Raw genomic sequence first — 57,671 nt, forward strand, 5'->3', positions numbered from 1 at the left:
ACTACCAAGAATCCGATGGTTGAAATTGAATTTGCGAAAAAATCTTGACACTATCTTAAGAGATAAAAACATGCAGGAACTGCAGGGCAAATAGGAAATTGACAAAAATATGATGAGAAGTATAATAAACATAAATAAATAACAATATTTCTGGCGGCACCAGCTCACCCCTGTGCCATGAGAGGTCCGGCAGGAAGAGTTCGGGAAAGAAAGGAGCCAGATCACCGGGAGACTGTTGCGGCACAGGAAAGGGGGATGTATGAGAGAGGGAAAAACGAAGAATTGGAGGAGATGGACAGCGGCATCTCTGGCCGGAACCATGCTGGCAGCAATGCTGGGGATGCCTGCCTGGGCGGACACCGCCGGACAGTCTGTCGAGGAAACCATTGAGGACGCGGTATTATATCAGTTTACCAGTGATGGAAAACTCGAATATAATGTTACCCACTCGGCGCCGGTGGCCAGCGATGTCACCGTGACCGGGGAAAATATTGATTCCGAGAATGAACTCAGGGAAACGATGGGGAAAATTGATTCCCCAAAAGCAGAAATCGGTCTTGACCACGCCTACAGAACCATCGGAAAGGCGGTTACTGCTGATTTGGGCCTGGATGGGAATGGCAATATCGTCCGGATTGAGATCAAGTCGGCCAGCAGTCGGCCGGTGATCGGCATCTCATGGAAAAAGAACAAAATCGGAAAAGATTACCAGGGATTTGCCGAAGCCTATGAGAGAAATGGCGGCCTGGCGGTATTCCTGCCGCAGGTAAAGAACGCGGAGGAAGCGCGCAATGTTCTTGCCAAGATCGACGGCCTTTTTGAAACCGGCGGGGAAGACTGGAATCCAGCCTTGTATGGGCAGGAACAGACTCCGCATGGCTCCTCCTGGTGGAATGATCAGCGCGACACCTCAGATATCAACATGATGCAGCAGGCGGTCGCGATGGATGTCCCTTTGTTCGCTGTCTGCCGCGGCGAGCAGGGCTTTAATGTCGCGATGGGCGGCGCGCTGATCCAGGATGTTCCGTACTATCTGGGACAGAAGGTGCTGGATGGGGAAATTGATGCCTCCCGCGTCAGCAGCATCCTGTCCGGCACACTTCCGGATAATGCCGTGGACCGGAACGGGAAACACAGCGCGGAGGATACCGGGTACTTTCATTTGCAGCCGGATGGCTCATTTGCCAGGGCCACCGAGCCGGACTGCCCGAGGGATAATCATCTGCGCGTGACCGTAGATGGCCTTGTGCATAGCGGCGGAACGGGCTATCACAAACTGGACAGCGGGACGGACGGAATCGGAATTGATCCGAATTCGAAGTGGCTGTACGACATTATCGGGTCGGATACTCTGGACACCGTGGCAACCGCACATCATCAGGCGATTGACCCGGATCAGCTCGGCGCCGGCCTGACTATCGTTGCGAGATCGTCCGACGGGATCGTCGAGGGCGTCGAGAAACAGGATAATCTTTTCTGCCTTGCCATTCAGTGGCATCCGGAGCGCGATGCCCTGCGCGATACCCGGGGCGTAGATGTTGACCAGGACAAGTGCAACGCGCCGCTGAGGGCTCTTGTGCATTACGCGGGCATTGCCATGAACCGGGACGTCAAACCTTCCGGGATTGCCTCTGACGCGGATCTGCCCGGCAAGGCAACAGATGCCGAAGTGAGCCGTCCTGACCAGCCGCTCATCAATGATATCGCGGTGAGACACAGCCGGGGCAACAGTTCCCGGGCAGAGTATTCCTCAGGAAAGGATTACCGCAGCCCTGCCTGGAGCCGCCGGCAGGACGGTACATGGTTCTACTATGCTGCCAGCGGAAAAGCTTGTACCGGATGGCATAAGGATGATTCTGACGGCAATTGGTATTATCTTGATCTCTCAGACGGACATATGCTGACCGGGTGGCAGTTCATTGATGGAAAATGGTATTACCTGAATCCCGCGCATCCTGCCAATTCCTCCGGCTGGACGATGAATGCCGGCGGGACATGGAGCTATCGTGCCGGAGTACAGGAGAGGCCTTACGGTGCCATGTATACACAGGAAAGGACGCCGGATGGGTATATGGTGGACGCAAGCGGCGCGTGGATGCCATGACGTGCAGGATGTCCTGGAAAAGAGCTGTGGGGCAGCCTTTTTAAAGGAACAATGAGATAGAATACCGGCTTCATCATGTCAGAGGATTCATCTGATGTTGGGAGGCCGGTATTTTCCGGCTGTCTGCCTGTGCCGCGTCGGGGGACTGCCGGTCGGTCTCCGATGATATCGCGCGGAGCCAGTTCTGCGCTGATGGAAAAAACCATGAGAAGTGAGGAATGTATGGGTAAAGCAGAGAAAATCATCTCCGGGAATCCGGAGAAGCTAACCGCTCTTGCCGGGTCGGCCATGGTGAAGGAACTTCCGGGGGAAAATGCCCCGGTGCGGCAGGGCGCTTTTCTCCCGATCCATCGGATCCGGCTGCTTCCGGGAACCATTTTCTATGACCGTGAGCAGGACATGCTGGGTTATCTGAGGACTGTCAGCAATGATTCGATGCTCTATAATTTCCGCAGGGCCAGCGGGCTGGATACCAGGGGCGCGGCACCGATGACCGGCTGGGATGCGGAAGACTGCAGGCTTAAGGGCCACACGACGGGACATTATCTATCTGCTTCAGCACTGGCCTATGCGGCAACCGGAGAGGAGATTTTCCGGGAAAATGCCGGGAAAGTGATTACCGGCCTTCGTGAGTGCCAGCTGGCTTTTGAGCGGGACGGCCGCTGCCATAAAGGGTTCTTAAGCGCCTATTCTGAGGAACAGTTTGACCTTTTGGAAAAGTACACGAAATATCCGGAAATCTGGGCGCCCTATTATACCCTGGATAAGATCATGGCCGGCCTGATTGACTGCTATCAGCTGGCGGGGTGCGGGGAGGCGTTGGAAATCCTTCGCCCCCTCGGCGAGTGGGTGTGGAACCGGCTTTCCCGCCTGCCGGAGAATCAGCGCCAGAAGATGTGGTCGATGTACATCGCCGGAGAGTTCGGCGGGATGATCGGGACGATGACCCGCCTCGGGGAAATCACGGGCGATGCCCGGAATCTGGAGGCGGCAAGATTTTTTGACAACGAGAAACTCTTTCGCCCGATGGAGCTGGGCATCGATACCTTGGAGGGTATGCATGCCAATCAGCATATCCCTCAGGCGATTGGCCAGCTGGAGCTTTACCGCCTGGAAGGAAAAATCCGGGATTACCGGATCGGGAGAAATTTCTGGAAGATAGTGACGGGCGCGCATGCCTATTGCATCGGCGGCGTCGGCGAGGCGGAACTGTTCCATCAGGCAAAGATGATGACGAGTTATCTTACCGATAAAACGGCGGAGAGCTGCGCAAGCTACAATATGTGCCGGCTGACGGGACAGCTGTTCGCTTATACCGAAGATTCCCGCATGATGGACTATTATGAGTGGACGCTGTGCAATCATCTCATGGCCTCCGCGAGCCATACGGCAGACGGCGGGACAACCTACTTCATGCCGCTGGGGCCGGGCATGAGGAAAGCCTGGTCAACATCGGAGAACTCCTGCTGTCATGGAACGGGGATGGAGAGCAGGTTCCGCTACCTGGAAAATATTTTCTTTCAGGACAGGGATTCTCTCCGCATCTGCCTTTTTGCGGATTGTGTGCTCAGCGGGGAAAATGCGCTGGAGATGAGGACTTCGGAAGACCACTTGGCGATTACCGCGAAGGCAGATATGGCACTTCCCCTCCGCATCCGGATCCCGGGCTGGGCGAAGGCGTGGACAGCGGAGCTTAATGGAGAAAACCTGGCTGCTGAAGCTGAGGACGGGTGGTTTTTCCTTCCGCGGTGCCTGAAAAAGGAAGAAACGGTCAGGATCCATCTCCCACATCGAGTTCAAGTTGCGGAAGACCGGTTCGATCCGGCATTTGCGAATGTCATCGACGGGCCATGGATTCTGGCGGCTCTTTCCGAAAAACAGGATTTTTTGGATGCCCCGGCAGCGTCATCGATCGTAAAAATCGGGGCGGAAACATTCCGAGCCGGAAAAGTCCGCATGATTCCCCTGGCGAGAGTGGATCAGGAAGCATACCATGTGTACTTAAAGAAGAATTAAAGATAGGAAATATCGGATTTTGGCGACAATACCGCTGGAAAGCCTGGAATCGTTCAGGACTTCCGGCGGTATTGTCATTGATTACACAGAGCACTTAACAATAACCAGCCACTTAATGAGGACAAGCGAAAGCGCAGTCCGAGTTTAGTGGAGTGGCTATCCGCGAAGCGGAGCGCAAGCCCAGCGGGCGAAGCGCGAGTTTAGTGCAAGCTATGCAAATTTGCTTGATCTCCCTGCAAAAAAAATAACATGGTTCGAATAGAATATATATCATATAAAGAATAGTAGAAAAATTCGGTTGTAAATTGTCGGAAAGTACCAAATCGGAAAAAGATCACGTGATTATATTGATTTTATAAGGACCATGCTATATTATTCAAACATAAGATGTTATATGACAATATATAAAAAGGAGGGCCGATATAAGCGGTAAGCGCTTATCACATGTATGAAAAAAGATCTGATTCGGATAGGAAAAATCCTCACTGTCTTTAATGACGGCCTGGAACTTGTCACCGGAATTGTTATGTTTCTATTTATGGCGCTGCTCTGCTTTCAGGTTGCGATGCGATATATCTTCAACAACCCGATTTACGGGGTTGATGAGACAGTGGTCGCTCTGATGATCTGGAGCTGCTCGCTGAGCTGGGCGACGGTCTACTGGCAGAATGGACACGCTATTCTGGAATTTATCGTCAAAAGGCTTGCCGAGCAGAAGAGGCGGATAATTTTCAATATTAACAATCTCCTGATCCTGGCTGTCAATGTTGTATTTATTCCCGCATCGTGGAAATTATTCAAGATGCAGCTGAAGCAGGCACCGGTCGGAGGGCTTCCATTTTCCAAGGCATATTATTATGCACTGCCGGTTCTGGTCATGGCCGTCATCCTGACGGTTTACAGCATTTATAAGACGATCGCTTATCCGGTTCTGAAGGATGATTTGATCGTGGCACCGATACCGAGTGAGGAGGGAAACGCAATTGATTAAGCTGGATCCGTGGCTATTCCTATATTTTGGAACATTCATTGTCTTCATTCTTCTGCAGCTGCCGATTTCCTACGCGATGTGCGTCTCGGCGCTGGAATTCCTGATTGTTAATCATGACAGTTTTGTTATGTTTGCCCAGAAGACGGCAGCCTCTTTTTCGGACACGAATATGCTCGCTCTCCCATCATTCCTGTTTGTCGGCTGCTTCATGAACGAGGTAGGCTTGACTGACCGATTGTTCGGCATGTGTGAGAAATGGCTCGGCCACCTGCCGGGCGGCCTGGCTCATGCCAATATCCTCGCTTCCATGATTTTTGCCGGCATGTCCGGATCAGCTCTTGCGGATGCCGGCGGCCTCGGAACGATTGAAGTCAAGGCGATGAGCGAAGCCGGTTATGACAAGGACTTTTCTATTGCCGTTACCGCGGCTTCGTCCGGAATCGGCCCGATTATCCCGCCTTCCATCAATTTCGTTGTGTGGGCATTCCTTTCCGGATGTTCTACGCTGGCCATGTTCGATGCCGGCTATATCCCCGGGTTTCTCATGGGATTTTCTATGATGATCTGGAGCGCAATCGCGATCAAGACACAGGGAATCAAGTGCCCGACGGTCGCCCGCTCGTCAATGGGTGAGAAATGGAAGGCAACCTGGCACGCCCTTCCGGCGCTCGGCGGCCCGGCCATCCTGATCTTCGGCGTATCCTCAGGAGCCTTCACGCCAGCAGAATGCGGCACGGTGGCTGCGATCTACTGCGTTCTCTGCGCCTTCTTCCTGAAACGGCTGAATCCTTCTATGTTTATGCGTGCGCTTCGCAATACGGTGCAGAGTGTCGGTATGTCCATGTGCCTCTGCGCAACCGGCTTGATTTTCGACTGGGTGATCGTCACTTCCGGTTTGGTCACGGTGATGTCCAATGCCATCCTGGCACTTGGAAGCCGGGTACTTGTCTTGATTGCACTCAACCTGATCCTGTTGTTCCTCGGCTGCTTCATCGGTTCCATGCAGATCCTGATTATGGTGGCACCGCTCCTTATGAACATCGCGGACGCGATCGGCATGAATTATATCACCATGGGGGTTATGGCGGTTCTTAACGTTACGATAGGTCTGATCACGCCGCCCATGGCACCGGCGCTGTTTGTCACCTGCAAGGCGACGGGAGGAAACTTTGAGACCGCATTGAAATATACGGTACAGTTTCTGATCCCGATGGTCGTCACACTGCTTCTTGTAACTTTTGTGCCGCAGGTTACGATGTTTCTTCCGAAACTGTTCGGCGCAGCCTGATCCAGTCGAATTCTGTCAGGCGCAAGCCTGGTGTTATATGAAGAAGTCATGAATAAGGAGGATGTAGATTATGAAAAAAGCAGTATGTTTGACACTTGCCACGGCAATGATGGCAGTGAGCCTTGCCGCCTGCGGCGGCAGCACTCAGACGCCATCGAGTACGGCAGCCGACGCGGGGACATCACAGGGAACCACCGCCGATTCCTCAGGGGCGTCCGCAGACAGCGCCGTCTCCTCAGATATCTCTTCCCTGGATCCGGAGGCGGCAAAGGAGGCGGCTTCAAAGATCGATTATTCCAAGGCGGAAGTTGTCAAGTTCGGCAACTCCGGTGCTGTCGGTGAGCCGGCTTATAATGCGTGCGAGTACTTCACGAATCTTGTTGATGTCGCCAGCAAGGGGAAATACCGTTTCGATTTCTATCCTTCTGAACAGCTGGGAAATGAGACGACTATGATGGAGAACCTGCAGTCCGGGCTCCAGGAGGGCATGATGAGTTCTCTGGACTCTCTGGCTTCTTATTCCAAGGATCTGAACATTCTTTCGATGGCATTTGCCTTCAAATCGTCCGAGGAAATGCTGAACTTCCTTGGCTCGGATATCGCAAATCAGCTCTGGTCGGATCTGGATGATAACGGATTTCATGTTATCGCTTATGGGTTTGAGAAGAATCCGAGAGGATTCTTTGGCAAAAAGCCGCTAAAATCCCCGGCGGATATGAAAGGCATGAAATACCGCATCCCGCAGCTCCCGATTTTCGAGAAAAACGCACAGGCGATGGGGGCGGTTCCGGTCGTGGTTTCCTGGTCAGAATACGCCTATGCACTTAAACAGGGAACCGTTGACGGCGGCGAGTGCTCCAAGGATTCCTACCGCTCCGCAGGCCTTTATGAATCGGCCCCCTATTTTTCTGAAGTTGACTATGCCTATCCGGTAGAGGCCATCTATTTTGCCAACGACTGGTGGAACAATCTGCCGGAAGAGGATCAAAAGATGATCACGGCCTGCGCAGAGCAGGCGCAGGATATTTATAATAAGCAGATTAAGCAGACCTGGGAGGAAGATAAGAAGTGGCTGGAGACCGATGGCGGCGTGACCTTTGTCGATTTTGACAAGGATGCCTTCATGGCAGCAGCTTCTAATCTCGGCGCGGAGCTCCAGTCGGAAGATTTCTTTGCCACGAAGGATCTCTATGATCAGGTGGTAAAGCTGAACGAGGCTTTTGAGGCTTCTCACTGAGGAAAAATCACCTGAAAATATTTCGGTCATAGCGTAAGACGTTGAACAGCAGACGGGATACGGGCCGGAGAGCAGATCGATATCCTGCATCCGATTCCGTATCCCGTTTGTTTTTCTGCAGGAATAAACGGGAGGAAAGATGATCAGGGTTCTCGGACTTGGCGATAATGTGTGTGATGTCTATCTCCACAAGGGGATCATGTATCCGGGCGGGCAGGCGCTGAATTTTGCTGTTTATGCCCGGAGGCTCGGGGCTTCCTCAGACTTTATGGGGGTTTTTGGAAGCGACGAAATTGGGGAATATAACAAAAAAATCCTGGGGGAGCTTGAGATAGGCTATTCTCATTGCCGCACCTATGTAGGGGAAAATGGCTTTGCCAGGGTGACCATTGTTGACGGCGACCGGGTGTTCAAGGGGAGCAACCGGGGTGGCGTGATTCAGGCGCATCCGATTTTCCTGGATGCTGCGGATAAGGAATATATTGGTGGATTCTCTGCCGTGCACACCACGAATAACGGGTTTCTTGACGGCCTGCTGCCGGAATTAAAGGAGCTGCCGCCGCTTGTCAGCTATGATTTCTCCTATCGCTGGAATGAAGAAGACCGGGTAGAACGCGTCTGCCCGAATGTAGATATCGCATTTTTGTCCTGCGCCGATCTCGATGACTGCCAGGCGCGCCAGCTGCTGGAGAAGCTTCACGGATATGGAACGGCGGTTGTTGTCGGAACCCGCGGGAGCCGCGGTGCCATTGTCTATGATGGCAGTCAGTTTTATACGCAGCTGCCGCACCTGGTTCAACCTGTGGATACGATGGGCGCGGGAGACAGCTTCGCAACGGCGATGATTGTGACAATCCTGCAGGAGATGGAAGATTCGGGGAAGAATTTCCGTGATTCTGAGCAACTGGCAGAAGCGATTCCGAAGGCACTGGAGAAGGCGGCAGAATTTTCCGCACAGACCTGCCTGGTTGATGGTGCTTTTGGCTTCGGGACAGAGGTTCCGGCAAGGTTGCGGCCGAGGATTTACGGGGATGTTTTCCAGTAATTTGAGCTCCGGCCTGAATGGGAAGGGTAAAGCAATGAAGAAAAAACTGACAAGGAATCGTTTTATTATGGGCAGTTACCAGTATGGACATTATCCCATCAGCGAGTTTTTGGATATGGCGGCAAAGCTGCATTTCCATCAGGTGGAGCTTTATGCCGCAGAACCGCAGATTTCGCTGTTTTCGGCGGACTCGAGAAGATTGGAGACAATCCGCCGGATGGCTGAGGAACGCGGGCTTGACATCTTTGCGATCACTCCGGAGCAGATAAATTATCCGGTGAATATTGCTGCCGAGGAGGACGACCTCCGCGGGCGGAGTGTCGCGTATTACTGCCGAGGTGTGGATGCTGCGGAGATCCTGGGCGCGGGAAGAATGCTTGTCACTGCCGGCTGTGGTTATTTTTCACATTCCAGGGAGGATGCTTTCCGGCGCTCGGCAGACAGCCTTCGCACGATCTGCGCATATGCAAAACGGAAGAAGGTGCAGATCATTCTGGAGGCTGTCACGCCGATGTCCTCCAATGTCGTCAATTCTCCGGCAGACCAGAAGCGCATGATTGCGGAAATGCCCGAAGGCAGCATGGTAGGAATGCTGGATATCGGCTCGATGGATTTTATGCATCAATCGCTTGCAGACTATCTGAAGAGTGGGGTCATGGGGCATGTCCATTTCCATGATTCCCATCCGGCAGTGCACATGGTTCCCGGAGACGGAGAACTGCCGCTGGAGGATTACCTCCAGGCTATTGAGGATTCCGGATATACGGGATTCTATAGCTTTGAATTTAACGACGGGAGATACCGCAGCAATCCGTTCACATCGGATGAGAGGGCGGTGCAATGGCTGAATCAACATGGCATTCAGTAAGCGGTTTCGGAGATCGTCGAAAAATTGCTATTTATCCGTTGACAAGAGCAGGAGCAGTGACTATATTGTACTTAATGACATATAAAGTTATATAACATCTTATTTAACCAAGCAGTTGGCGACCAAAGGCAGAAATTACGCTTAAATTGAGGTGAGTGTATGAGTTACATGATTGGTGTCGATGTCGGAGGAACGTTCACCGATTTTTCGGTGTTCAATGAGGAGACGGGGGAATTTTTCAATTACAAGGACAGTTCCACACCGGATGATCCTTCCCGTGCCATCGTCAAGGGAGTTCTTGATGTGCTGAAGATCAAGGGGGCAAAACCGGAAGAGATTTCCTATCTGGCGCATGGAACAACAGTCGGAACCAATGCCCTGATCGAGAAAAAGGGCGTGCGGCTGGGCCTTGTGACAACCAAGGGATTTAAGGATCTTATGGAAATTGGCAATCAGAGAAGGCCAAACCTGTATAACCTGCAGGCACAGAAACCTTATCCCCTGGTTCCATCAGGACTCAATATCGGGGTGACCGAGCGAATCCGTTTTGACGGCTCTGTGGAGACCCCGCTGGACGAGGAAGAGGCCAGGAGCGCAATCCGCTATCTCAAGGAACAGGGCGTGAAAGCAATCGCCGTCTGCACGCTGTTCTCCTTCATAAATCCCATTCATGAAAAACGAATCGGAGAGTTAATCCGTGAAGAATTTCCGGAAGCTTATGTTACCCTCTCCTGTGAGCTTGCACCGGAATTCCGGGAATACAGCCGCATGAGCACGACGGTCATGAACAGCTACCTTGGTCCGGTAATGAAGAAATACGTCAACAATTTCCGGGAATCTGTACGGAATATCGGAATCAAGGTTGAGCCGTATGTCACGCAGTCCAATGGATCGATCATTTCGATCAAGGAGACCGTGGACTGCCCGATTAAAACCGCGCTTTCCGGACCCTCTGCAGGGGTTATTGCCGCATCTTTCATCGGCAGGCAGTGCAGTGCAGACAAAATCATCACCTTTGATATGGGCGGAACCAGTGCGGATATCTCCCTGATTGAAAATTATACCCCACAGGTTTCCAACGAGCGTACGGTCGAAGGATATCCGTGCAGAATCCCCATGATCAATATCATTACGATCGGGGCTGGTGGCGGCTCTATTGCCCGCATTGATGCCGGCGGCGCCTTGAAAGTCGGGCCGGACAGCGCGGGAGCAGCACCGGGGCCGGCATGCTACATGCGTGGCGGAGAAAATCCCTGCGTCACGGATGCCAATATCGTACTTGGAAAATTGAATCAGAAGAAGATTCTCGGCGGCAGGATGGATGTCAGTGTTGATCTGGCAAGGAAGGCAATTCGGGAAAAGATCTGTGATCCGTCCGGGCTTTCTGAGGACAGGGCGGCGAACGGGATCATCACCGTCGTGAATTCCAATATGGCGAGAGCCATCCGCTCTGTATCGGTTGAAAAAGGATATGATGTCCGTGAATTCAGCCTGATGGCGTTCGGCGGGGCAGGCCCGCTCCATGCCTGTGAAGTAGCAAAAGAGCTGGGTATCCGCAGAGTTATTATTCCGCCGCACGCGGGAACTCTCTGCAGCCTCGGCCTCCTTCTTGCGGATACAAAGTTTGACATGAGCCGTACCCTTGTCCAGCCGGGTAAGCCGGAAGGTCTCGACAGCGCGAACCGGCTCTTTGCTGAGATGGTTCGTCAGGGAACGGAGGCTCTGGATAAGGAGGGGGTTCCGGATTCCCGCCGGGTATTCCAGTTCTCCGTGGATATGCGGTATATGCGGCAGAACTTTGAAATCAATATTCCAGTCAGCAGCGGCCGGATGACAAAAGAAATTCTCGAAAAGGCGATTGCCGACTTCCACGCAGAGCATAAGAGGAGCTACGGCTACTGCGATGAGAAGGCTGAAACCCAGCTGGTCAACTACCGCGTTTCCGCAATCGGAATCATTGATAAGCCTGAATTTCAGCCGGAGCCGCTGGCAGAGAATCCTGTGATGCCTAAGCCGCTCGAGGTGAGAAAGATACTCTTCCAGAATGCGGAATCTTATGTGTACGCCCCGGTGTATCAGCGATTTGATTTCGTTCCCGGACAGGTTGTCCCGGGACCCTGCATCTGCGAGCAGATGGATTCCACCCTGGTTGTGCCGCAGAACTGGACGATTCATGTTGACGGATATCAGAACATTCTGATTACAGATGATGAGGTGAAGTGAGATGGCAAAAACAATAGATACGGTAACCGTCGAGGTTGTGCGGAATCTCCTGATGTCTGTTGCCGAGGAAACTTACGGAATCATTGTCCGGAGCGCGTATTCCACCAATATGAAGGAAAGAAGGGATGTCTGCACAGCGGTCATCGATCCTGACGGGAATAGTGTCGCCCAGGTGGAAAGCCTTGCCGCCCTGCTCGGCTCCATGCTCAGTGTCGTCCCGAATATTTATGAGAAATTCGGAAAGGAAAATATCAAAGAAGGAGATATGTTTATCGCCAATGATCCTTATCACGGCGGCGGCAACCATCTTCCCGATATCGTCATCGCGGCACCGGCATTTGCCCAGGGCAAGCTGATCGGCTGGATCGCGAATATCGCGCATCATTCGGACATTGGCGGAAAGGTTCCGGGATCAACATCCGGGGATGCGGATTCCCTCTTCCAGGAAGGTCTCCGCATCCCGGTGATCCGGATTCGCGAGAACGGGAGAACGATTCCGAGCGTCCTCGACCTTCTCCTGGACAATACGCGGGTTCCCCAGGAGAGAAGAGGGGATCTCACCGCCCAGATGTCCGCTAACCTGATCGGTGTACAGAGACTTCAGGAAGCGTATGCCCGCTATGGAGATGTCCTGATCGGCTGCATGCGCGAGCTGGTCGCTTACTCTGAGCGGCGTGTGCGCGCGGTCGTTGCCCAACTTCCGGACGGGGAATACAGCTATACCGATTATGTTGACGGCTGCGGCGAGAAATATCCGGATCCGATCCCGATTAAAGTCAAGGTAATCATTAAGGGCGATGATATGACCTTTGATTTCACGGGAACAGCGCCGCAGATCAAGGCACCGATCAATGTGCCCTATCCCTGCACAAAGGCGGCGGTATTTTTCTCGGTCAAGGCGCTCATGGGGCACGATATTCCGGCAAATGAGGGGATCAACCGCGCAATCCATATTATTGCCCCGGAGGGCTGTATTGTCCATCCCACGGAACCGAGCCCGATCGGAGCCCAGATCGACTGCCAGCAGAGAATTCCCGATGCAATCTTTGGTGCTCTCGCGCCGGTATTCCCGGACACCGTCGTGACGGCGGGTAACGGAGCCTGCACGACCACCATTCTGTCCGGGGAAGGCAAGATTGGCACGGACAGCGTCTTCATTTTCCATGAAGTTATCGCCGGAGGCGGCGGTGCTTCCAGAAGCTGTGACGGGCTTTCCGGCGTCCAGGTCAATATGACGAACACCTCCAATATGCCGATTGAGGCGACGGAGATGGAGTTCACGAAAATTCTGGCAAGGAAGTATGAGCTCAAGAAGGATAGCGGCGGGGCAGGTACGATGCGGGGCGGCCTCGGTATCGAGCGCGAGCTGGAGATTCTTCAGGATGATGTGGCCTATACAGGACTTGGTGACCGCCATAAATTCCATCCCTGGGGCCTTGACGGGGGCAAAGAAGGCGGGACGGGGGCATTTTACCGCGTTCAGCCGGACGGCACGGTGACCAGGATGGGTCATAAGACGACAAGCAAGATGATGAAGAAGGGGGATATCATCCGCGTGATTACTCCGGGGGCAGGAGGGTACGGTGACCCGAAAAAGCGTCCGGTGAAAAAGGTACTTCAGGATGTTATCGAGGATAAGGTTTCCCCGGAGAAGGCAAAAGAGGACTACGGCGTTGTCATTCTCGGTACCCGGGGACACTATTCGGTCGATGCGGCTGCAACAAAATTGCTGAGGGGTGAGTGAAGATGGTTAAGGGATTAAAAGAAGTTGAAGAGACAATGGCAAAGGTGAAGGCGGAACTTCTTGCCAATGGCGGATTAAAGCAGGTGGTATTTGTGGCATGCGGAGGATCGCTGGCGTCTTCCTACCCGGCAAGATTCCTGCTGAATGAAGAGGGAAGCATCCGCGTCCAGGGATATAATGCCAGTGAGTTCGTCTATGCGACACCGAAAAATATTGACAAGAATACCCTGGTTATCGGGACTTCCACGAAGGCGACTGCTGAGACTGTTGAGGCAGTCCGCAAAGCCCGCTCGCTCGGCGCGGTTACTGTGGCTCTTACCGGGTACCCGGACAGTCTCACCGCTCAGGCGGCAGAATATGCGATTATTTATTACCATGCGGACGAGTGGTATCAAGACCCGACCCTGGTTCATTACAACAGCCAGGGGACGGCGCTCAAGATTGCTTTCTGGCTGTTAAAAGAATTCTGCGGCTATCAGCATTATGCCGAGGCAGTGGAAGGATTTGAAAAATTAACGGAGATCTATGGCCGGGCGTATGAAAATGTCAAGTCGGATGCGGTGAAATTCGGAATTACGTACAAGGACGACAAGGTTTGGAATGTGTTGGGAAGCGGTGTGGCATATGAAGCAGTTTATTCCGATGCCTTCTGCTTCTTCCAGGAGATGCAGACCGTCCACTGCGTCCCGATTCTCTCCGGAGAATATTTCCACGGGGCATTTGAGACATGCAGTGATCAGCTGGCGATCCTGCTCCTCAAGAGCGTCGGGCGTACCCGCAGGGAAGATGAGCGGGTAGAAAAATTCCTGGATACGTTCGGCGGCCATCATTATGTCCTTGATGCGGAGAAGCTGGGTCTTTCGGAACTTGATTCCTCGGTTGCGGAATATTTCAATTCCCTTCTCCTGCATCCGATTACTAAGCAGTTTATCTCCGCCATGGCAGACATCCGTATGCATCCGATGACGCACAGAAATTATATGTGGAAATTTGATTATTGATGGGGAGCGGTGAAAACCGCGTTCACCTGAAAGATAATCATGTTCATGCAAAAAGCCGGGCAGAATAATGACACTGCCCGGCTTTTGCGTGGAGTGGTTAAGTACAAAAAAGGCATAAATTTCACAAGAATCTTTTAAAAAACAGGAGGACCGCGCAGGAAACTGTGCTATAATGAATTTAAAAGGATGTCTCATAATATCACATGATGTATTATAGAAGAAAGGAAATTTATGCTGGATCCCAATAATATCGTTCCCCTATATGAACAGGCGGCAAATGCCCTTCGTGAAGATATGAGAAAAGGGGTATTCCTTTCCGGCAATCGCCTGCCCACCGAAAGTGAGCTTGCGCAGAAATACGGCATCAGCAGGATAACAATCCGCCACGCGATTGATCAGCTGGTCAAGGAAGGCCTTGTCGAGAGAAAGCAGGGAAAAGGAACTTTCGTCACCCGGCCGCTGATGCACAAGGACTTCAAACGGTCAGGCGTCAGTTTTACCGAGCTCTGCGCGGCGAATGGGAAGAAGGCATCAGCCAGGACGGTGCTCACATCAATCGAAGTGCCGGAAAACCAGCATGTGCTCCGCTGGCTGAATCTCGCCCCGGGGGAAGAGGTGGTGCGGATTAAACGGCTCCGCTATGCAGACGGGGTTCCGTGTGTGATCGAGGATAATTATTTTCCCAAGGAATTCAGCGATCTGATGTCTGTGAACCTGAATGATATTTCGCTGTATCAGTACCTGCGGGAGGAGAAACATATCGACATTGTCACGGGGGAAATGATCCTGAAAATTGTGAGAGCCGATACCGGGATAGCGAAGCTGCTCGAGGTTCCGCGCAGCACACCGCTTCTTGAGACTTGGGGAGTGGTGTACCAGGGAAATGGGAAGGTTCTTCACGTCTGCAATCAGGTCGGTTATGGAGAAAATTTTGAGTTTATTGTCCGGTAATCTCGGAGATATCATGCCATATCGGCGATCTTCCGCCTCACTGAAAGGAATATTTGGACAATTCGCCTTGTAAAATGATGCTTTAAAGAGTATACTAATTATGTTGTCATAAATGAACAAATTATTTACGAAATAACCGGAGATTACCGTGATAAATACAAGGTATTACCTTCAATATCTGCAATAAAAGAAAATATCACGGAATCCGGAACGAAGAGAGGCGTAATCCAGGATATTATTTCGGCGGCTGCCATGCGGGCGCCAAAAGGAGGAGATCGTATGAGAAAGATTACACGGAAACAATTGGAGAAGGGTGCCGCGCTGCTGATGGCGTCTTCCCTGCTTCTAACCGGCTGCTCGGGCTCCACGGGTTCGACCGGCGGCGGAGCAGCAAAATCGGGAGAGACGAGCGCCGCGGCAGCGGACAAGGACTCGGCAGCGGCTTCTGAGGCGGCAGACCCGGACAAATACGCGGTCAAGGACAAGATCGAGATTACCTGGTGGCATGCCCTGGAGGATCAGTACAGCGACCTGGTCAACCAGGTTGTCGATGATTTCAACAACAGCCAGGATAAAATCCATGTAACCGCGGAGTACAAGGGGGCGTACAAGGATATCAATGAGGCGCTGGTCGCCGCCAATGCGGCGGGCACCGGCCTTCCGGCACTTGCGGTCGCAAACACCGATTATGTCGCCCAGTATGGCGCGAACGGGTTATTTGAGAATCTGGATCCGTATATTTCCGCGACAGGGTATGATACCTCGGATTTCGCGGAAGGTCTTCTGCAGAGCGCACAGTATGACGGCAAGCAGGTCTCCCTCCCGTTCCTGCATTCTACGCAGGTGATCTACTACAACGCGGATATGGCCAAGGAGAAGGGAATTGAGATTCCGTCTTCCATGGATGACATGGATGCCTTCCTGGAGGCGGCGACGCAGAAGGGGGCAGACGGATCAACTTCCGTTTACGGCCTTGAGATCCCGGGATGGGATCAGTGGTACTTCGAGACGATGTATCTGAATGATGGGGTCAAGATCATCAGTGATGACAATACCTGCGACCTGAACAGTGACGCGGCGGTCGCGGTGACCTCCAAGATTCAGGACTGGGTCAAGAAGGGGTATGTGAATTACCGCCAGGGCACAGATGCCTCCGCCAATATGCGTCAGGACTTCTATGATCAGAAGGCTTTTGCGGTCATGCATACCTCGTCACTCTATAACAATTATGTGGACAAGTGCGGTTTCAATGTCGGCATGGCATGGTATCCGGCAGCTTCGAACGGCAGCAAGAATTCGGAAGTCGGTGGCTGCGTTCTGGGGATTCCTTCCAAGAATGACCAGGCGACGAAGAATGCGGCATGGGTATTCTTACAGTATCTCTGCGGCAAGGATGTCAACATGAAGTGGGCGGAGAGCACCGGATATATTCCGACCCGGAAATCTGTTCTGACGACAGATGAAGGAAAGGCTTTCCTTCAGGAAAAACCGGCTTTCCAGAGCATCTTTGATAACCTTGACCTGATCAAGCCGAGAATCCAGAGCTCTGCATGGTCTGAGTTGGCGACAACATGGAAGAATTATATGGTGACGATCATGACTCAGGATGTGGATCCCAAGGAACAGTCGGATGATATGGTGGATGAAATCAATGAAATTCTCGCAGACCATGCATCCTGATACTTCCCACAATGAGGCAGATTTCATTTGAGGTATTCAGGCAGAAGAAATAGAGGGATTTGAGTTCGAGGGACTGCATACCTGTTGGAATTTTCCGTTTCGCAGGTATGCAGTTTTCTTCTTGGAAAGCTCTTTCTGAAATCTCTTTTCCCTGGCTGCCGAGGAGAAAGCGGATATGACGGATACTCAGAAAAAAATCTTGGATGTCGCCGATGGCACGGATATCCATAGCGGGCAAAATATCCAGGATACAAAAAACACGAGTAATATAAAGAATACGCAAAACACGAAAAATACACAGATTACGCAAAATACTCAAAACGCGCAAGATGGAAAACCCACCAGGAATTCATCAAAATCCTTCTGGAATCCCAGAACCCGGGGTAAGCTTGGGGATTTCCTCTGCATTGTCCCGGCGTTGATCCTGCTGGCCATTTTTGTATACTACCCGATCGTAAAGCTTTTCCAGATCAGCCTGACGGACTGGAACCTGCTGAACGATACCTGGCATTTTGTCGGGCTCAAGAACTGGAAATGGCTCTTCCAGGGCAGCGGCTCCAAATATCTCTGGAATTCCCTGAAGGTAACCTTCCTGTACTCGATCGGTGAGCTGACGGTCACGATCGTGGGCGGCATGCTCTTCGCCCTGCTTTTTAACCGGATGACCAAGTCATTCAGTGCGATGCGGGCGATCGTCTTCATGCCGAAATATGTGGCGATGTCTTCCGCTGCCGTGATCTTCCTTTGGATCCTCAATACAGAATCCGGTGTCCTGAACTATTTTCTCGGATTTCTCGGCATTTCCCCGGTTGACTGGCTGAACCAGAAATCGACGGCGCTGCCCTCTGTCCTGATGCTCACCGGATGGCGCTGCATCGGCTACGGCATGATGATCTATCTGGCGGCGATGGCCGGTATTTCCAAGGATTATTATGAGGCATCTTCCCTGGATGGGGCAAATGGGCGCCAGCAGTTTTTTAAGATCACGCTTCCGCTCCTGGGACCGACGACGCTGTTTCTCTTTGTCACGACATTCCTCTCGTCCATGAAGGTTTTCCAGTCGGTAGATATCCTGACATCCGGAGGCCCGGACCGGGCAACCGAGGTGTTTGTCTACCTGATTTACCGCTACGCGATGGTTGATTTCCGCATGGATCGCGCTTCTACCGCCGCGGTTATGTTCTTCCTGATCCTTCTCGTGATCACTGTCGTGACGATGAAGGTCAGCAAAGGGCACATCACGTATGATTCTTGATCGATAACTGTTCAGCACATATTATGGAACAGAGGTTCTGAACAGTTGCCTTGAAGTTTTTATCTGGAAAGGACAGGTTTATGGCGAAAAAGGAAATTGCCGTGGACACAGACGGAAAGCAGTTTGTTGTCAAGAAGCATAAAAAGAAAAAGACGGCATTGTGGTGGCTCCAGGGCATTGTCGCGGTGCTCGTGACGCTGGTCATGGTTTTCCCGCTGTACTGGATGATCACCACCTCAATTAAGTCTGCCGAGGAAGTGCAGCTGCCGTTTCCGACGCTTTTCCCGCATTCCTTTCATCCGGAAAATTACCTGTATGTCCTTCAGAAGGCCAATTTTCTGAAGTATTACTGGAATACCATCGTCATGACGGCGGGGATTCTGATTTCCCAGGTCGTTACCGGTGTTCTGGCGGCCTATGGCTTCGCCAGGGGGAGTTTTAAGGGAAGGGACTTTTTCTTCTATATTGTTCTCGGGGCGCTGATGATCCCGCTTCAGGTGACCTTTATCCCGATTTACATTATGTGTTCTGCATGGCACCTGAACGATACTTATCTGGGACTGATCCTCCCGGAAGCGGTCTCTGCCTACTATATCTTCATGCTGAGAAACAGTTTCCTGTCCATCGACCAGAGTTATCTTGATGCCGGGAAAATTGACGGGCTGGGACGGCTCGGCTGCATCCTGCATGTCCTGGTGCCGATGTCCAAGGCGAGCATCTACACGATCACCCTGGTGACCTTTACCAATGGGTGGAACGCGTATTTCTGGCCGAAAATTATTGCCGGAAATGAAGTCCGCCGGGTGCTGACGGTCGGCCTCGCCTATCTCAAGAATACGTATGCCGGGCAGACGGTATCGAATTATCATCAGATCATGGCCGGCGCGGTTCTCGCCATCCTGCCGGTGGTGATCCTGTTCTTCATTTTCCAGAAATATATGATGACGGGATATTCCAAGGCCGCGATGAAATAACATGCGTGCAGGAAATAGGAAACAGGAAGAAGGAAAGAAGTTTCATGGAGTATATTACCGAAACAACCAGGCAGTATAAGGCAAATCTGCACAGCCACAGCAATATTTCCGACGGGACACTCACCCCGGAGGAGATGGCGGATATTTACCGGGAACACGGTTATTCCATCCTGGCGATCACTGATCACGAAGCGCCGGCAGCCCATCAGGATCTGAACCGGCCGGGATTCCAGATGATTACCGGGTATGAGGCGTATATCCGCAGCGATTCCCTCTGCCGGTTTGATCCCTTCCGCCCGGAAATTCACCTGAACCTGATCGCCAAGGATCCGGCGAATGTCACCTATATCGGCTATGATGCCAAGTTCTGCAAATATCTCCCGCATGAAGCGGCGGAGAAGCTTCCGCAGGCCGGAGCGGGAATCCGGCGGTACAACAGGGAGTACCTGCAGGAATTTATCCGGACAGCCAATGAGGCAGGTTATCTGGTCTCCATGAACCACCCGGTGTGGTCGCAGGAATCAGAAAGTATGCTGCTTGGCCTCAAGGGGTGCTACAGCCTGGAGATCTATAATACGGGATCCTGGTGCATCAACGGCGGGGAGCTCAATACAGGGCTCTATGATGCTTATCTTCGGAATGGTTCCATGATCTACTGTCATGGCGCTGATGACAATCATAACAAAAAGCCGCTGGACGACCTGCTCTCGGATTCCTTCGGCGCCTGGACGCAGGTTCTGGCAAAGGATTTATCCTATGCTTCGGTGATTCACGCGCTGGAAAATGGGGATTTTTACGCCTCGACAGGCCCGAGTATCCGGGTGCTGGCTATGAATGGCGGCCATGTCCATGTGGAATGTTCCCCGGCGCAGAGAATCCTGCTTGTGCGCAGCATGAAGCGGTGCCAGAATGCGTACCGGCCGGACGGATCAGATATCACCTCAGCGGATTTTGACCTGCCGGAGCAGGAAACTCCCTATGCGTATATTATCGTAATGGACCGGTATGGCCATCAGGCGCACACCAGGGCATTTACCAGGACAGAGCTCGGGCTGTGACGGAAAGCCCGAGGGAGGAAGTGCGATGCGGAAAATGATCTTGTCGCTCATTCTGGTCTCCGGGCTCATCGCCTGCGGGCGGGCACCGGCTTCGGCAGGGAGCTATGCAGGTACCCGCCTGGCTCCGGCAGAGAGCATGGGAGGCACTGGTTCGGGAGATGCAGCCCCGGCGGAGAGTTCTTCCGCACTGCGCCTGTCTCAGAGCCGGACAGTTTACCGGGAGATTGATCGGGAAAAGGTGGCATACCCGGAGTTTTTTGCCAAGGCAGAACCATTTGCTACGATTCCCGGATTGAAGGAGGGGATGACACCGCAGGGAATGGGCGTTGACCAGTCCAGTGGGAAGACTTTCATCTCGAGTTATGCCGGAGATAATCTTCCATCGGCAGTCACGGTACTCAGTGCGGATGGGCAGTTCTCCGGGGAGCGGTTTCTGTACCGCCAGAATGGAGAAGCCTTTTCCGGACATGTCGGTGGCCTGGCGGTGGCGGAGGACACGCTGTATCTTTCCGACCAGCTGGATCATGACGGCGGCTTCAGCATCGTCCCATTTTCCCTGGGGGATTTTACCGAAGCTGGAAGCCGGAACCTGGAACTCTCTGGAAGCATAACCCTTCCGGTATCGCCTTCTTTCCTGAACTATTCGGAGGGATATCTGTGGGCAGGGAATTTTTACTATCCGGACGCCGGGTATGATCTGGGCGGAATCATGAAGGAAACGACACCTTCTGACGGGGAAGAGATGGGGACATATATTTTGGGATATGACCTGTCCTCCCAGGGAAGCGCCCGTATGCGGGAAACGGGGCCGGACGGTTATCCGGTTCCGGATGTCGTGCTGGCAGCGACAGACCGGATTCAGGGGATGACTGTCCTGCCGGATCATTCCATCCTGCTCAGCCAGTCCTACGGGAGGAAAAATCCTTCCGCGCTGCTGCACTACGCGCCACCGGAAAAAGAAGGGCAGAAGACGGCATTTTCCGTTGGAAGCGCGAAGGTTGAGGGCTATGTCCTGGACAGCCGGCTGCTTCTGGAAAACATCACCGCGCCGCCGATGACAGAGGCCGTCGCTGCATTGCCGGGCGGGATCGTCCAGGTGAATTTTGAATCCGGCGCCATGCGGTACGATGACGGCAGGGACAGGACAGACCAGCTCTGGCGGATGAAGCTGGAGTAGGTATGACTTTTGAACATTTTATGGAGGGGAATATGGCAAGCATCAGCTGCAAACATATCTATAAGGTTTACTCGGGCAATGTGACCGCTGTCCGGGATTTCAATCTCGATATTGCCGACAGGGAGTTTGTTGTCTTCGTCGGCCCGTCCGGCTGCGGTAAATCCACAACGCTCCGGATGATCGCCGGCCTTGAGGAGATTACCCAGGGGGAAATGTACATCGGCGACCGCCTGATCAATGACGTTTCGCCGAAAGACCGGGATATCGCGATGGTTTTCCAGAATTACGCGCTGTATCCGCACATGACGGTTTACAAAAATATGGCCTTCGGCCTGGAGCTCCGGAAGGTTCCCCGGGATGAGATCGACCGGAGAGTCCGGGAGGCGGCAAAGGTGCTGCAGATCGAGCAGTATCTCGACCGGAAGCCGAAGGCACTATCCGGCGGTCAGAGACAGCGTGTTGCCCTGGGGCGTGCCATGGTCAGGAATCCGGCGGTCTTTCTTCTGGATGAGCCGCTCAGCAACCTGGACGCAAAACTCCGGACCAGCATGAGGACGGAGATTATCAAGCTGCACAAGCGCCTTAAGACCACCTTCGTCTATGTCACCCATGACCAGACCGAAGCGATGACGATGGGAGACCGGATTGTCGTGATGAAGGACGGGATGATCCAGCAGGTGGATACCCCGCAGAACCTGTATGACAAACCATGCAATCTCTTTGTCGCCGGGTTCATCGGAAGCCCGCAGATCAATTTCCTGGATGGCGTCCTCGAGAGAAGCGGAGAACAGTGGTCAGTCAATCTCGGCGGGACAGTGATCCCCCTGGATCCCGAGAAGACAAAGGCATGTGCCGGATTAAAGGATCATGAGGGGAAAACCGTGGTTCTGGGCATCCGCCCGGAGGACATCAAGAATGATGAGGAATTCCTGGAGCGGCACAGCAATGCCAGGTTCCAGGCACAGGTGGAATTGTCGGAGATGATGGGCGCGGAGACATATCTCTATATGCTTTACCAGGGCACCAATCTCATGGCAAGGGTTGCCCCATTTGCCTCGGCGCATCGGGGCGATACAATCACAGTCGCGATGAACAACAAGAAGATTCATCTTTTTGACAAGGAGACTGAACTGGCGATCATGAATTGACCGGGGAAAATGCCCATTCGATGAAGCGGGCGAGTTCCCCGGCGTGCGGGGCATATAGGGGTGCGAACAGATAGTATTCCTTGGGGACGCCTCCGGCATCCCGCAGAAAGCGGGAATTCCTCATGGAAAGCGCATAGTAGCAGCAAGAGCCGTCGTCCTGTGTCTCGGAGAGCATATCGGGCTTAAGCGCTTCAAAGGTATCCCCTGGAAGGATCCGATCGAGGGACATCATCGGAAGCTGGCCATGAAACTCATCAAGCACGGATTTTTCGGTGATGGTAAAGTCCAGGCTGTGGGTTGTGATCTCGGCGATGATTTTGCCGCGGCTAGCCGATGCGATCTCTGCAGCCTGACCGTTCTCGTCGATATACAGCCCGTCGTCGAGGAGGATGATTTCTCCTTTCCGCCTTCCGATGAAATCCCCGTATTCCCTGGCGATCTCCTGCGCGGGGAAGCGGTTAAAATCGTCATTGGTGATGAGGCCGTCCAGCAGAACAGTTTTCCGGCTGTTCTGCCATGCCTGCATCCCCAGAAGGAAGATGCCAAAGACCAGAAATAGAGCCAGAAAATGGAATTTATAATAGTAAAGAATATAGCTGATCTTCTGGCGCGCGCTCATTTTCGAGAGCTTTTGGCGTTCTGACCGATACCAGCGGGTGAATTTATCAGGAAATTGCATCATACAGGCTCCTTTTTCCGTCATCTATGGAGGTAATTATAGCATGCGCCAGTTTTTTAATCCAGAAAATGCCTTTTGGAATTTTGTTGGCAAGCTGGCTGACGCAACGATGCTTTCGATTTTATGGCTGGTCACGAGCCTTCCGATCGTTACGCTCGGCGCGTCCACGGCGGCATTCTATGATTTTACGATGAAGGCAGTCCGGGATCAGGAAGATATGCTTTTTCACGGATATTTTGCCGCGCTGAAAAGGCACTGGAAGAAGGGAACCATCCTTGGCTTTTTCGCCGCACTGGGCATCCTGTTCTTTACTGTGGATTTCGCGGCGGCGGTCCGCTTCGGGCAGAGCGCCCAGGGAAAATGCGGGGGGCTTGCTCTTCTGGTTTTTCTTCTTGTGATGGCGGTGCTGTTTCTCAGCATCGTGATGTATGCGATGGGGCTTCTGGTGACCTTCGGGCATCCGGTAAAAAAGATCCTTCATGACGCTCCGGCCTTTGCCTTCCAGAACCTGCCGGCTACGCTGATTCTGATGGGAATCATTGCCGGGTCTTTTGTCCTGTTTTACTTTCTGAGCGGATTTTTCTTTTTCTGGGTTGGTGCCGCAATCTTCCTTTCCTCGTATCTGCTGAATGCTGTTTTCCAGAGGAGGGCGGTATAAGGGGGGATGGGAGGCCGGATCAAAATGGGGCTGCCCCCGGTTCATGCTTTCATGAATCGGGGGCAGCCCAGTCTGGTATATTGCGTTTCTTTGACCGGTTGGCCATCCTCGGGTTCCGGGCAGACGCTCTTCCGGGATTTCGGCTGTCCTCAGTCTTCTCCCGGGATCAGTCCTCCCCGATCTTTTCTTCCCGGTAAACCTTACGGAAGAAGGTGATCGACAGGATAAAGGAGACAATCTCGGCAATGAGGAAGGCAAACCAGACCATCGTGACGTCGCCGAGGCGGGAGATCAGCCAGGCAACGGGCAGGAGGACCACCAGCTGGCGCCCGACGGAGACGATCAGTGAGTACCAGCTCTGGGAAAATGCCTGGAAAACGGAACCCATCACGATGCTCGCCGCCGCCAGCGGGAAGGAGAGGCTGATAATGCGGAGCGCGGGCCTGCCGATGCGGATCATGTCCGGGGAGGCGTTGAACATTCCGAGGAGTGCGTCCGGGAACAGGTGGAAGATCAGGGTGCCGATCAGCATGACCAGGACGGCCAGCATCAGGGAAAATTTCAGTGTCTCGCGGATTCTGGGCTTCTTCCGGGCACCGTAATTGTAGGCGATGACCGGGATAATCCCGTTGTTCAGGCCGAATACCGGCATGAAGAAAAAGCTCTGGAGCTTGAAATATACGCCGAAAACGGCGACCGCGGTGGTGGCGACTGCCGTGAAGGTGCCGAGAATCTGGTTCATGCCGTAGGTCATGACAGAGCCGATGGCCATCATCAGGATGGATGGCACGCCAACGTAGTAGATGCGGCCGATCACTTCGCGTTTCGGGTGGAAGACAGAACGGAGGGAGAGCATGATGTCCGCATTTTTCTTAAGATTCAGTGTGAGCCCGATGACTGACGCCACGCACTGGCCAAGTACCGTCGCATAGGCGGCTCCGGGGACGCCGAGCTTCGGGAAGCCGAAGAGGCCGAAGATCATGATCGGGTCAAAGATAATGTTGATGACGGCGCCGGTGATCTGGGAGGCCATGCTGTAGATGGTTCGCCCGGTTGCCTGGAGGAGCCGTTCGAAGGTGATCTGGAAAAATACGCCGATGGACAGCAGGGAGCAGATGCGGATATATTCCGTGCCGTAGTTGACGATGACGGCATCGCCGGTCTGGGAGGCGATGAAGGCCTGGGCGCCGAAGATGCCGATCAGGACGAAGACCAGCCAGTTCATGATGGCGAGGAAAATGCCGTTGTTCGCGGCATCATTTGCCCGGGCGAAGCGCCGCTCCCCGAGGGAGGTGGAGAGCAGGGCATTGATGCCGACACCGGTTCCGGAGGCCAGGGCGATCATGAGGTTCTGGAGCGGGAAGGCCAGAGTGACCGCGGTCAGAGCCTGTTCCCCGATCTGCGCGACGAAAATGCTGTCCACGATGTTGTAGAGTGCCTGTACCAGCATGGAGATCATCATCGGCAGGGACATGGAGATGACCAGTTCCTTGACCGGCATGGTTCCCATGCGGTTTTCTTTTCGCTCGTTTGAAACGTTGTTTTCCATGAATGTTCCTTTACTGAAGACAATTTCTGGAGCCGCAGCCCAATTGGTAACGCAAACTATTATTATAGGGAAGATTCCCGCGCTTCGCAAGAGCTTTTTGGCGCGGAAACACGGTTTCCACGCGGCTGTCGGCTGCAGGCTGGGCATATCCCGGCAGATCCATGGGGTTTCCGGATGGCTGTGCGGCAAGTCCGTGGCATTTCTCCGGGAAACATGGTATATTTCTTTTTGTATCCGCGGCGCCAAGCGGACGGGCACGGCTGCCGCGCTGCCGCGGGGGCTGCCGGGCGCAGCTGTCTGCCGCGGAGGCTGCGGCAGACGGGAGGCTGTGCCGGGCAGAGCCGGGAAGAAAGCTGGGAACATGGTGGGAAAGGACGGGCAGATGGCAAAAAGTACAACAAAAAACATCACGGAGGGGCCGATCGCCCTGCAGATTATTGAATTTGCCCTGCCGCTTATGTTCGGCAATGTTTTCCAGATGCTGTACAATACCGCGGATTCTATCGTGGTGGGCAATTTCGTGGGCACGGAGGCGCTTGCCGCGGTTGGCGCGACAACGATGATTACCTACATGGCGATTTTCTTTTTTAACGGCTTTGCCACCGGGGCAGGTGTCGTGATCGCCAACTATTTTGGCGGAAAGAATTTTGAGCGGCTTCACGATGCGATCGAGACGACCATGGCGGCGACGCTAGCTGCCTGCCTGATCTTTACCCTGGCGGGGACGCTGGGCGCGGGGGTGATGCTGCGGCTCATGGCGACGCCGGACGATGTCCTCGGCGATGCCGAAACCTATCTTCGCATCTATTTTCTCGGGGTCACCGGCCTTCTTATTTATAATATGGGCGCCGGCATCCTCAGGGCGGTCGGCGATACCACGAGGCCGCTGTACTTCCTGATCCTGACCAGCCTGCTCAATATTTTCCTCGATATCCTGTTTGTCATCTCCTTTCACATGGGAATCGCGGGGGTCGCCTGGGCGACGATCCTATCCCAGTTTATCTCGTCGGCGATGGTCCTGCTTGTGCTCTTGCGGACGAAGGATGTCTACCGGTTTTCGTTCCGGGATATGCGGATTGACTGGGGAATCCTCAGGAAAATCTTTGCCATCGGCCTTCCCGCGGGAATCCAGTCGATCATCACGTCATTTTCCAATGTGTTTGTCCAGTCGTATATCAATTATTTCGGGTCGGTGGTGATCGCCGGATGGACCTGCTACAACAAGCTGGATCAGTTTATCATGCTGCCGATGCAGAGTATGGCGATGGCGTCGACGACCTTTGTCAGCCAGAATGTCGGCGCGAGGAAGATGAGGCGGGCGGACGAGGGGACATGGACCTGTATCCGGATCACCCTTGCAATCACCCTTGTTGTTGCTGCCCTGCTCTGGGTTTTCAGCCCGCAGGCGACACGGCTGTTCTCCGCGGATCCGGAAGTCATCGCGGCGGGCGTGCGCTTCCTCAAGGCGATCGTATTTTTTACGGCGTTTAACTGCGTGAACCAGGTTCTCGCGGGCTCCCTGCGCGGGCGCGGCGATTCACGGGGGCCGATGATCCTCATGCTGCTCGGATTTGTGGCTGTGCGGCAGACCTACCTGTTCCTCGTCACGCGCTTTTTCATCAACACGCCGGTGTCTGTCGGCTTTGGCTATCCAGTCGGCTGGATGGCAACCTGTGTCATGGAAGTGCTGTATTTCCGCCATCAGAGAAAGAAAAGGCTGGCGGCAGAGAGAGGCGCTGGTGGAATCTGAATGGAGAAAATCATGACAGCAGTATCCGCGGAGAGCATGTTATTCGGATGGCAGGTTTTTGTGGGGAGCTGAATATGAGGACGGAGGGAAAAGGTTATGTCTGAGGAGAGAACTGTCGGGGAGAGGACGGCCGGGGGGATGACTGCCCGGGAGCTGACCCGGGCGCAGAAGGTACAGCACACCCTGATGCTCCTGGTCACGGCGATGGTCTGGGGAGCGGCCTTTGTCGCGCAGTCTGTCGGCGCGGAGTATGTCGGGCCGTTTACTTATCTGGCGGCTCGCAGCTGGCTTGCCGCGGCGGCACTCGTCCCGGTGATCGCATTTGCCGACAGGCGCGCGGTCCGGGTGTACGGGATGACCTTTGCCCCGAAGACTGCGGGACAGCGGCGGGATCTGCTTCTCGGATCGCTCATGTGCGGTACCCTGCTCTGCACGGCCAGCGCGGCGCAGCAGGCGGGCATTGCCTACACGACGACGGCGAAGTCGGGCTTTATCACGGCGCTCTACTGCGTGCTTGTCCCCATCGAGCTGTCCGCGCTCGGGAAGAAGCAGGACAGGAGGATCTGGCTCTGCGTGATCCTGGCGGTCGCCGGCCTCTATCTGCTCTGTATGCACGGCGGCGAGAAGCTCGCGCTCGGCGATTCGCTGACGCTGCTCTGCGCGCTGATCTTCTCCTTTCAGATTCTCACCGTGTCGCATTTCGTGCAGCGGGTGGACGGCGTCCGCCTCGCGCAGGGGCAGTTTATCGCGACGGCGCTGATTTCCACGGTCTGTGCGCTGCTTTTTGAGTCGTTCCGGGGATCTTCCCTGATGGCCGCCCTGCCGTCGATTCTCTATGCGGGGCTCATCAGCAGCGCGGTCGGCTATACGCTGCAGATTGTCGCCCAGAGGGGGCTCGACCCCACGGTAGCCAGCCTGGCCATGTGCCTTGAGAGCGTGTTCAGCGCGCTCGCCGGCTGGCTGCTGCTCGGGCAGACGATGACGGGGCAGGAGATGGCGGGCGCGGGGATGATGTTTGCGGCGATTGTGCTTGCCCAGCTTTTTGGATGACAGCAGAGAGGACATGATTTGATGACAGCAAGGAGGATACTTTGAGGAAAATATTGGTTGTCAACGATGACGGAATAGCGGCGGAGGGGATCGCGGTTCTCGCCAGCCTCGCGAAGCGGTTCGGCGAGGTCTATGTGGTTGCCCCGGCAGAGCAGAATTCGGCGATGTCACAGCGCATTATCATTCACAGCGATTTCCATGTGCGGGAGGTTTCTTTCCCGGTCGCGGACGTGAAGGCCTGGTCGCTGGACGGCACGCCGGCGGACTGTGTGAAGCACGGCATCAACGCGATCCTCGGCTTTCGGCCGGACCTGGTCTTCTCCGGCATCAATTTCGGGTACAACGCGGGCATCGACATTCTCTACTCGGGCACCGTGGGCGCCTGCATGGAGGCGCTCGTCCAGGGAATCCCTGCGATCGCGTACTCGCTGGACAAGGTTCACGATTACCGGGTGCCGGAAAAGTATTTTGATTCTATTACAGAGAGGCTTCTGGAGACCCGGGTCGCGAAGAATGAGATTTTCAGCGTGAATTTTCCGGGCTGCGCGCCGGAAAATGTGCGCGGTGTGATGGATGATGTTCCGCCGACGCCGAGAGAGGAGAGAAAACCGGTCCGTTACCGGCTGGCCGATGAGCCGGACGGCTCCCGTCGTCTTACGATCGAGGAGTTTTATAGCGCAAAGTGGGAGGAAGGAACGGATCTCTGGGCGCTCTCCCAGGGGTACATTACCGTGCAGAAGCTGAGAAATATGGTGATCCCGCCGGAAGGCGCGGCGAGATAAGCGGCCGGCGCGGCGGGAAAGCTGGCAGCGCGGCAGTTTACGGTGGGAGTTTTTCGCCGGCCGGACGGCGGGGCAAGCGGCCCGAACTGCCGGAAAGCGGATTTCGGACAAGGAGGATAGGATGGAGTACACAGAATTTGGCAAAACAGGGCTTAAGGTTTCGCGGCTCTGCCTCGGAACCTGGGGAATTGGCGGCTACGGCTGGGATGCGAATCCGGACGATGTGCGGAAGGACGCGATCCGCGAGGCGCTCCGGCAGGGCATTAATTTCTTCGACACAGCGCCGGCGTACAATGCGGGTGCGGCGGAGCGGCTTCTGGGGGATGTCCTCGCCGAGACCGGGGAGAGGAAGAACGTGATCATTTCCACCAAGTGCGGTAATGACCTGATCGATGGCCAGTATGTGCAGATCGCGAAGCGGGACTATCTTCTCAAGCAGATCGACCGTTCGCTCAAAAACCTCCGGACAGATTATATCGATGTGTATTTTCTCCACTGGCCGGCGAAGGACGGCGACGCCGCGGAGCAGGAAGCCCTGGAGACGATGGAGGAGATTCGGAGGTCGGGCAAGGTCCGCTTCCTCGGCCTCTCGAACCACAGCCGGGAGCAGTGCGAGAAGGCGATGACGTACGCGAAGATCGATGCCCTGCAGATGCAGTTCTCCGCCCTGGTGGAGGACAACGTCTCCATTCTCGACTGGGGTGTCCGTGACCAGGGTCTCGGCACGATGGGCTACGGGCCGCTTGCCGGCGGGATCCTGACCGGGCGCTACCGGGAGGCGCGGACATACGGAAAGATGGACAACCGGAGCCGTTTCTATGACTATTATCAGGAGCCGCTGTTCTCCAGGGCGATGAAGGTGGTGAAGGTTCTGGACGAAATCTCCGCGAATCACGGCGGGGCGGCGCTCTCGGACATTATCCTCTGCTGGACGGCGAGGAAGCGCTTCCTGTCCACGGTGATCTTCGGAACCCAGAAGGCGTCCCGCGTGATCGAGAACTGCAGGAGCCTTGATCTTGCCCTCAGCGAGGAGGAGATGCGGGCGATCGACCGGGCGGCGGAAGCGTGGGCAGGAGAGAAGAAAATGGCCTGAGCGGATACCGTTGCCGACCCATTGAAGGGGAAATGCAGGTGACAGACAGAAGGATGAAGGCCCGCTACCATTTGCCGGGATTGTTTGAATTTTACGAATTGTACAGGCGGTTTCTGCCGCTTTACCGGGAACATCGCGAGTATTTCTATACCTGGTGCGAGATCGGATCCATCTACGGGGCTCCGGCGGACTGTCTCTGGGGAGGCGGCCGTGCCGGTTATGGGGACGGCGATCCCGGTGAAGTGATGGCGCTTATGCGCGAATACGGCATTTCCGCAAGACTGACGTTCAGCAATTCTCTTCTCGGACGGGAACATCTCGCCGACCGGAGGTGCAACGCGCTCTGCGCCCTATTGGAGGAAAATGCCGGCGCCGGGACGGAGAATGGCGTCATCGTCCACTCGGATCTTCTGCTCGCCTATCTCCGGCAGAAGTACCCGCGCCTCTGCTTTATCTCTTCCACGACGAAGGTGCTGACCGATTTCAGGGATTTCCGCCGGGAGCTGGGGCGTCCGGAATTCCGCTATGTCGTGCCGGATTTCCGTCTGAACAAATCCTGGACGGAGCTGGCGGAGCTTTGCCCGGAGGAGAAGGATAAGGTGGAATTCCTCTGCAACGAGGGCTGTTTTTTCGGCTGCACGGACCGGAAGGCGTGCTATGAGGCGGTGAGCCGGAAAAACCTCGGGCTGGACGGCCCGGAATTCCGCTGCCGGGCGCCGCACGCCGCGGAAGGGTATGTTTTTTCGCGGGCGATGGAGAATCCCGGATTTATCGGAACCGGGGAGATCACAGGGAAATACCTGCCGATGCATTTTTCCAATTTTAAGATTGAAGGCAGAAGCCTCGGAAGCGCGCTGGTGCTGGAATTTCTGCTCTATTACCTGGTCAGGCCGGAATGCCGGCTGAAGGTGCGGGAAAAAATCTATCTCGACAATATGCTGGATCTCTTGTGAACTACTCGGTTACAAGTAACCGAGCTTCCTGCTTCAACCACTACTGCGCTGGCTACGATGATACGTAACGGCTCGTCTTACACAGTGTCCACAGGCGTATGAGTTTGGGCTATTCCATCCCTACTGTAATATTTAGTTTTAGGCTACTTTAGTCAGTAGTCGTAATCCCTCACGTAAGATATTGATAGCGGCATTCTGGTCACGATTCATCGTAAGACCACAATCACATTTCATTGTGCGAATTGTGAGATTTTTCATCTCGGGATGTATCTTTCCACAACAATGACATATTTGTGATGACGGAAACCACTTATCTACTTTTACAAGATATTTGTTTCTTTCTGATAGCTTGTATTCAAGCATAGACAGGAACATACCGTAACCGTTATCAAGAGTAGCTTTGCCATTACCGAAGCCATGATTTGCCATAGACCTCATGTTTAAGGATTCCACGCAAACAACATCATACGAATTGGCTATCTTCGTAGATATTTTATGCAGGTTATCTAATCTCTGGTTAGCGATATGTCTATGTATCTTATTCACTTTGCGAAGTTGTTTTATATAATTATTGGATTTGATTTCATGCTTTTTAGAGCCTTGCATACGTGACAACCTACGTTGTGCCTTGGCAAGTTTGTCATGGCTTTCACGATAGTATTTGTGATTTGTTCCTACGTTACCGTTACTGTCCACATACAAGCCATTAGAAGCATAATCTAATCCGACAGCATTATTTTTATCAGCCACGTAAGGACTTACGATATTCTCAAACTCAAAGAGTACGGAGATATAATATTTGCCATCTGATTCCTGTGATACCGTAGCTGATTTTACAATCCAATCGCTATCAGGAATGCGATGGATGACGGCTTTTACTTTGCCAATCTTAGGAAGCTTGATATATTTGTTGTCTATAATGGCAACTGTCCCATGTTGATTGTTCGTAGTATAGGACTTACGGCTATGCTTTGCGGATTTGAATTTAGGAAAACCATTTTTCTTTTTGCGGGATTTGCTAAATGTATTGCGGAACGCTTCCTGTAAATCCATTTGCTTATTGGCAAGAGCAAGACTATCCACTTCCCTAAGATAAGGATAATCGTTCTTATATTTGGCAGGCGTAACAGTAGGAAATTTGCCCGTAGCTTTGTAGCCGTCAATTTTATCGGAAAGCATAAGATTATAGACCTTACGACAACAGCCAAAGGTCTTAGCAAACATAACAGATTGTTCAGTTGTGGGATGCACTCTGTATTTGATTGCTTTATTCATAACTGACAGTTCTTTTGCCTTTCAATATACTTTAGAATGTTTTCTTCTGATGTAGAGCCTATAGTTTCGCAGAAGTATGAGCCGTTCCAAAGTTGTCCCTTCCATAAATATTTACGCAAATCGGGATATTCTTTGAACAATGTATTGCCCGAAATGCCTTTGAGATACTTTACTATCTGTGTCACAGATATCTTAGGTGGAGCAGATACAAAACAATGCACATGGTCACTCTCACCTACTTTACAGTCTACGACAGTAAACCCCTTTTCATTGCCGATAGCCTTTAGGAGTTCATATAACCTGTTGGCTATCTCAGGTTTAAGGACTTTCCTGCGGTACTTTACGCACCATACTATATGATAATTGATGTTGTATACGCATGTTCGTGCGTGAGTGTATTTGTTATCCATACATATAGTATATATCAAAAGTTGCAAATACTCAACAATATACTGCATTTTTCCGTAATACATATAGTGTGTTCGGTACTATAAAATCACGGGCTTTTATCTCGGCTATAAATAGCCGAGAATTCTCGCCCGGTTACTTAAAAATCGGATCCGCGCAGAAATCTACATGACGGGGATGTCCGCAAAACAGTCCGCAAGCGGATTGCTGCGAACATCCCCGCTTTGGGCTATGCCGTCCTTTCCCGTAAGATTTTTTCAGGCAACATAGCGGTACATCATCACGAAATGGCAGAGGCTTCCGCCCATCACAAAGACATGGAAGATCTCATGGCTGCCGAAGAACGGGTGCTTTTTATTAAAAAGCGGAAGCTTCAGCGCGTAGATTACACCGCCTGCGGTATAGATCAGCCCGCCGGCGAGAAGCCAGCCGAAGGCGCCGGGGGTGAGACGGGCGAGGATGGAGCGGATTGCAGTCAGGCAGAGCCAGCCCATCGCGATGTAGATGGCGGAGGAGAGCCATTTCGGGCAGTCGATCCAGAACAGGTTCAGCAGGATCCCAACGGCAGCGATGGTCCAGACGGCGGCGAGCAGGCGAAAACCGGAGGCATCCCCGAGGATAACCGCGCAGACTGGCGTGTAGCTCCCGGCAATCAGGACATAGATCATCATGTGGTCGATTTTTCTGAGCAGCCGGTTGGTTTTTTCCGAAAGGTCAAAGGTGTGGTATACGGTGCTGGCTGTGTAGAGGAGGAACATGCTGAGCGCGAAGATGCCGAGGGCGCGGATGGCTGCCCCGCCGGCTCCTGACGCGCGGACCAGCAGGGGCACGGAGGCTACGGCGGTTCCAATCATGGCAATGAAGTGGGTCAGGGCGCTGCCCGGATCTTTAATAAAAAGAAGGTGATTTTCCACAGGATATCTCCTCTCTGAACTCATAATATAGTATTTAAAACTATGTATAGCGATACTATATACCATATCGCAAAAAATCGCAAGAGGGGTCGGCCAGGTTCCCATTCCGGTTTGTGTCCCGCCGCAACCTGTGGTATTCTGGAGGAAAACAGGGCGGCGCGTGCCGCTGGACGGAGGACACTATGGCGAGATACAATTTTTCCTGTGATTATCTGGAGGGCGCCCATCCGAAGATCGTGCAGCGGATGGCGGAGGAAAATGCGCTTCAGGAGCCGGGGTACGGCACAGATTCCGTGTCGGAGAGCGCGCGGGAGAAAATCCGCGGGGCGGTGGGGATTCCCGACGCGGAGGTGTATTTTCTCGTCGGCGGCACACAGGCCAACGCGGTGGTCATCGACGGGTTTCTCCGCCGCTATGAGGGGGTCGTTGCCGCCGGCACCGGCCATATCGCGGTGCACGAGGCCGGAGCCATCGAATACTGCGGCCACAAGGTGCTCACGATCCCTGGATGCCGGGACAAGATGAGTGCGGAGCAGCTGGAAGAGTTTATGGCCGCGTTTCTCGCGGACGAGAGCCGCGACCACATGGTCCAGCCCGGAATGGTCTACATCTCCCTCCCGACGGAGTTCGGGTCACTCTACTCCGCTGGGGAGCTCGCAGCGCTTCACGAGGCCTGTCTCAGGCACCATCTGCCGCTCTATGTGGACGGCGCCCGGCTCGCCTATGCCCTTGCAGCACCGGAAAATGACATCACGCTGCCAGTTCTCGCTGCGAACTGCGAGGCGTTCTACATCGGCGGGACGAAGTGCGGCGCCTGGCTCGGGGAGGCGGTTGTCTTCCCGAAGCGCGGGACGATTCCGCATTTCTTCACCCTGGTCAAGGAGCACGGCGCGCTTCTCGCGAAAGGGCGGCTTGCCGGGATTCAGTTTGACACGCTGTTCACCGACAACCTCTATGAAGAAATCGGGAAAAATGCGATCCGCGCGGCGCAGGAGATCCGGAAGGTTCTCCGGGCTTGCGGTTACCGCTTCTTTTCGGAGAATCCGACCAACCAGATCTTCATTATCCTTCCGGATGAACAGTATCGGGCGATTTCCGGGGAGGCTGTGCTCGGTTTCTGGGAGAAGGCGGATGAGACCCACACGGTGGCCCGCATCGCGACAAGCTGGGCGACGACCGCGGAACAGACAGAATATCTCTGCCGTGTGCTGAAAGAGCACGCAGAGTAAGCAGGGATGCGGGAGGGCTTATGGAAAAAAAGAAAAAAGGTGGAGCTGCCGGTCGGGTGATTTCCCTCCTTATCCCGGCAGTCCTGCTCGTGATTTTTGCCTACAGCAGCTATATGCTGGCCACCTCGCTTCTGCGCTACCGGGAGGCGGACCGGGATTACGCGGAACTAGGGAAAATGATCACCGTGGAGACGTCCGTGGAGGCCACCGCAGGGGGCAATACGGATGCCGCGGAGGCCGGTACTGTGGCGCCGCAGGCAGAGCCGCTGCCGGATTTTCCGCCGCTTGCCATCGACTACGCCGGCCTTGCCAGGGCGAACGCGGATTTTGCCTGCGTTATCCATATCCCGGCGCTCGGGGTGACCTACCCGGTCACCTACACGGAGGATAATGACCGGTATCTGACGGAGACCTTCGACGGGAAACGGAATCCCGCCGGCAGCATCTTTGTCGACAGCTATGCCGCCCGCGGTTTTACGGACCGGAAGACCATCATATACGGGCATAACATGAAAAACGGCAGCATGTTCGGGAAGCTGAAAAATTTCAGCCGTGACCCGTCGCTTGCTGCCGCAGATCCGTATTTTTTCCTGTATTTTCCGGATCGGATCGAGAAATATCGAATTTTCGCGTATTTTGTGATTTCTAATGAAGATGAGACCATCTACAGCCCGGTTGGGAGTGATGAGGAATACGACCGGGTGGTCCGCGTGAGCCAAGGGAAGTCCGCCTATCAGCCGTCGGATCTGGAGTTTGATTTTGCTGGCCGGCCGCGCCTGGTCACGCTCTCCACCTGCTACGGGAGCGGCCACACGGACAATTTTGTTGTCCAGGGCGCGCTGGTGGACACCAAGGCCGCGGAGTGAGGAAGCAGCGCCCCGCGGACCGGGACGCCCCGCAGCCCCGCAGGGGGGCAAAAGCCGCGCGGCGGGCATTCAGGCGGCTTCCTGCGGGGCAGATTTCCGTTTTCCTGAGACCGCGATCGAGATCAGCGCGGCGATCATCAGGAGGTACGAGTACCAGCAGCATCCTACAACCTGGAACGGGCTCCCGAGATTTTCCAGCAGGGCGCAGGCGTAGAGCACCTGCGCGCCGTACGGGATGATGCCCTGGACGACGCAGGAGAAGATGTCGAGCAGCGACGCCGTCCGCTTCGGGTCTACGCCGTAGGTCTCGCTGATGTCCCTGGCGACCGGTGCGCTGATGATGATGGCAACCGTGTTGTTCGCGGTGGCGAAGTCTGTCAGGGCGACCATCGCGGAGATGCCGAGCTCCGCGGATTTCCTCCCGCGGATGATGCCGCGGACTTTTTCCAGGATCCAGTCCAGGCCGCCCTCGCCGGTCACCATCGCGCCGAGGCCGCCGGTGACCATGGAGAGGAGGAAGATCTCGAACATGCTGGTGAATCCCTGGTAAATGTTATTGGCAAAGCCGAGCAGGCTGAAGCTGCCGGAGAAGATGCCGATCGCCCCGGAGAGCAGGATTCCGCCCACGAGAACCATGAAGACGTTCATGCCCAGAAGGGCGCTCACGAGGACGAAGGCATAGGGCAGGATGCGGATCGGGTCGACGGGATAGCCCTGCACGGCAGGAACCGTATCCGGGCGGCCGAAGGCGAGGAGAAGGACGACGGTCAGGATGGCCGCCGGGAGGGCAATCCGGAAATTTTCCCGGAATTTGTCCTTCATCTCCACCCCCTGGGTTCTCGTCGCGGCGATCGTGGTGTCGGAGATCATCGACAGGTTGTCGCCGAACATCGCGCCGCCGATCGTGGCGCCGACGATGAGATGCACATTGAGGCCGCCGGCCTCGGCGAGGCCGATGGTGATGGGGGTCACGGAGACGATGGTCCCCACGCTGGTCCCGGTCGCCAGGGCGATGAAGGCGGAGATGACGAAGACGCCCGCAGCGAGAAACTGGGGCGGGATGACCGCCATGCCCATGTTGACCGCGGCGTCGATGCCGCCCATCTCCTTGGTCACGGTAGTAAATGCGCCCGCGAAAATATAGATCATGCACATCGTCATGATATTTTCATCCCCGCAGCCTTCCATGAAGGTGTGGAGCTTTTCCTCCATGGTTCCCTTCATCATGATGAAGGCGGCGATGATGCCCACAAACGCCGCGATCGGCGTCGGCAGCTGGTAGAAGGCGGATTCGACGCCCTGAAGATTCAGGATGACGCCGGTGGCCAGATAGACGCCCACAAAGATGAGAAAGGGAATCAGGGCTTTCCCGTTGGGCTTTCGCTGTTTTCTGCTGTTTTCCATACTTTCCCCCATAAAAAATTTGGTTTTTTCGTCGGATTTCCGGCATCAGAAGGCGACATATCCGGATGAAGGCTTGAACAGGTTCTCCTTGGAGATCTGCTTCAGTGAGGCGGTGCCGCACATCCGCATCGTGTCGCGGAGCTCGCTGCCGAGCTTCTCGATGTAGAGCTTCACGCCGCCTTTTCCGCCGCCGTACACCGCGGTGACGAAGGGACGGGCGATCAGGACACCGTCCGCGCCGAGCGCGAGTGCCTTGAAAATGTCTGTGCCGCTGCGGATTCCGCCATCGACCAGGACGAGGACATTTCCCCCGACCGCCTCGCGGATTTCTTCCAAAACCTCCGCGGTGGACGGGGTCTGGTCAAGAACGCGGCCGCCGTGGTTGGAGACGATGATGGCGGACGCGCCCGCCTTGGCAGCGTCGACGGCACCGCGGACGGTCATGACGCCCTTCACAATAAACGGCTTGCCGGCATCGCGGACGATCTCCGCGAGTTCAGCAACGGTCTTGCTTCCCGCTGGCGGGGTGAGGCCCTGGAGGAACGGCAGCCCGGCCGCGTCCACGTCCATGGCCACGGCGAAGGCGCCCGATTCCCGGACAAGCCGGAGCTTTTCCCGGATGGTATTGCTGTCCCAGGGCTTTACCGTCGGTATGCCGACGCCGCCCTGCGCCCGGATCGCCTTCGTGGCGGCCTTCATGACCTCCGGATTCGTGCCGTCGCCGGTGAATGCGGCGATGCCATTCTCCGCGCAGGCGGAAACGAGGATGTCATTGTAGGCGATGTCGTCCAGCTTGTCGCCGTAGTGCAGGTTTACGGCACCCACCGGGCCGGCAAAGACCGGGTAGCGCATGGTATGGCCGAAAAAGTCAAAGGTTGTGTCCGGCTCGCGGTTTTCGGCGATGGTGTTCATGTTGACGCGGATTTTCTGCCAGGCTTCATAATTTCGGATGGCGACATCCCCGGTTCCCTTGGCGCCGGGTCCCGGGATCTGATTTCCGCAAGCTTTTCCGTTGCAGACCGGGCAGGCCTTGCAGTGAGGACCCATGCTGCTGCGTGCCGCTTCCAGAAGTTCCTGATAAGTCATTGTGCATTCCTCGATTCTGCCCTGAGGCGATAAGATGGAGAGACGGTCAGTGGTCGTTTCTCGCGTACTGGTTCTGCATGTTGTTGGCGGCGATGAGGAGAATCTCGCGCAGTGCCGCGTCTGTCTCCGCACGGGCGGCGTCCGCGAAGGCGTCATTCGCCCGCTCGGCAAAGCGGAGCTCGGAAGCCTGGACTGCGTCGCCATTTTCCTCCGCCTGCTTCTTCGCATCTTTATATTCCCTGTCAAAGCGGGCGATGAGCTCGTGCGCCCTTGCCCCGGCGGCCTCCTGGTAGCGCTCTATCTGCTGGATGCATTTTCCATAGTGGGCGTCCGCAAGGGCGCCGATCAGGCGGCTTGCCCAGTAGAAGTTATCTGTGGAGACGCGGCCGGTGGTGTTCGCGAGATAGTCCGGCGTCCGCTCGATATTCGTGTACTGAGGGATCAGGACATTGAACGGGTTTGAGGCGAAGGCGATCCATTCCACCGCGCAGAGTTTTTTCGGCGCGTACGGGCGGAGCTGGAAAATGCCCAGGAAGTCGTTCCGGTTGACGCCGATGAAGCGGTAGGCGCCCCGCATGTCCGGATTTCCGTATTTTGCGTATGGGTTATAGGGCGTGCCCTGGTAATAGCTGGAGAGAATATATTTCACATCCTCGACGGTGATTTTGCGCTCGGGAACCCGGCACCATGGGATATCGTCGGATTCCGGTGTGAAATCGGCATCCGGGCCGTCCCAGCGGCAGGTCCGCGGATTCAGGAAGCGCTGCATGTACCATGCCCGCGGGGTGTTGTAGCAGTGGTCCGCGTCCGAGTGGCTGCCGAAGGTGTCGCGGGCGTTCAGCCTGCCGTCCAGGGAGAGGTCGAGGTGATTCTCCTCGAGGAAGGATTCCATGTCCGCGGAGCACATGAAGTTTTTCTGTTTGCCCAGGGCGTCTTTCAGGTCGAAATCGTCGATCCCCAGCTGGTTGGGCATGGTGACATAGCTGTCGTCCGGCACGCGGCGGGCGATCCAGTGATGGCCGCCGACGGTCTCAAACCACCAGATTTCATCGACGTCGGCAATCGCGATGCCGTTGCTCTCATAGGTGCCGTAGGTCTCATGCAGCAGGCCGAGGCGGGCGACGCCCTCCCGCGCGCTGTGGATGTAGGGGAGGGTCAGGACGACGAGGTCTTCCTCGCCAATGCCGCCGGGGACTTCCGGCCGAAAATCCGGTGTCCCCTCTGTTCCCTCCGCGGGCTGAAGCTTTACCAGCGGATCCGCGCCGAGAATGCGCTCGTTCGAGGTGATGGTCTCCGTCGCGGTCATGGCGACATTGGCTTCATTGACGCCGGCGGCAGCCCAGATCCCTTTTCCGGGGATGGCGTTCGGCGTCGCGGTATAGCGCATGGGGTGATCGGGAAGTTCCACCTCCACGTGGGAGAGCACAGAACGGTAGTGCCGAGGCTGCTTTTCCGGAAGGACAACCGTGAATTTTTTCGGGGTGAAATATCCGGCGCCGGAGTCATCGTTTCTGGCGATGATCGTGGAGCCGTCATAGCTTGCTTTTCTGCCGACAAGAATTGTTGTACAGGGCATGGGCATACCTCCTTGAATTGAAAACAATTAGTTCTATTCTAGCAGATTTTTTGAGAAATACATCAAAGAGCGGGGCATCCCCGGTGATTTTTCGTCTCCGGGGATGCCCCGCAGCTCTATCCGGAACCAGCCGGTCGAGAGAAAATAAGAATCATTTTGACATTGTAAACAATAATAAAAAGAAAGTTGACATTTTGCCCGCCGACCGTATAATGGAAAAAGAATGTAAACTAAAAATGCAGTTACGGTTAACAATTACAGCCTGAAGCGATGTGCCGGGCGCTTAGAAAACCGGATGGAGGAAAAATGACAGAGATTCGAAAATTGGCGGATGAGATTCTTGCCGGGAGGCGGCTTACGCGGCAGGAGGAGTGCCTCGGCATGGTCACCGCGGATCTTGCGGAGCTTTCCCGGGAGGCGGACCGGATTCGGGAGAAAGCATGCGGGAACCGGGTCTCCCTCTGCGCGATTATCAATGGAAGAAGCGGCCGCTGTTCGGAGGACTGCAAGTTCTGCGCGCAGGCCAAGTGCAATGCCACGGGCGTAGAGGAGTATGGTTTTCTTGACCCGGAGGAGATCGTCGAGGACTGCAAAAAACATGAGAGGCGGGGCATCAACCGGTATTCCATCGTGACGGCGGGGAGGACGCTGGCGGGGAAAGACCTGGATACGGCAGTCGAGGCCTACCGCCGGATGCATGAGGAGTGTCCGGGGATCGCACTCTGCGCTTCCCATGGCCTGGTTTCCGCGGAGGGGCTCCGGAGGCTTAAGGAGGCCGGAGCTACCCGGTACCACTGCAACCTGGAAACCTCAAGGCGGTATTTCGCGAAGATCTGTTCCACCCACACCTACGATGACAAGATCCGGGAGATCAGGATGGCGCAGGAGGCCGGCATGGAGGTCTGCTCCGGCGGCATCATCGGCATGGGCGAGGCCTGGGAGGACCGCATCGATATGGCACTGACCGCCGCTTCCCTGGGTGTCCGTTCGATCCCCATCAATGTGCTGAGACCCATTCCGGGAACGCCGCTCGAGCATGTCGCCCCGATCAGCAACGATGATGTGGTCCGCACGGTTGCCATGTTCCGGTTTATCGCGCCGGAGGCGGATATCCGGATTGCCGCCGGGCGGAACGCATTTTCCGACGGCGGGCGGGTGCTCTTCCAATCGGGAAGCAATGCCACGATCACCGGCGATATGCTGACGACCACGGGATGCAATATCAGCCAGGACAGGCAGATGTTCACGGAGATGGGCTGGTCCCTGCTTCCGGAGGGCGCCATGTCTTTCGCGGAATGAAACTGTACAGCACATGCGGGGGCTGGACAGTTACCACAGAATAAGGAATAAAGGAGAATAGGAAAATGAAGGAATCCAGAATCAGGCGCAATGTGTTGATTGCCGTCATGGCGGCGGTGATCTGTATCCTCGGGCCGCTGTCCATCCCCATCGGGCCGGTGCCGGTGACGCTCACCAATTTTGCGATCTATATCACGATGTACGTCCTGGGAACGCGGGACGGAGCTATCGCCTACCTGCTCTATATGCTGATCGGCCTTGCCGGCCTTCCGGTCTTCTCCGGTTTCACCGGCGGCCCGGCGAAACTGCTCGGCCCCACCGGCGGGTATCTGATCGGATTTCTTCCCATGGCACTGATCGCCGGCGCGGTGATCGTGAAGGCTGGCCGCAAGCCGGTGCTCTCTGTGATCGGCATGTTCGCCGCAACCTGGGTTCCGTATCTTCTCGGTACGGCGTGGCTTGCTTACAGCGCGCACATGACGTTCGGCGCCGCGTTCGGCGTCGGTGTCGCCCCGTTTCTTGTGGAAGATTTCTGCAAGATGGTTGCCGCGGCGGTTGTCGGTCCGCTGCTGTACTCGGCGCTCAGCAGCGCCGGCCTTCTCCAGGTATCCGCGCAGAGAAGATAATCACGAGCGGCCTGCCGCCTCTCGTTTTCCGCTGTGATTACAGGCTGTCCCGGTCTCACGGTTTCGTGTGATCGGGGCAGCCTTTTTCTGTGTGTGCCGGACGGCGGCGCGCCTTTGTGCCTCTCTCGCGGATAGCCGGAGCGGAATGAGGATCCGCCAGATGACCGAAAAAAATTGCCCGGCCCATGGTTTTGCGGTATAGTGAGTTCGGTTCTTTTTCAGTAGATGCTTAGGAAGGTGTGATGTATGCGCAGGATCAATTCAAGGCAGGTGGATATGCTGAACGGGCCTCTGGCTGGGAAGATCGTCCGTTTCGCGCTGCCGCTTGCAGCTTCCAGTGTCCTCCAGCAGCTTTTTAACGCGGCAGATCTCGCGGTGATCGGGCGGTTCGAGAATTCCACGGCGATGGCAGCGGTGGGGTCAAATGCCGCGATCGTCGGCCTTATGGTCAGCCTCTTTGGCGGCCTCTCGCTGGGCACAAATGTCCTTGTGGCAGCACTGATCGGCCAGAACCGCAGGGAGAAGATCGGTGACGCCGTGCACACCAGCATCGCGATGGCGTTTCTGAGTGGCATCCTGATCTGGCTGCTCGGCCTTGTTCTCGCGCCGGCGATCCTCCGGGCGATCAGCACGCCGGATGAGGTTCTGCCGCTCGCCTCTCTCTATCTTCGGATTTACTTCGGCGCGATGCCGTTTATGCTGGTCTACGATTTCGGCTCCTCGGTGCTCCGGGCAAAAGGAGATTCCGGCCGGCCGCTCCGGGTCCTCATGATCTCCGGCATGCTGAATGTGGTCCTGAACCTGTATTTTGTCGGGGTCTGCCACCTCAGCGTGGCCGGTGTGGCGATCGCCACGGTGCTCTCGAATATCCTCAGCGCTGTCCTGGTGCTGGACTTCCTCGGGCACGAGGAGGAAGCGTTCCGGTTCTCCTTCCGGAAGCTCAGGATTTCCGCGCGGGAGGCGAAGCGGATCATCGCGATCGGCGCTCCCGCCGGCCTTCAGGGCATGGTCTTCAATATTTCCAATGTTGTGGTCCAGTCCGGCGTCAACAGCTTCGGCGCCGACTGCATCGCCGGCAACACGGCGGCGCAGAATTTCGAGTATATGGCGTACTTCGTGATCTTCGCCTTCGCCCAGACCGCGACCACCTTCACCAGCCAGAATTTTGCGGCGGGAAAATATGACCGCTGCCGGAAGGTTTACCTTATCACGACGATGATCGGCTTTTCCGCCACCTTCGCGGTCAGTATGCTTTTCTACGGGTTCCGGAATACCCTGATCCAGATCTTCACGACAGATCCCGGGGTTATTGTGTACGCCTTTGCCCGGTTCCGCTATATCGGGAACATGGAGCTTTTGACCGGCACCTACGAGATTTCCGGCGGCTGCCTGCGCGGCCGCGGTCACTCGGTGATCCCGATGGTGATCACGATGATCGGATCCTGCGCGTTCCGCCTGATCTGGATCGCCACTTTTTTCCAGAGCCATCACACGATCGAAAATCTGCTCATCATTTATCCGATTTCCTGGGTTTTGTCGGGTATCGCGATGAATATTGCCCTTGCGATGGACGTCCGCAGGGTGTATGCTGGATGATATCTGAATAGCGGTGCCTGAGGTGCCGGCCCGGAAGACGAAGAACCGCGCCATGCGCGGCGGGCTTCCCCGGACCGGAGAATAGGGAAGCCGGTGGGAATCCGGCACGAACTCGTCACTGTATCCGCGGCATCGGCCATTTTCCCCGGCGGATTCCGGGAAGGCGGCCGTGCGGACCGCGCAAGCCAGGAGACCTGCCCCAGACGGTGCGATAACCACGAGCGACTGGCTGCACGAACATGAGGGGATTGTATCCCGGAGAGAATGGGGAAAGTATGGCCTGCCGCATATGCGGCAGGCCTTTTGCTGCCCATAAGAATCGTGGCTGCCGCGGGAACAATCCTGCTCGCGGCAGGAAAAAAGACCACTGGCCTTCCCACGGGACAGGCCGCACAGGAAAGGAGAGAGGATGGGAGATATTACTGTGATCGGCATTGGGCCGGGAAGGCAGGGCGCCATGACGATCGAGGCCATGGAAGCACTGCGGAAGGCGGACATCATTGTCGGCTACCGGACGTACACCGCGCTTCTCCGGGAGATTTTTCTGGAAAAACGTTTCGAGGAGAGCGGGATGCGCTCCGAGGAGGAACGCTGCCGCCGGGCGGTGGCGCTTGCGCAGTCCGGGCTCGGGACGGCTGTCGTTTCCTCCGGGGACGCGGGGATCTATGGGATGGCAGGCCTCTGCCTTGCCATGGCGGAGGGAACCGGCGTTTCCGTGCGGGTGATTCCCGGGGTTACCGCGGCAAGCTCCGGAGCCGCCCTGCTCGGTGCCCCGCTGGAAAATGATTTTGCCGTGATCAGTCTGAGCGATCTCCTGATCCCCCGGGAGGAGATTCTCGGCCGCGTCCGCGCGGCGGCGGAGAGCGGATTTGTCCTCTGCCTCTACAATCCGGGGAGCCACACCCGCAGGGAGATTCTCCGGGAAGCGTGCGGGGAGATCCTCCGGTACCGCCCGGCGGATACGCCCTGCGGGATCGCCCGCAGCATCGGGCGCGGCGGGGAAGGCGTGGAGATCCTGACGCTCGGCGAGCTCCGGGACAGGGAAGCTGACATGCTGATGACCGTATTTATCGGGAACTGCCGGACCCGGGTGCTTTCGGGAAAACTGGTGACGGCGAGAGGATATAAGGAGGAAAAGTGATGAAAAAAGGAAATCTTCGAATTTTCTGCGCAGCTGTTGCCTGTGCGGGGCTTGTGATGGCGGGCTGCGGGGGCAGCACACCGGCAGCGAAGACAGGTGCAGCCGGCGGGGAGAGCACGGAAGCGGCTGCTGAGCAGGCAGCCGCTGACCAGGCGGCCGCGGATCACGTGGCGGAGCTTATCGACGCCATCTACGTCCAGGAGAGGACAGACAAGACGGATGAACAGTGCGCCGAGGCGAAGAAGGCCTGGGACGCGCTCACCGATGCGCAGAAAGCACTGGTGCATGGGGAGAATGCGGATCCGGAGTATTTCGGGCGGGATACCGGCGATGCCTCGAAGGATGATCCGGGGAACGGGGACAACATCGGGGAGAAGGAGATTCTCGCGGTCAGCTTCGGAACCTCGTTCAATGACAGCCGCACCGAGGATATCGGCGGCATCGAGAAAGCGCTCGCCGTCGCATATCCAGACTGGTCCGTTCGGCGGGCATTTACCGCACAGATCATCCTGAACCACATCGAAGCCCGGGACGGGGAGAAGATCGACAACATGGATCAGGCGCTCCAGCGGGCTGTCGACAATGGCGTGAAGGAGCTGGTGGTGCAGCCAACGCATCTGATGCACGGGGCAGAGTACGACGAGCTGTGCGCCTCGGTGGACAAGGTGAGGGACAAGTTTGCCTCTGTCACGGTGGCGGAGCCGCTTCTCGGCGAGGTCGGAGAGGATAAGATGGTGGTCAATGGCGATAAGGAGGCCGTTGCAAAAGCGGTCACCGCGCAGGCGGTGAAGACAGCCGGCTCTGCTTCCCTGGATGCCGCGGCATCGGATGGAACTGCCTTCGTATTCATGGGTCATGGGACATCCCACGAGGCGCAGATCACCTACGACCAGATGCAGGCGCAGATGGATGCCCTCGGGTATAAGAACGTCTTCATCGGGACGGTTGAGGGAAAGCCTGCGGATACCGCCTGTGAGGCGGTGATCGGCAAGGTGCATGACGCCGGTTACCGGAAGGTTGTCCTCAGGCCGCTCATGGTAGTCGCCGGCGACCATGCGAACAACGACATGGCGGATGCGGACGACCCGGATTCGTGGCTCAGCCAATTCCAGGCCTCCGGGAATTTTGACCGGGTAGACTGCCAGATCGAGGGGATGGGCCGGATCCCGGAGATTGAGGAAATTTATGTGAGCCACACGAAGGCAGCGATGGACGGGATTTCGGCGAGTGAGGCGGGAAGCGGGAACACTGCTGCGCCGGCTGCCCTGGAGGATGGAACCTACACGGCAGCATTTACCACCGACAGCGCCATGTTTCATGTGAACGACGCGATGGACGGGAAGGGGACGCTGACCGTCTCCGGAGGGAAAATGACGATCCATATCTCCCTGCCTTCGGAGAATATCGTGAATCTTTACCCGGGCAAAGCGGAGGAGGCGCAGAAGAATGGCGCGCAGCTTCTCGCACCCACAAAGGATGAGGTGAAGTACAGCGACGGTACGGTGGAGACGGTGAACGGCTTCGATGTGCCGGTGCCGGCGGTCGGCCAGGAGTTTGATCTGGCGCTTCTGGGCACCAAGGGAAAATGGTATGACCACAGGGTGATGGTGTCTGACCCTGTAAAGCAGTGACGCGGAACGATCGGCTGTCCGCCGTCCGTGGAAGGCTCCGCAGGGGACTTCGGGATTTCCGGGGATTCTTGCGCGGTTCATCCGCCCTGCTTGCGGCGATGCTTCTTTTGTTCGCCCTCACCGCCGGATGCGGCAGGGGAAACACGGATGTGGCGGACAGTTCCGCGGCGGGAGCTGGGAATGGGGCGGCGGAGGATGCAGCTTCGGAGAAAGCGGTCTCCGGGGATGCGCTCTGGTTCTCCTGGCAGGGCGGCTCCGGCAGGGTGCGCATGGCGTGCCGGGAGGTGACGTCAGGGGAATATGGGCAGGAGACAGCAGTCATCCTTTTCTCCAGCCCGAATTACACGCAGGTGAAGGCGGGGGAGGAGAGCATTTCCCCGGAGGAGGGAGAGAACGGGGGAGATTCCGCGTTCCGGATCCCGGTCACGGAGAATACGCCGCTCTCCATCACCGCGACGACTGTCGCGATGTCCGCGCCGCACGAAATCGAGTATACCATTTTTGTAGGGACAAAGGAGAATGCGTCGGCGTTCGGCGGGACGCTGTCCCGGGTCGGCGACCTCTCGGCCCTTCAAAAAACGGAAGCCGGGACTTCCGGCGGGAGCGGCGCGCCTGGCGGAAAAAACCAAAATGCCCTCGGAGATCCTCCGGAGATCCCCGGCCTCTCTCTTGAACAGGCTGAGCTTCCGGAAGATGCGGAAAACTTCCGGATCGACCGGTATGACGGCGGGATCAGCCTTATCAGGAGCCGTGACAGCAGCATCCTGGTCGTACCGGGGGGCGGGGACGCCCTCCCGGAGGAGGCGAGGGATCATCTGCCGGACGGGGTTGCGGTGATCCGGCAGAACCCTCCGGAAATCTACGCGGCGGCGAGTTCTGTCCCCTCCTTTTTTGACGCGCTGGGCGCCATGGATTCGGTGGCGATGAGCAGCCTCCCGAGGGACTCCTGGGAGATCGATGCCCCGAAGGAAGCTTATGACAGGGGAACGCTCACCTACGCCGGCAAATACAGTGCCCCGGACTACGAGCTGCTCACGAGCCGCGGCTGCGGCCTGGCCATCGAATCTACGATGATCAACCACTCGCCGGAAGTCCGGGAGATGCTGGAAAAGCTGGGAATCCCCGTCTTCGTGGATTCCTCAAGCTATGAGGCCACCGCGCTCGGGCGGATGGAGTGGATCCGGGTTTACGGCGCGATCCTGGGGAAGGATGATGAGGCGGAGAAGTTTTACCACGGCGAGAAAGAGAAAGCGGAAAGCGCGGAGAATGACGCCGTGAGTGGCCAGGCCGGAAAACCGTCGGCGGTATTTTTCACGGTGCTGCAGAACGGGCAGGTCTCCGTGCGGCACGGCGACGACCTGGTGGCGGACATGATCCGGAAGGCAGGGGGAACTTCCCTCTTTGATGACCTTACGCCTTCCGGGCAGGAGAATGCCACAAAACTGACCATGGAGGAATTCTACAGCCGGGCGAAGGACGCGGATTTTCTCTTCTATGACAGCGTGCTTGGCGGGGAGATTGCCTCCCGGGACGATCTGCTGGGAAAAAGCCCGCTGTTCGCGGATTTTTCCGCTGTGAAGGCAGGGCGGGTGTACCAGGCGGACAGCAGCTGGTATCAGTCCAGCGCAATCATGGCGGAGATGACCGGAGATTTTCAGAAGGTCTTCTCCGGAAATGACGGAGACCAGATGGTTTTTCTCCGCCATGTTGAAACAAATTAAGTGCTCTGCGGAAAAACCGCGGGCGGAGGAACCGGTCCGATTGGACCGGTTCCTCCGCCCGCGGTTCTTCCGGTGGGGTGAGAGATCGAGGGCTGATTTCCCCTTCCTGCCCGATGGCGGGGGGAGAAGATGAGAGCCCTCTCCAGGCTGATGTGCTGTGAGGAGACAGGAATCCCCTGCTATTCGAGGTTACAGGATGGAGCAGAGGGCATTGAAGGTCTCCTCGCTGATATCATGCTCAACCTTGCAGGCATCGGCTCTGGCCTGCTCTTCCCCGACGCCGAGCTTGACCAGGAGCTGGGTCAGCTTCTTATGGCGGTTGTAGGTATTTTCCGCAATCTTCGTGCCTGCCTCGGTGAGGATCAGCATTCCCGCGTGGTCGGAGGTGATATATCCCCTTTCGCGGAGGCGCTTCGTTGTGTAGGTTACGCTTGGCTTGGTCACGCCGAGCTGCTCCGCCACATCGATGGAGCGGACATAGCCCTGGCGCTCATGGATCATCAGGATGGCTTCCAGATAATCCTCCGTGGTCTTCTTGACCCCGTTATCTTCATCAACTCTCATGGCTTATCCTTTCAAGTTAAAAAATATACCCAACAGTTTAAATTCATAATAACAGTTATACACAACTAATAGCAGAAATGCAATAGCCGGATTTCAGAATCTCCCGAAGGCTTATCCCGTGGTTCAGGATCTTCCGGCGGTTCATGACACTGCTCAGAATTTTTCGGAAGCGTCTTGACAAAAGCCCTTCCAGCAGTTAGAGTAATTTAATGAAAAGAGGACAAATGAAAGTTAAGCAGAGCTTACTACTAGGGTAGGCCAAAGCTTCGCTCCGCGGGCGGCGGAAGAACGCTGGGCTGGCGGGCAGGAAGGAGCAGGGGATGAATTTCGCAAGTTATGTCATTCTGGCGGTTATCGCCGGTTTATTTATTCTGGCGGTCCGCTATCATCGGAAACACGGTTCGAGCTGTGCAGAGTGCGGCGGTGGCTGCTCCGGGTGTGACAAATGCCATGTGGACCGCAGCAAGATTCCGGAGCGGTTTAAACTAAAGGACACCAAGCAGGGAATTTGACGTCCGCGGTGGGATCCGCGGCATTCAGGAGGCAGAGGATGATCAGGACAACAGTAAAAGTCGGCGGCATGGCGTGCGGCATGTGCGAATCCCATATGAACGACGTGATCCGGAAGGTTTTCCCGGAGGCAAAGAGGGTTTCTTCCTCTCACAAGAAAGGGGAGGCGGTCTTTCTGACTGAGAACCCGGTTGACCCGGAAAAACTGAAAGGCGCGATCGAGGAGACCGGGTATCATTACCTTGGCGCTTCCTCGGAGACGGTGAAAAAGAAAGGGCTTTTCGGCGGCATCTTCGGATAAAGGCGGAAAATGCCGCTTGCCAAAACCGGCGGTTTTGTGTATGATGAGAAATTGCGGAGATCAATCCGCCCTGGTTCGAAGACCATCCCAGGATAAAAAAACAGGCAAATCGGGAATAGAGATCATCGGTTGCTTATGTTTCGGATGGGACATAAGCAACTTTTTGTTATCTATTCAGCACATGCGTCTCCCGGTGGGCGCAAGGCGGCTGCTTGCAGACGAAATTGCGCCCACCGGGAGACGCATGTGTCCAAGCGCCGGAGGCGCTTGGAATCCGGACATCGAGCGAAGCTCTGCTTCGCGAGATGTGCGGATTCTGAATAGAAATGTGAAGTGGGCGCAAGGCGGCTGCTTGCAGACGGTTTTGCGCAGCATCCCCGGCATATGGCCGGGCACCGGAGGTGCTCGGCCCGCTGTCATGCGAAGCGCAGTTTCGCGTGACAGCGGCTGAACAGCTGACATCCGCGGACGGATTGGCGCGCCGGGGAGATCCATGTGGCTGAGTGTCCCCGCACATCGAGCGAAGCTCTGCTTCGCGAGATGTGCTGAATAGATCGGTTTTATCCGCTTGCGGAAAGGAAGACCATGGAAAAGAAAGTCATTATCGACTGCGATCCCGGAATCGACGATTCCCTGGCGCTTATGCTGGCGCTCAGGAGCCCGGAGATCCGTGTCGCCGGCATCACGGTTGTGGCCGGCAATTCCCCGGTGGAGATGGGGGTGGGAAATGCCCGGAAGGTGCTGTCCTTCATGCACCGGCTGGACGTCCCGGTGATTGCGGGCGAGAGCCGGCCGCTTGCCCGGGAGTACGTGAACGCCCTGGACACCCACGGCGCCGACGGCCTCGGGGAGAGTTTTCTCCCGGAGATCCCGGGAGACCCGGCGCCCGGCCTTCATGGGGTGACCGCGGTGGATTTTCTGGAGGAAAATCTGCTTCACGGCGGCTGTTCCCTGATCGCGCTCGGCCCGATGACAAACCTCGCCCGCCTGGCGGAGAAAAATCCGGCTGCCCTTGCCGCGGCGGAGGAGATTGTCTCCATGGGCGGCAATTTCCGGAGCTATGGCAACTGTTCCCCGGTGGCGGAGTACAACTATTGGGAGGATCCCGACGCGGCGAGGCTGGTTTATCACACCATGGGCAGTCTCGGCAGGAAAATCCGGATGGTCGGCCTGGATGTCACGAGAAAGATCGTGCTGACGCCGACCCTGCTTGAGTATATGAACCGCCTGAACCCGGAGGTCGGCGGCTTTGTCCGGAAAATCACCCGGTTTTACTTTGATTTTCACTGGATCCAGGAGCGCCTGATTGGCTGTGTTATTAACGATCCGCTGGCGGTGGCGGCATTTCTCGATCCGGCGCTGCTCTCCGGGTTTGACGCATTCACGGATGTGGAGGTCCAGGGCATTTCGATGGGGCAGACCGTCGTGGATGCCATGAAGTTCTGGCGGAAGCCGGCCAATTCCACGGTGTATACAGAAGCGGATGTCCCCGCCTTCTGGAAAATGTTCCTGTCCCGGCTGACGGGGGTTCCGGAGGAGGAGATTGACTTTCCAGAAAGAAGGTTCTAACATGGAAAAAGTTCACGCAGCGAGGACGAAAAATCCGGCGTTCCGGATCTGTATGCTGGCGGCGGCCGTCTGCATCAATTATGCCGGAGGGCAGCTTGCCCTGCTTCTCCGCCTTCCGGTCTATCTGGACAGCATCGGGACAATCCTGACCGGCCTCATGTTCGGCCCGGTGACGGGCATGCTGCCACCGCTCATTTCCGGCATACTCATGATGATGGCCGGGGATATCTACTCCCTGTATTTCGCGCCCGCCGGGATGATCCTGGGCCTGGCTTCCGGGCTCGTGCTCAGGCGGATTCACGCGGCAGGTCCCGGACTGTTTCTTGCGGCTCTCCTGATCACGGTTCCGGGAACGCTCGTCGTTGCCGTAATCAATGCGGCTGTGTTTGGCGGGGTTACCTCCTCCGGCTCCTCGGCGATCGTCGCGCTGCTCTCCCACACGCCCCTGGGACTGACCGGGTCGATTTTTGCGGTGCAGATCGTCACAGATTATCTGGACCGGCTCATTTCCCTGGCGCTGGTGATGACCATTGACCGGATCCCCGCCTTCCGGGAGCTCCGCCGGGGTGCATAAAAGCGTGGGGCAGGTTCCGGAATTCGCCGGAGCGCATAAGAGCATGGGGAAGGCTCCGGACTTCGCCGGAGCAAGAAAGGATGCAAAGTATGTTCCGAAAGATGAGAAGGTTTAAACAGCAGCTCGCCGATGAGGAGGCTCTGGATGTCCTTAAGAAAGGACATCTCGGGGTTCTCTCCGTGCTCGGGGATGACGATTATCCCTATGGCCTCCCGATCGATTATTTCTGCGATGAGGATGGGCACCTCTATTTTCACGGGGCGAAGGAAGGCCACAAGATTGATGCCATCGCGAGGCATGACAAGGTCTCCTTCTGCGTGATGGACGAGGGAAAGCCGGACGGCGGCTTCGCCCGCTATGTCCGGAGCGTCATTGTCTTCGGACGTATTGCCCCGGTTGAGGATCATCAGAGAGTGCTCGACGCGGCGTGGAAGCTCTCCATGCACATTTACCCGGAGCAGAAGGAATTTTACCGGGAGGATCTTCGAAAAAATGGAGACCGCGTGCAGATTCTCGAGCTGGTTCCCGAACAGATTACCGGGAAGCTGGTGCACGAGCGCTGAGACAAATCCTGCGTCCGCCGGAATCAGCCGCCGAGAGCAATCATTTTCCGAATCGGCAGGACAGAATGCTCCATCACTTCCGCGGGAAGCTCGATCTCCTCGCCGCCGGCCCCGGTGACCGCGTTGTAGACATCCGCAAGTGTCGTGGCGCGCATATTCGGGCAGACGGTTTCGACGGAGAGCGGATAGAACTTCTTGTCCGGGCAGGCAAACTGCAGGTGCTGCACGATGCTGTTCTCCGTGCCGATGATAAATTCGCGGTCCGGGGATTCCTTCGCGTACTTCAGGATCCCCGTGGTGCTCCCGGCGTAGTCGGCGAGCGCGGTCACTTCTTCCCTGCATTCGGGGTGGACGAGCAATTTCGCGTCCGGATGCAGGGATTTTGCGTATTCTACATCCTCACGGGTATTCTTGAGATGGGTCGGGCAGCCGCCCTTATAGAAAATGAACTCCTTGTCCGGGCACTGTTTTTCCACCCAGCGGCCAAGGTTGCAGTCCGGGATAAAGAGAATCTTTTTTGCCGGCAGGGCTTTCACGATCTTCACCGCGGAGGAGGAGGTCACGACGACGTCCACGGCACATTTGAGATCCGCCGTGGTATTGATGTAGGCGACCACGGCACAGTCCGGGTGCTCCTCGCGGAGCTTTTCCACCATGTTCCTGGTCATCTGCATCGCCATCGGGCAGGTTGCCAGAGGATTGGCGAGAAGGACCCGCTTCTCCGGGCACAGCGTTTTCATGGTTTCCGCCATGAAGCGGACGCCGCACATGAGCACGGTCTTCTGCGGCGCCTTCGCCGCCTGGACTGCGAGCCCGTAGGAATCCCCGATGTAGTCGGCCACCTCCCAGATGTCCTCACTCTGGTAGGCATGGGCGAGAATGCAGACATCCCTCTCTTTTTTGGCCTGCATGATCATTTCCTGCAATTCATTTGTCTTCATCACGTTATTCCCCTGATTTTTATATTTGGTAACCGTCTGCACTCCCACACCCCGCGAAGCGCTGCTTCGCGGGGTGTGGGAGTTCCGAGCACCTGCGGCGCTTGGCCGCAGGCGGGGGGAAGAGCCCGCAAAACTGCCTGCAAGCAGTCATTTTGCGGGCTCTTCTCCCCGCCTGCGATGAACTGTTTCCAGTATAGTGGCGGGAGGTGTTACTGTCAAGACATGTGACACAATAGACTTAACAACTGTCTTGTCAGTTATGCCCGCCTGTGCTATACTGGGCGAAAGCAGCAGTTCGGGGTACCGGCAGGACGAAGGAAGATACCCCGTAGATTAGGGAGGATCATCAATTATGATTAAGACAGATGTTTTGATTGTGGGAGCCGGTGTGGCGGGCTGCTACTGCGCGCTAAACCTGCCGCCGGAGCAGAAGGTTCTCATGATTACCAAGACGGACCTTGCGAGCAGCGATTCCATGCTCGCCCAGGGAGGAATCTGCGTCCTGAAGGACCCGGCGGATTACGGCAGCTATTTTGACGATACCATGAAGGCCGGCCATTATGAGAATGACCGGAAGTCCGTGGAGATCATGATCAAGTCGTCGCCGGAGGTCATCCGCGACCTGGTCAGCTACGGCGTCCGCTTCGCGCGGAATCTCGACGGTTCGCTCCGCTACACCCGCGAGGGCGCCCACTCCCACCACCGGATCCTGTTCCACGAGGACATCACCGGCAAGGAGATCACGACCCACCTGGTAGACCGTGTTCTCCAGCTGGACAATGTCACCGTCATGGAGCACACGGAGATGGTTGACCTGATCACGGACGGGAACTGCTGCCACGGCGCGGTTCTCCTCTTGGAGAACGGCTCCCTGGAGAAGGTGATGGCCGCGAATGTGGTCCTGGCGACCGGTGGGATCGGCGGGCTCTACCGCCACTCCACGAATTTCCGCAGCCTGACCGGGGATTCCCTCGCCATGGCGCTCCGCCACCATGTGGCGACCGAGCACCTCAACTACATTCAGATTCACCCGACGACGCTCTACACCGAGAAGCCGGAGGACCGGAGCTTCCTGATCTCCGAGTCGGTGCGCGGCGAGGGGGCGAAGCTCTACGGAAAGGATATGCAGAGATTTACCGATGAGCTGCTTCCGCGTGACCTTCTGACCATCGAGATCCGGAAACAGATGGAGAAGGACGGCACTTCCTTCGTCTGGGAGGATCTGCGCCCGGTGGGGGAGAAAACCCTGCTCGAGCATTTTCCCAATATTGTGGAACACTGCCGGGAAATGGGGTATGATGCCTTAAAGGAGCCGATTCCGGTCGTGCCTGCCCAGCATTACTTCATGGGCGGTGTGAAGGTCGACCATGAGGGCAGGACCAGCCTCAGGCAGCTGTACGCGGCCGGAGAGACCGCCTGCAACGGTGTTCACGGGAAAAACCGCCTGGCTTCCAATTCCCTGCTGGAGAGCCTGGTCTGGGCGAAGCGGGCGGCGATGTGCATTGCCCTCGACGCCGAGGCGGCTTCCCGCCATGACGTGGTCGAGAACTATGATGTCAGCGGCCTTCTGGACAGCGGCAGGAGAAACCGGGAAAATGTCCGTCTTGTCCGTGACGCGATCCGCCGTGACAATGGGGGCGAGGAGATGCCGATCGAGTACCGGGAGGCGGCACCGGAGCTCTCCCGCGCAGTCTGATCTTCCAGAGGTGCCGGATGTTGCCTTGCCGTTCCGCGGAATGGCGGATCCGCGGGCAGCTTCCGGGCAAACGGCATAAGCTGAAGATGAAGAAAGAGAGGATATTTCGATGATCGATCCGGTCACGATGAAAATCAATATGGATCCGCTGATCCTGAGCGCCCTCCGCGAGGATCTGACCTCGGAGGATGTCTCGGCGAACAGCGTCATGCCGGCGGGAAAAGACGGCGAGGCAGACCTCATCTGCAAGGAGGACGGCGTCATCTGCGGCCTGCAGATATTTGCCCGCGTGTTCACCCTGCTGGATGGGCATACGAAGGCGGAGTTTTTCTGCGCGGACGGGGATGAAGTGAAGAAGGGCCAGAAAATCGGCATCGTCCGCGGCGATATCCGGGTGATCCTGAGCGGAGAGAGAACCGCCCTCAACTACCTGCAGAGGATGAGCGGCATCGCGACGTACACGAGGCAGATGGTGAGCCTCCTTGCGGGGACGAAGATCAAGCTGCTGGATACCAGGAAAACGACGCCCAATATGCGGATTTTTGAAAAGTATGCCGTCCGGATGGGGCGGGGGACAAACCACCGCTACAACCTGTCTGACGGCGTCCTGCTCAAGGATAATCATATCGGCGCCGCGGGAGGCGTCCGCGAGGCCATTCTCGCGGCGAAGGCCTACGCGCCTTTTGTCCGCAAGATCGAGATCGAGGTGGAGACGCTGGACCAGGTGCGCGAGGCGGTATCCGCCGGGACGGACATCATCATGCTGGACAATATGGATCATGATACGATGGCGGAGGCTCTCCGGATCATTGACGGCAGGGCAGAGGTGGAGATCTCGGGTAATGTTACCCGGGAAAATATCGCGAAGATCCGCGATCTCGCGGTGGATTACATCTCCAGCGGCGCGCTGACACACTCGGCGCCGATCCTTGACCTCAGCCTGAAGCATCTTCACCCGGTGGAGCAGTAATCTTTTCCCAAGGGGCGGGAAATTGCCCCGGCGGGCAGAAAATCCTCCCGGCGGGACAGGAACACTTCCCGGCGGAGAAGATCAATCAACGGTGGGAGCCATCGACAGAAAACGGGACAGGAAAGAGGGGTTCGTGTGAGCGGAGAGAAAAGACGGGAAAAAATATTGCACATGCTGGAGACGAGCGCCAAACCGATTTCCGGTGGCCTCTTTGCCCGGACGTTTTCGGTCAGCCGCCAGGTGATTGTGCAGGACATTGCCCTGATCCGGGCTTCCGGGCGGGAGATCGTGTCCACGAACCGCGGTTACATCCTGCAGAGCGGGCATCGGGCAACCCGGGTGTTCAAGGTTTACCACACCGAGCAGCAGGTCCGGGATGAGCTGGAGTTGATCGTGGATACCGGCGGCGAGGTGGAGGACGTGTTCGTCTGCCACAGGGTGTACGGCGTCATCCGCGGCGTACTGAATATCCGCAGCCGGCGGGACATCGAGAAATACATCGAGGACATCGGGAGCGGGAAATCCCGCCTGCTGATGGAGACGACATCAGGGTATCATTATCATACGGTCCGCGCGGACGATGAGGCGACCCTGGACCTGATCCAGGAGAAACTGGCCGCGCGCGGCTACCTGGCGAAGCTCCAGGATTATGAGCCGGTCGATTTCTGGAGCCGCGCGTCAGGAGAGTGAGGAAAATATGGATATTCATCAGGTGGCGCTGATCGGCGCCGGAGCAGTCGGAAGCTATTTTATCTGGGGGCTTTCGGAAAGCATGGGCAGTGCCTTTGCCCTCGTTGCGGAGGGAGAGCGGGCCGAGCGCCTGAGAAAGCGAGGCGTGAACATTAACGGGAAAGTGTACTTCCCCGAGGTCCGGACGCCGGAGGAAGCCGCCGGGGCGGATCTTCTCCTCATCGCGACGAAATACAGCGGCCTTCGGGAGATTCTTCCGGCGGTGAAAACCATCGTCCGGGAAAATACGATCGTCATGTCCCTGCTGAACGGCGTGGATTCGGAGGAGATCGTGTCGGAGGCGGTGGGCAGGAAGCCCATCGTCAACAGCTTCATGATTATTTCCTCCCAGCGGGAGAACGGGGAGACCTGGTTCGACCCGGATACCACGTGGGGGCTCCAGTACGGCGAGGCGGACTCGCCGGAGATGACGGAGCGCTGCAGCGCGATCGACGCCTTTTTCCGGAATACCCCGCTGCACGCGCAATTTCACGGGGATATCCTGAAACAGGAGTGGGAAAAATATCTGCGGAACCTCTGCTATAACATCCCGCAGGCGATCACCGGCACCGGGGTCGGGTCGATTTCCGACAGCCCGTACCTGCTCGATTATTCCCGGAAGATTGAGGCGGAGGTCCGCGCGGTTGCTTCCGCCTGCGGGGTTCCACTGGAGCCGTTGGATCGAACCGTGGTCAGGAGCCGGAAGGCAGCAAGGTATTCGACGCTCCAGGATCTGGATGCGAAGCGGCACACCGAGGTGGACATGTTCTGCGGCGTCCTCATGAAGAAGGCGGCGGAGCATGGGATTCCCGTTCCCTACACGGCGGGCGCTTACGACCTGATCCGGACGCTCGAGGAGAAAAACGACGGCAAGTTCGATTATGATCCGGAGGAGATGGCTACCTGACCTCCTGGCGCATTACCCATGAGAAGGCTTTCGCCGTCCGCACGCCGGCATCCTGAAAGTGATTGCCCTGATTCCATTCCAGAATACAGTTCTTCCCCTGCTCCCGGAGCAGGAGATCAGCCTCCCGGATTCTGTCTCCCACCGTGGCCATGACAGGATTCCGGGCTTTTTCTTCCTTATCGCCAAGGCTCAGGTAGATGTTCCCGTAGCGGAGCTCGTGGGCTCTCATGTATTCGGTAAATCCCGGAAACCACATCGAGGGGGACGCCGCGGCGACACCCTGGAACCGGTCAGCCTGGTA

52 protein-coding genes and 2 riboswitches (1 of these 54 only partly in view) are annotated in these 57,671 nt (G+C 56.1%); of the genes, 40 read left to right on the forward strand and 12 right to left on the reverse strand.

Features of this window, described 5'->3' with window-relative positions; all coding sequences use genetic code 11:
* The first annotated feature begins 259 nt into the window (after window positions 1-259).
* The 12 genes from ISF27_RS05845 (at window position 260) to ISF27_RS05900 (ending at window position 17,148) form a co-directional block, all read left to right on the forward strand.
* Window positions 260-2,104 (forward strand): gamma-glutamyl-gamma-aminobutyrate hydrolase family protein, encoded by a 1,845-nt coding sequence (locus ISF27_RS05845; protein WP_194610098.1) that lies wholly within the window; start codon window positions 260-262, stop codon window positions 2,102-2,104.
* Window positions 2,105-2,326: 222 nt separating this feature from the next.
* A complete protein-coding gene (locus tag ISF27_RS05850) occupies window positions 2,327-4,120 on the forward strand; it encodes a beta-L-arabinofuranosidase domain-containing protein (protein ID WP_194610100.1) in 1,794 nt (597 codons plus the stop codon).
* Window positions 4,121-4,568: 448 nt separating this feature from the next.
* Window positions 4,569-5,111: a TRAP transporter small permease gene (locus tag ISF27_RS05855; protein ID WP_194610102.1), complete on the forward strand. Its 543-nt coding sequence runs from the start codon at window positions 4,569-4,571 to the stop codon at window positions 5,109-5,111.
* Window positions 5,104-6,399 (forward strand): TRAP transporter large permease, encoded by a 1,296-nt coding sequence (locus tag ISF27_RS05860; protein WP_194610105.1) that lies wholly within the window; start codon window positions 5,104-5,106, stop codon window positions 6,397-6,399. Before ISF27_RS05855 ends, ISF27_RS05860 begins: the two co-directional genes overlap by 8 nt.
* A 70-nt stretch (window positions 6,400-6,469) precedes the next feature.
* The gene (gene dctP / locus ISF27_RS05865; protein WP_194610107.1) at window positions 6,470-7,636 is read left to right on the forward strand and encodes a TRAP transporter substrate-binding protein; all 1,167 of its coding nucleotides are present in this window, start codon (window positions 6,470-6,472) and stop codon (window positions 7,634-7,636) included.
* 139 nt (window positions 7,637-7,775) lie between these two features.
* Window positions 7,776-8,681 carry a PfkB family carbohydrate kinase gene (locus ISF27_RS05870; RefSeq protein ID WP_194610108.1) on the forward strand — a complete coding sequence of 302 codons (906 nt, stop codon included), beginning with the start codon at window positions 7,776-7,778 and terminating at the stop codon, window positions 8,679-8,681.
* 34 nt (window positions 8,682-8,715) lie between these two features.
* The gene (locus ISF27_RS05875; protein WP_194610110.1) at window positions 8,716-9,549 is read left to right on the forward strand and encodes a sugar phosphate isomerase/epimerase family protein; all 834 of its coding nucleotides are present in this window, start codon (window positions 8,716-8,718) and stop codon (window positions 9,547-9,549) included.
* 159 nt (window positions 9,550-9,708) lie between these two features.
* Window positions 9,709-11,772 (forward strand): hydantoinase/oxoprolinase family protein, encoded by a 2,064-nt coding sequence (locus tag ISF27_RS05880; protein ID WP_194610112.1) that lies wholly within the window; start codon window positions 9,709-9,711, stop codon window positions 11,770-11,772.
* 1 nt (window position 11,773) lies between these two features.
* Window positions 11,774-13,516: a hydantoinase B/oxoprolinase family protein gene (locus ISF27_RS05885; RefSeq protein WP_194610114.1), complete on the forward strand. Its 1,743-nt coding sequence runs from the start codon at window positions 11,774-11,776 to the stop codon at window positions 13,514-13,516.
* 35 nt (window positions 13,517-13,551) lie between these two features.
* Window positions 13,552-14,517: an SIS domain-containing protein gene (locus ISF27_RS05890; RefSeq protein WP_194610116.1), complete on the forward strand. Its 966-nt coding sequence runs from the start codon at window positions 13,552-13,554 to the stop codon at window positions 14,515-14,517.
* 231 nt (window positions 14,518-14,748) lie between these two features.
* The gene (locus ISF27_RS05895) at window positions 14,749-15,468 is read left to right on the forward strand and encodes a GntR family transcriptional regulator (RefSeq protein WP_268904236.1); all 720 of its coding nucleotides are present in this window, start codon (window positions 14,749-14,751) and stop codon (window positions 15,466-15,468) included.
* Window positions 15,469-15,747: 279 nt separating this feature from the next.
* Window positions 15,748-17,148, forward strand: coding sequence for an ABC transporter substrate-binding protein (locus tag ISF27_RS05900; protein WP_194610120.1), 1,401 nt, complete (start codon window positions 15,748-15,750; stop codon window positions 17,146-17,148).
* On the opposite strand, the gene ISF27_RS05905 is transcribed toward ISF27_RS05900, so the two are convergent.
* Window positions 17,117-17,431, reverse strand: a complete 315-nt coding sequence (locus ISF27_RS05905; RefSeq protein WP_194610612.1) for a hypothetical protein — start codon at window positions 17,429-17,431, stop codon at window positions 17,117-17,119. The two genes, ISF27_RS05900 and ISF27_RS05905, sit on opposite strands and share 32 nt — an antisense overlap.
* Window positions 17,432-17,566: 135 nt before the next feature.
* On the opposite strand from ISF27_RS05905, the gene ISF27_RS05910 reads away from it, so the two are divergent.
* The 5 genes from ISF27_RS05910 to ISF27_RS05930 all read left to right on the forward strand — a co-directional run bounded on the left by ISF27_RS05910 (window position 17,567) and on the right by ISF27_RS05930 (window position 22,760).
* Window positions 17,567-18,403 carry a carbohydrate ABC transporter permease gene (locus ISF27_RS05910; protein WP_235986046.1) on the forward strand — a complete coding sequence of 279 codons (837 nt, stop codon included), beginning with the start codon at window positions 17,567-17,569 and terminating at the stop codon, window positions 18,401-18,403.
* Between the two features lie 80 nt (window positions 18,404-18,483).
* Window positions 18,484-19,377, forward strand: coding sequence for a carbohydrate ABC transporter permease (locus tag ISF27_RS05915; RefSeq protein WP_194610124.1), 894 nt, complete (start codon window positions 18,484-18,486; stop codon window positions 19,375-19,377).
* A 44-nt stretch (window positions 19,378-19,421) separates the two neighbouring features.
* A complete protein-coding gene (locus tag ISF27_RS05920; RefSeq protein WP_194610126.1) occupies window positions 19,422-20,435 on the forward strand; it encodes a PHP domain-containing protein in 1,014 nt (337 codons plus the stop codon).
* A 25-nt stretch (window positions 20,436-20,460) separates the two neighbouring features.
* Window positions 20,461-21,612: a hypothetical protein gene (locus ISF27_RS05925; RefSeq protein WP_194610128.1), complete on the forward strand. Its 1,152-nt coding sequence runs from the start codon at window positions 20,461-20,463 to the stop codon at window positions 21,610-21,612.
* Window positions 21,613-21,644: 32 nt separating this feature from the next.
* A complete protein-coding gene (locus tag ISF27_RS05930; RefSeq protein ID WP_194610130.1) occupies window positions 21,645-22,760 on the forward strand; it encodes an ABC transporter ATP-binding protein in 1,116 nt (371 codons plus the stop codon).
* On the opposite strand, the gene ISF27_RS05935 is transcribed toward ISF27_RS05930, so the two are convergent.
* Window positions 22,750-23,442, reverse strand: a complete 693-nt coding sequence (locus tag ISF27_RS05935; protein WP_194610132.1) for a hypothetical protein — start codon at window positions 23,440-23,442, stop codon at window positions 22,750-22,752. The two genes, ISF27_RS05930 and ISF27_RS05935, sit on opposite strands and share 11 nt — an antisense overlap.
* A gap of 106 nt (window positions 23,443-23,548) precedes the next feature.
* On the opposite strand from ISF27_RS05935, the gene ISF27_RS05940 reads away from it, so the two are divergent.
* Window positions 23,549-24,097: a YesL family protein gene (locus ISF27_RS05940; protein ID WP_194610134.1), complete on the forward strand. Its 549-nt coding sequence runs from the start codon at window positions 23,549-23,551 to the stop codon at window positions 24,095-24,097.
* Between the two features lie 166 nt (window positions 24,098-24,263).
* On the opposite strand, the gene ISF27_RS05945 is transcribed toward ISF27_RS05940, so the two are convergent.
* Window positions 24,264-25,646, reverse strand: coding sequence for an MATE family efflux transporter (locus tag ISF27_RS05945; RefSeq protein ID WP_235986047.1), 1,383 nt, complete (start codon window positions 25,644-25,646; stop codon window positions 24,264-24,266).
* A gap of 97 nt (window positions 25,647-25,743) precedes the next feature.
* Here ISF27_RS05945 and ISF27_RS05950 point away from each other — a divergent pair, with 97 nt between their 5' ends.
* The 5 genes from ISF27_RS05950 (at window position 25,744) to ISF27_RS05970 (ending at window position 31,274) form a co-directional block, all read left to right on the forward strand.
* A complete protein-coding gene (locus ISF27_RS05950; protein WP_235986048.1) occupies window positions 25,744-27,396 on the forward strand; it encodes an MATE family efflux transporter in 1,653 nt (550 codons plus the stop codon).
* 96 nt (window positions 27,397-27,492) lie between these two features.
* The gene (locus tag ISF27_RS05955) at window positions 27,493-28,446 is read left to right on the forward strand and encodes a DMT family transporter (protein ID WP_235986049.1); all 954 of its coding nucleotides are present in this window, start codon (window positions 27,493-27,495) and stop codon (window positions 28,444-28,446) included.
* 41 nt (window positions 28,447-28,487) lie between these two features.
* Entirely contained in the window at window positions 28,488-29,228 is a 741-nt protein-coding gene (gene surE, locus ISF27_RS05960) for a 5'/3'-nucleotidase SurE (protein ID WP_194610136.1), read from the forward strand.
* A gap of 121 nt (window positions 29,229-29,349) precedes the next feature.
* Complete coding sequence (locus tag ISF27_RS05965; RefSeq protein ID WP_194610138.1) at window positions 29,350-30,321, forward strand: aldo/keto reductase; 972 nt, start codon at window positions 29,350-29,352, stop codon at window positions 30,319-30,321.
* A gap of 32 nt (window positions 30,322-30,353) precedes the next feature.
* Complete coding sequence (locus ISF27_RS05970; protein WP_407926058.1) at window positions 30,354-31,274, forward strand: hypothetical protein; 921 nt, start codon at window positions 30,354-30,356, stop codon at window positions 31,272-31,274.
* Window positions 31,275-31,412: 138 nt separating this feature from the next.
* Here ISF27_RS05970 and ISF27_RS05975 read toward each other — a convergent pair whose 3' ends face one another.
* The 3 genes from ISF27_RS05975 to trhA form a co-directional block, all read right to left on the reverse strand.
* Window positions 31,413-32,549 (reverse strand): RNA-guided endonuclease TnpB family protein, encoded by a 1,137-nt coding sequence (locus ISF27_RS05975; protein ID WP_194610140.1) that lies wholly within the window; start codon window positions 32,547-32,549, stop codon window positions 31,413-31,415.
* On the reverse strand, window positions 32,546-33,022 hold the full coding sequence (gene tnpA / locus ISF27_RS05980; protein ID WP_328701530.1) for an IS200/IS605 family transposase: 477 nt from the start codon (window positions 33,020-33,022) through the stop codon (window positions 32,546-32,548). The genes ISF27_RS05975 and tnpA overlap by 4 nt, the downstream gene beginning before the upstream one ends.
* 192 nt (window positions 33,023-33,214) lie before the next feature.
* Complete coding sequence (trhA, locus tag ISF27_RS05985) at window positions 33,215-33,871, reverse strand: PAQR family membrane homeostasis protein TrhA (protein WP_328701531.1); 657 nt, start codon at window positions 33,869-33,871, stop codon at window positions 33,215-33,217.
* Window positions 33,872-34,053: 182 nt separating this feature from the next.
* Between trhA and ISF27_RS05990 the strand changes: the two genes are divergently transcribed.
* Entirely contained in the window at window positions 34,054-35,100 is a 1,047-nt protein-coding gene (locus ISF27_RS05990) for a threonine aldolase family protein (RefSeq protein ID WP_194610145.1), read from the forward strand.
* Between the two features lie 20 nt (window positions 35,101-35,120).
* The gene (locus ISF27_RS05995; protein ID WP_194610147.1) at window positions 35,121-35,966 is read left to right on the forward strand and encodes a class B sortase; all 846 of its coding nucleotides are present in this window, start codon (window positions 35,121-35,123) and stop codon (window positions 35,964-35,966) included.
* Between the two features lie 69 nt (window positions 35,967-36,035).
* Here ISF27_RS05995 and ISF27_RS06000 read toward each other — a convergent pair whose 3' ends face one another.
* Genes ISF27_RS06000 through ISF27_RS06010 form a run of 3 tightly spaced genes read right to left on the reverse strand, consistent with a single transcriptional unit; the run spans window position 36,036 to window position 40,032 of the window.
* On the reverse strand, window positions 36,036-37,370 hold the full coding sequence (locus ISF27_RS06000; RefSeq protein ID WP_194610149.1) for a Na+/H+ antiporter NhaC family protein: 1,335 nt from the start codon (window positions 37,368-37,370) through the stop codon (window positions 36,036-36,038).
* A 45-nt stretch (window positions 37,371-37,415) separates the two neighbouring features.
* The gene (locus tag ISF27_RS06005; protein ID WP_194610151.1) at window positions 37,416-38,456 is read right to left on the reverse strand and encodes an alpha-hydroxy-acid oxidizing protein; all 1,041 of its coding nucleotides are present in this window, start codon (window positions 38,454-38,456) and stop codon (window positions 37,416-37,418) included.
* Window positions 38,457-38,502: 46 nt separating this feature from the next.
* Window positions 38,503-40,032, reverse strand: a complete 1,530-nt coding sequence (locus tag ISF27_RS06010) for a C69 family dipeptidase (RefSeq protein WP_194610153.1) — start codon at window positions 40,030-40,032, stop codon at window positions 38,503-38,505.
* Between the two features lie 315 nt (window positions 40,033-40,347).
* Here ISF27_RS06010 and bioB point away from each other — a divergent pair, with 315 nt between their 5' ends.
* From bioB to ISF27_RS13425, 6 genes are all read left to right on the forward strand, one after another.
* Window positions 40,348-41,331, forward strand: a complete 984-nt coding sequence (bioB, locus tag ISF27_RS06015) for a biotin synthase BioB (protein ID WP_194610554.1) — start codon at window positions 40,348-40,350, stop codon at window positions 41,329-41,331.
* Window positions 41,332-41,396: 65 nt separating this feature from the next.
* Window positions 41,397-41,957, forward strand: a complete 561-nt coding sequence (locus tag ISF27_RS06020) for a biotin transporter BioY (RefSeq protein ID WP_194610155.1) — start codon at window positions 41,397-41,399, stop codon at window positions 41,955-41,957.
* Between the two features lie 246 nt (window positions 41,958-42,203).
* A complete protein-coding gene (locus ISF27_RS06025) occupies window positions 42,204-43,553 on the forward strand; it encodes an MATE family efflux transporter (RefSeq protein WP_194610157.1) in 1,350 nt (449 codons plus the stop codon).
* A 40-nt stretch (window positions 43,554-43,593) separates the two neighbouring features.
* A riboswitch (cobalamin riboswitch) is annotated at window positions 43,594-43,769 on the forward strand.
* Window positions 43,770-43,962: 193 nt separating this feature from the next.
* Window positions 43,963-44,694, forward strand: coding sequence for a precorrin-3B C(17)-methyltransferase (cobJ, locus tag ISF27_RS06030; RefSeq protein ID WP_194610159.1), 732 nt, complete (start codon window positions 43,963-43,965; stop codon window positions 44,692-44,694).
* Window positions 44,694-46,325, forward strand: a complete 1,632-nt coding sequence (locus ISF27_RS06035) for a sirohydrochlorin cobaltochelatase (RefSeq protein ID WP_194610161.1) — start codon at window positions 44,694-44,696, stop codon at window positions 46,323-46,325. The genes cobJ and ISF27_RS06035 overlap by 1 nt, the downstream gene beginning before the upstream one ends.
* Window positions 46,322-48,046: an ABC transporter substrate-binding protein gene (locus tag ISF27_RS13425; RefSeq protein WP_194610164.1), complete on the forward strand. Its 1,725-nt coding sequence runs from the start codon at window positions 46,322-46,324 to the stop codon at window positions 48,044-48,046. The genes ISF27_RS06035 and ISF27_RS13425 overlap by 4 nt, the downstream gene beginning before the upstream one ends.
* Before the next feature lie 189 nt (window positions 48,047-48,235).
* Here ISF27_RS13425 and ISF27_RS06045 read toward each other — a convergent pair whose 3' ends face one another.
* Complete coding sequence (locus tag ISF27_RS06045) at window positions 48,236-48,610, reverse strand: metal-dependent transcriptional regulator (protein ID WP_194610165.1); 375 nt, start codon at window positions 48,608-48,610, stop codon at window positions 48,236-48,238.
* A gap of 320 nt (window positions 48,611-48,930) precedes the next feature.
* Between ISF27_RS06045 and ISF27_RS06050 the strand changes: the two genes are divergently transcribed.
* From ISF27_RS06050 to ISF27_RS06070, 5 genes are all read left to right on the forward strand, one after another.
* On the forward strand, window positions 48,931-49,122 hold the full coding sequence (locus ISF27_RS06050) for a FeoB-associated Cys-rich membrane protein (RefSeq protein ID WP_194610167.1): 192 nt from the start codon (window positions 48,931-48,933) through the stop codon (window positions 49,120-49,122).
* 38 nt (window positions 49,123-49,160) lie between these two features.
* Entirely contained in the window at window positions 49,161-49,421 is a 261-nt protein-coding gene (locus ISF27_RS06055; RefSeq protein ID WP_194610169.1) for a heavy-metal-associated domain-containing protein, read from the forward strand.
* Window positions 49,422-49,485: 64 nt separating this feature from the next.
* A riboswitch (PreQ1 riboswitch) is annotated at window positions 49,486-49,531 on the forward strand.
* 475 nt (window positions 49,532-50,006) lie between these two features.
* Window positions 50,007-50,990, forward strand: coding sequence for a nucleoside hydrolase (locus tag ISF27_RS06060; RefSeq protein ID WP_194610171.1), 984 nt, complete (start codon window positions 50,007-50,009; stop codon window positions 50,988-50,990).
* A 1-nt stretch (window position 50,991) separates the two neighbouring features.
* Complete coding sequence (locus ISF27_RS06065; protein WP_207727396.1) at window positions 50,992-51,564, forward strand: ECF transporter S component; 573 nt, start codon at window positions 50,992-50,994, stop codon at window positions 51,562-51,564.
* A gap of 101 nt (window positions 51,565-51,665) precedes the next feature.
* Window positions 51,666-52,127: a pyridoxamine 5'-phosphate oxidase family protein gene (locus ISF27_RS06070; RefSeq protein ID WP_235986050.1), complete on the forward strand. Its 462-nt coding sequence runs from the start codon at window positions 51,666-51,668 to the stop codon at window positions 52,125-52,127.
* A gap of 23 nt (window positions 52,128-52,150) precedes the next feature.
* Here the strand turns inward: ISF27_RS06070 and nadA are convergent, their stop codons facing one another.
* Window positions 52,151-53,068 carry a quinolinate synthase NadA gene (gene nadA / locus ISF27_RS06075; RefSeq protein WP_194610176.1) on the reverse strand — a complete coding sequence of 306 codons (918 nt, stop codon included), beginning with the start codon at window positions 53,066-53,068 and terminating at the stop codon, window positions 52,151-52,153.
* Window positions 53,069-53,420: 352 nt separating this feature from the next.
* Here nadA and ISF27_RS06080 point away from each other — a divergent pair, with 352 nt between their 5' ends.
* The 4 genes from ISF27_RS06080 (at window position 53,421) to ISF27_RS06095 (ending at window position 57,370) form a co-directional block, all read left to right on the forward strand.
* Window positions 53,421-54,764 carry an L-aspartate oxidase gene (locus ISF27_RS06080; RefSeq protein ID WP_207727397.1) on the forward strand — a complete coding sequence of 448 codons (1,344 nt, stop codon included), beginning with the start codon at window positions 53,421-53,423 and terminating at the stop codon, window positions 54,762-54,764.
* Between the two features lie 109 nt (window positions 54,765-54,873).
* Window positions 54,874-55,734 carry a carboxylating nicotinate-nucleotide diphosphorylase gene (nadC, locus tag ISF27_RS06085; protein ID WP_194610178.1) on the forward strand — a complete coding sequence of 287 codons (861 nt, stop codon included), beginning with the start codon at window positions 54,874-54,876 and terminating at the stop codon, window positions 55,732-55,734.
* 135 nt (window positions 55,735-55,869) lie between these two features.
* Complete coding sequence (locus tag ISF27_RS06090) at window positions 55,870-56,424, forward strand: transcription repressor NadR (RefSeq protein WP_194610180.1); 555 nt, start codon at window positions 55,870-55,872, stop codon at window positions 56,422-56,424.
* Window positions 56,425-56,431: 7 nt separating this feature from the next.
* A complete protein-coding gene (locus ISF27_RS06095; protein ID WP_194610182.1) occupies window positions 56,432-57,370 on the forward strand; it encodes a ketopantoate reductase family protein in 939 nt (312 codons plus the stop codon).
* Here ISF27_RS06095 and ISF27_RS06100 read toward each other — a convergent pair.
* Window positions 57,363-57,671 carry the 3' portion of an esterase gene (locus ISF27_RS06100; RefSeq protein ID WP_194610184.1) on the reverse strand. Its footprint extends 324 nt past the window's final position, so 309 of the gene's 633 nt are visible here — the last part of the coding sequence; its start codon lies beyond the right edge, outside the window; the stop codon is at window positions 57,363-57,365. The two genes, ISF27_RS06095 and ISF27_RS06100, sit on opposite strands and share 8 nt — an antisense overlap.

It is taken from the genome of Clostridium vitabionis (assembly GCF_015351765.1).
Lineage (GTDB): Bacteria > Bacillota > Clostridia > Lachnospirales > Lachnospiraceae > Clostridium_R > Clostridium_R vitabionis.

Coding starts and splice junctions, on each gene's coding strand:
- ISF27_RS05845 (WP_194610098.1), top strand. CDS start 260: ATGAGAGAGGGAAAAACGAAGAATTGGAGGAGATGGACAGCGGCATCT.
- ISF27_RS05850 (WP_194610100.1), top strand. CDS start 2,327: ATGGGTAAAGCAGAGAAAATCATCTCCGGGAATCCGGAGAAGCTAACC.
- ISF27_RS05855 (WP_194610102.1), top strand. CDS start 4,569: ATGAAAAAAGATCTGATTCGGATAGGAAAAATCCTCACTGTCTTTAAT.
- dctP (WP_194610107.1), top strand. CDS start 6,470: ATGAAAAAAGCAGTATGTTTGACACTTGCCACGGCAATGATGGCAGTG.
- ISF27_RS05870 (WP_194610108.1), top strand. CDS start 7,776: ATGATCAGGGTTCTCGGACTTGGCGATAATGTGTGTGATGTCTATCTC.
- ISF27_RS05875 (WP_194610110.1), top strand. CDS start 8,716: ATGAAGAAAAAACTGACAAGGAATCGTTTTATTATGGGCAGTTACCAG.
- ISF27_RS05880 (WP_194610112.1), top strand. CDS start 9,709: ATGAGTTACATGATTGGTGTCGATGTCGGAGGAACGTTCACCGATTTT.
- ISF27_RS05885 (WP_194610114.1), top strand. CDS start 11,774: ATGGCAAAAACAATAGATACGGTAACCGTCGAGGTTGTGCGGAATCTC.
- ISF27_RS05890 (WP_194610116.1), top strand. CDS start 13,552: ATGGCAAAGGTGAAGGCGGAACTTCTTGCCAATGGCGGATTAAAGCAG.
- ISF27_RS05895 (WP_268904236.1), top strand. CDS start 14,749: ATGCTGGATCCCAATAATATCGTTCCCCTATATGAACAGGCGGCAAAT.
- ISF27_RS05900 (WP_194610120.1), top strand. CDS start 15,748: ATGAGAAAGATTACACGGAAACAATTGGAGAAGGGTGCCGCGCTGCTG.
- ISF27_RS05915 (WP_194610124.1), top strand. CDS start 18,484: ATGGCGAAAAAGGAAATTGCCGTGGACACAGACGGAAAGCAGTTTGTT.
- ISF27_RS05920 (WP_194610126.1), top strand. CDS start 19,422: ATGGAGTATATTACCGAAACAACCAGGCAGTATAAGGCAAATCTGCAC.
- ISF27_RS05925 (WP_194610128.1), top strand. CDS start 20,461: ATGCGGAAAATGATCTTGTCGCTCATTCTGGTCTCCGGGCTCATCGCC.
- ISF27_RS05930 (WP_194610130.1), top strand. CDS start 21,645: ATGGCAAGCATCAGCTGCAAACATATCTATAAGGTTTACTCGGGCAAT.
- ISF27_RS05935 (WP_194610132.1), bottom strand. CDS start 23,442: ATGATGCAATTTCCTGATAAATTCACCCGCTGGTATCGGTCAGAACGC.
- ISF27_RS05940 (WP_194610134.1), top strand. CDS start 23,549: ATGCTTTCGATTTTATGGCTGGTCACGAGCCTTCCGATCGTTACGCTC.
- ISF27_RS05945 (WP_235986047.1), bottom strand. CDS start 25,646: ATGGAAAACAACGTTTCAAACGAGCGAAAAGAAAACCGCATGGGAACC.
- ISF27_RS05955 (WP_235986049.1), top strand. CDS start 27,493: ATGTCTGAGGAGAGAACTGTCGGGGAGAGGACGGCCGGGGGGATGACT.
- ISF27_RS05965 (WP_194610138.1), top strand. CDS start 29,350: ATGGAGTACACAGAATTTGGCAAAACAGGGCTTAAGGTTTCGCGGCTC.
- ISF27_RS05970 (WP_407926058.1), top strand. CDS start 30,354: ATGCAGGTGACAGACAGAAGGATGAAGGCCCGCTACCATTTGCCGGGA.
- ISF27_RS05975 (WP_194610140.1), bottom strand. CDS start 32,549: ATGAATAAAGCAATCAAATACAGAGTGCATCCCACAACTGAACAATCT.
- tnpA (WP_328701530.1), bottom strand. CDS start 33,022: ATGTATTACGGAAAAATGCAGTATATTGTTGAGTATTTGCAACTTTTG.
- ISF27_RS05990 (WP_194610145.1), top strand. CDS start 34,054: ATGGCGAGATACAATTTTTCCTGTGATTATCTGGAGGGCGCCCATCCG.
- ISF27_RS05995 (WP_194610147.1), top strand. CDS start 35,121: ATGGAAAAAAAGAAAAAAGGTGGAGCTGCCGGTCGGGTGATTTCCCTC.
- ISF27_RS06000 (WP_194610149.1), bottom strand. CDS start 37,370: ATGGAAAACAGCAGAAAACAGCGAAAGCCCAACGGGAAAGCCCTGATT.
- ISF27_RS06005 (WP_194610151.1), bottom strand. CDS start 38,456: ATGACTTATCAGGAACTTCTGGAAGCGGCACGCAGCAGCATGGGTCCT.
- ISF27_RS06010 (WP_194610153.1), bottom strand. CDS start 40,032: ATGCCCTGTACAACAATTCTTGTCGGCAGAAAAGCAAGCTATGACGGC.
- ISF27_RS06020 (WP_194610155.1), top strand. CDS start 41,397: ATGAAGGAATCCAGAATCAGGCGCAATGTGTTGATTGCCGTCATGGCG.
- ISF27_RS06025 (WP_194610157.1), top strand. CDS start 42,204: ATGCGCAGGATCAATTCAAGGCAGGTGGATATGCTGAACGGGCCTCTG.
- cobJ (WP_194610159.1), top strand. CDS start 43,963: ATGGGAGATATTACTGTGATCGGCATTGGGCCGGGAAGGCAGGGCGCC.
- ISF27_RS06035 (WP_194610161.1), top strand. CDS start 44,694: ATGAAAAAAGGAAATCTTCGAATTTTCTGCGCAGCTGTTGCCTGTGCG.
- ISF27_RS06045 (WP_194610165.1), bottom strand. CDS start 48,610: ATGAGAGTTGATGAAGATAACGGGGTCAAGAAGACCACGGAGGATTAT.
- ISF27_RS06050 (WP_194610167.1), top strand. CDS start 48,931: ATGAATTTCGCAAGTTATGTCATTCTGGCGGTTATCGCCGGTTTATTT.
- ISF27_RS06055 (WP_194610169.1), top strand. CDS start 49,161: ATGATCAGGACAACAGTAAAAGTCGGCGGCATGGCGTGCGGCATGTGC.
- ISF27_RS06060 (WP_194610171.1), top strand. CDS start 50,007: ATGGAAAAGAAAGTCATTATCGACTGCGATCCCGGAATCGACGATTCC.
- ISF27_RS06065 (WP_207727396.1), top strand. CDS start 50,992: ATGGAAAAAGTTCACGCAGCGAGGACGAAAAATCCGGCGTTCCGGATC.
- ISF27_RS06070 (WP_235986050.1), top strand. CDS start 51,666: ATGAGAAGGTTTAAACAGCAGCTCGCCGATGAGGAGGCTCTGGATGTC.
- nadA (WP_194610176.1), bottom strand. CDS start 53,068: ATGAAGACAAATGAATTGCAGGAAATGATCATGCAGGCCAAAAAAGAG.
- ISF27_RS06080 (WP_207727397.1), top strand. CDS start 53,421: ATGATTAAGACAGATGTTTTGATTGTGGGAGCCGGTGTGGCGGGCTGC.
- nadC (WP_194610178.1), top strand. CDS start 54,874: ATGATCGATCCGGTCACGATGAAAATCAATATGGATCCGCTGATCCTG.
- ISF27_RS06095 (WP_194610182.1), top strand. CDS start 56,432: ATGGATATTCATCAGGTGGCGCTGATCGGCGCCGGAGCAGTCGGAAGC.